Origin of the sequence: Streptomyces lydicamycinicus (genome assembly GCF_000829715.2) — a bacterium.
Lineage (GTDB): Bacteria > Actinomycetota > Actinomycetes > Streptomycetales > Streptomycetaceae > Streptomyces > Streptomyces lydicamycinicus.
Window position 1 is genome coordinate 1,062,248 of record NZ_BBNO01000001.1, and the last position, 56,482, is coordinate 1,118,729.

General features: G+C 71.1%; 54 protein-coding genes and 5 tRNA genes (1 of these 59 only partly in view). 41 read left to right on the plus strand and 18 right to left on the minus strand.

Annotation, left to right across the window (positions count from 1 at the left end; genetic code table 11):
* On the minus strand, positions 1–531 hold the start of the coding sequence (locus tag TU31_RS04555; RefSeq protein WP_042149172.1) for a cytosine permease. Its footprint begins 924 nt before the window's first position; 531 of the gene's 1,455 nt are visible here — the first part of the coding sequence; its start codon is at positions 529–531; its stop codon lies off the left edge, out of view.
* Positions 532–773: 242 nt separating this feature from the next.
* Here TU31_RS04555 and ureA point away from each other — a divergent pair, with 242 nt between their 5' ends.
* From ureA to TU31_RS04575, 4 genes are all read left to right on the plus strand, one after another.
* A complete protein-coding gene (gene ureA / locus TU31_RS04560) occupies positions 774–1,478 on the plus strand; it encodes an urease subunit gamma (RefSeq protein ID WP_042149176.1) in 705 nt (234 codons plus the stop codon).
* Complete coding sequence (locus TU31_RS04565; RefSeq protein WP_042149178.1) at positions 1,475–3,169, plus strand: urease subunit alpha; 1,695 nt, start codon at positions 1,475–1,477, stop codon at positions 3,167–3,169. The genes ureA and TU31_RS04565 overlap by 4 nt, the downstream gene beginning before the upstream one ends.
* A 147-nt stretch (positions 3,170–3,316) precedes the next feature.
* Positions 3,317–4,357: an agmatine deiminase family protein gene (locus TU31_RS04570; protein ID WP_042149181.1), complete on the plus strand. Its 1,041-nt coding sequence runs from the start codon at positions 3,317–3,319 to the stop codon at positions 4,355–4,357.
* A 35-nt stretch (positions 4,358–4,392) separates the two neighbouring features.
* Positions 4,393–5,010 carry a TetR/AcrR family transcriptional regulator gene (locus TU31_RS04575; protein WP_042149184.1) on the plus strand — a complete coding sequence of 206 codons (618 nt, stop codon included), beginning with the start codon at positions 4,393–4,395 and terminating at the stop codon, positions 5,008–5,010.
* Positions 5,011–5,110: 100 nt separating this feature from the next.
* Here TU31_RS04575 and TU31_RS04580 read toward each other — a convergent pair whose 3' ends face one another.
* Positions 5,111–5,428 (minus strand): SUKH-4 family immunity protein, encoded by a 318-nt coding sequence (locus TU31_RS04580; protein ID WP_042149187.1) that lies wholly within the window; start codon positions 5,426–5,428, stop codon positions 5,111–5,113.
* 220 nt (positions 5,429–5,648) lie between these two features.
* On the opposite strand from TU31_RS04580, the gene TU31_RS04585 reads away from it, so the two are divergent.
* Positions 5,649–6,989: an MFS transporter gene (locus TU31_RS04585; RefSeq protein ID WP_042149192.1), complete on the plus strand. Its 1,341-nt coding sequence runs from the start codon at positions 5,649–5,651 to the stop codon at positions 6,987–6,989.
* Positions 6,990–7,396: 407 nt separating this feature from the next.
* Positions 7,397–9,040, plus strand: a complete 1,644-nt coding sequence (cimA, locus tag TU31_RS04590) for a citramalate synthase (protein WP_042149195.1) — start codon at positions 7,397–7,399, stop codon at positions 9,038–9,040.
* Between the two features lie 89 nt (positions 9,041–9,129).
* Here the strand turns inward: cimA and TU31_RS04595 are convergent, their stop codons facing one another.
* Entirely contained in the window at positions 9,130–9,765 is a 636-nt protein-coding gene (locus TU31_RS04595; RefSeq protein WP_042149199.1) for a YceI family protein, read from the minus strand.
* Between the two features lie 240 nt (positions 9,766–10,005).
* Between TU31_RS04595 and TU31_RS04600 the strand changes: the two genes are divergently transcribed.
* The 4 genes from TU31_RS04600 (at position 10,006) to TU31_RS04615 (ending at position 15,775) form a co-directional block, all read left to right on the plus strand.
* Positions 10,006–12,447, plus strand: a complete 2,442-nt coding sequence (locus tag TU31_RS04600) for a polysaccharide lyase 8 family protein (RefSeq protein WP_078885536.1) — start codon at positions 10,006–10,008, stop codon at positions 12,445–12,447.
* Positions 12,448–12,663: 216 nt separating this feature from the next.
* A complete protein-coding gene (locus TU31_RS04605) occupies positions 12,664–14,247 on the plus strand; it encodes an acyl-CoA carboxylase subunit beta (RefSeq protein WP_042149202.1) in 1,584 nt (527 codons plus the stop codon).
* Between the two features lie 56 nt (positions 14,248–14,303).
* Positions 14,304–14,510 carry an acyl-CoA carboxylase epsilon subunit gene (locus tag TU31_RS04610; RefSeq protein WP_042149204.1) on the plus strand — a complete coding sequence of 69 codons (207 nt, stop codon included), beginning with the start codon at positions 14,304–14,306 and terminating at the stop codon, positions 14,508–14,510.
* Positions 14,511–15,118: 608 nt separating this feature from the next.
* Positions 15,119–15,775: a DUF4360 domain-containing protein gene (locus tag TU31_RS04615; protein ID WP_042149208.1), complete on the plus strand. Its 657-nt coding sequence runs from the start codon at positions 15,119–15,121 to the stop codon at positions 15,773–15,775.
* A 133-nt stretch (positions 15,776–15,908) separates the two neighbouring features.
* Here the strand turns inward: TU31_RS04615 and TU31_RS04620 are convergent, their stop codons facing one another.
* The 8 genes from TU31_RS04620 to TU31_RS04655 all read right to left on the minus strand — a co-directional run bounded on the left by TU31_RS04620 (position 15,909) and on the right by TU31_RS04655 (position 26,278).
* Positions 15,909–16,487, minus strand: a complete 579-nt coding sequence (locus tag TU31_RS04620; protein ID WP_073447656.1) for a GTP-binding protein — start codon at positions 16,485–16,487, stop codon at positions 15,909–15,911.
* Positions 16,468–17,055, minus strand: a complete 588-nt coding sequence (locus TU31_RS04625) for a DUF742 domain-containing protein (protein ID WP_107070609.1) — start codon at positions 17,053–17,055, stop codon at positions 16,468–16,470. Before TU31_RS04625 ends, TU31_RS04620 begins: the two co-directional genes overlap by 20 nt.
* Before the next feature lie 84 nt (positions 17,056–17,139).
* Positions 17,140–17,553 carry a roadblock/LC7 domain-containing protein gene (locus TU31_RS04630; RefSeq protein ID WP_018087204.1) on the minus strand — a complete coding sequence of 138 codons (414 nt, stop codon included), beginning with the start codon at positions 17,551–17,553 and terminating at the stop codon, positions 17,140–17,142.
* A 10-nt stretch (positions 17,554–17,563) separates the two neighbouring features.
* On the minus strand, positions 17,564–20,656 hold the full coding sequence (locus TU31_RS04635; RefSeq protein WP_042149215.1) for a sensor histidine kinase: 3,093 nt from the start codon (positions 20,654–20,656) through the stop codon (positions 17,564–17,566).
* Positions 20,657–21,058: 402 nt separating this feature from the next.
* On the minus strand, positions 21,059–21,652 hold the full coding sequence (locus TU31_RS04640) for a GTP-binding protein (RefSeq protein ID WP_042149218.1): 594 nt from the start codon (positions 21,650–21,652) through the stop codon (positions 21,059–21,061).
* A complete protein-coding gene (locus tag TU31_RS04645) occupies positions 21,633–22,043 on the minus strand; it encodes a DUF742 domain-containing protein (RefSeq protein ID WP_042149221.1) in 411 nt (136 codons plus the stop codon). The genes TU31_RS04640 and TU31_RS04645 overlap by 20 nt, the downstream gene beginning before the upstream one ends.
* A 101-nt stretch (positions 22,044–22,144) precedes the next feature.
* Positions 22,145–22,558: a roadblock/LC7 domain-containing protein gene (locus TU31_RS04650; RefSeq protein WP_018087200.1), complete on the minus strand. Its 414-nt coding sequence runs from the start codon at positions 22,556–22,558 to the stop codon at positions 22,145–22,147.
* A 9-nt stretch (positions 22,559–22,567) separates the two neighbouring features.
* A complete protein-coding gene (locus tag TU31_RS04655; protein ID WP_042149225.1) occupies positions 22,568–26,278 on the minus strand; it encodes a sensor histidine kinase in 3,711 nt (1,236 codons plus the stop codon).
* A 588-nt stretch (positions 26,279–26,866) separates the two neighbouring features.
* Between TU31_RS04655 and TU31_RS04660 the strand changes: the two genes are divergently transcribed.
* The 10 genes from TU31_RS04660 to TU31_RS04705 all read left to right on the plus strand — a co-directional run bounded on the left by TU31_RS04660 (position 26,867) and on the right by TU31_RS04705 (position 31,589).
* Complete coding sequence (locus TU31_RS04660) at positions 26,867–27,049, plus strand: hypothetical protein (RefSeq protein WP_042149228.1); 183 nt, start codon at positions 26,867–26,869, stop codon at positions 27,047–27,049.
* Positions 27,050–27,130: 81 nt separating this feature from the next.
* Entirely contained in the window at positions 27,131–27,904 is a 774-nt protein-coding gene (locus tag TU31_RS04665) for a fumarylacetoacetate hydrolase family protein (protein ID WP_042149230.1), read from the plus strand.
* Positions 27,897–29,381 carry a glutamate--tRNA ligase gene (gene gltX, locus TU31_RS04670; RefSeq protein WP_042149233.1) on the plus strand — a complete coding sequence of 495 codons (1,485 nt, stop codon included), beginning with the start codon at positions 27,897–27,899 and terminating at the stop codon, positions 29,379–29,381. Before TU31_RS04665 ends, gltX begins: the two co-directional genes overlap by 8 nt.
* 83 nt (positions 29,382–29,464) lie before the next feature.
* The gene (locus TU31_RS04675) at positions 29,465–30,190 is read left to right on the plus strand and encodes an HAD family hydrolase (protein ID WP_042149237.1); all 726 of its coding nucleotides are present in this window, start codon (positions 29,465–29,467) and stop codon (positions 30,188–30,190) included.
* Positions 30,191–30,278: 88 nt separating this feature from the next.
* Positions 30,279–30,350, plus strand: a tRNA-Gln gene (locus TU31_RS04680).
* A 21-nt stretch (positions 30,351–30,371) separates the two neighbouring features.
* A tRNA-Glu gene (locus tag TU31_RS04685) sits at positions 30,372–30,444 on the plus strand.
* A gap of 62 nt (positions 30,445–30,506) precedes the next feature.
* Positions 30,507–30,579, plus strand: a tRNA-Glu gene (locus TU31_RS04690).
* Positions 30,580–30,595: 16 nt separating this feature from the next.
* Positions 30,596–30,667 (plus strand) — tRNA-Gln (locus TU31_RS04695).
* Between the two features lie 41 nt (positions 30,668–30,708).
* Positions 30,709–30,781 (plus strand) — tRNA-Glu (locus TU31_RS04700).
* A gap of 325 nt (positions 30,782–31,106) precedes the next feature.
* Entirely contained in the window at positions 31,107–31,589 is a 483-nt protein-coding gene (locus TU31_RS04705; RefSeq protein ID WP_181018529.1) for a DUF4188 domain-containing protein, read from the plus strand.
* A gap of 105 nt (positions 31,590–31,694) precedes the next feature.
* Here the strand turns inward: TU31_RS04705 and ndgR are convergent, their stop codons facing one another.
* Positions 31,695–32,411, minus strand: a complete 717-nt coding sequence (gene ndgR / locus TU31_RS04710; RefSeq protein ID WP_026169203.1) for an IclR family transcriptional regulator NdgR — start codon at positions 32,409–32,411, stop codon at positions 31,695–31,697.
* Positions 32,412–32,586: 175 nt separating this feature from the next.
* Between ndgR and leuC the strand changes: the two genes are divergently transcribed.
* The 5 genes from leuC (at position 32,587) to TU31_RS04735 (ending at position 36,132) form a co-directional block, all read left to right on the plus strand.
* Positions 32,587–34,017, plus strand: coding sequence for a 3-isopropylmalate dehydratase large subunit (gene leuC / locus TU31_RS04715; RefSeq protein WP_042149247.1), 1,431 nt, complete (start codon positions 32,587–32,589; stop codon positions 34,015–34,017).
* A 3-nt stretch (positions 34,018–34,020) separates the two neighbouring features.
* Positions 34,021–34,614 (plus strand): 3-isopropylmalate dehydratase small subunit, encoded by a 594-nt coding sequence (gene leuD, locus TU31_RS04720; protein WP_042149250.1) that lies wholly within the window; start codon positions 34,021–34,023, stop codon positions 34,612–34,614.
* Between the two features lie 136 nt (positions 34,615–34,750).
* The gene (locus TU31_RS04725; RefSeq protein WP_042149253.1) at positions 34,751–34,996 is read left to right on the plus strand and encodes an SCO5555 family protein; all 246 of its coding nucleotides are present in this window, start codon (positions 34,751–34,753) and stop codon (positions 34,994–34,996) included.
* Between the two features lie 125 nt (positions 34,997–35,121).
* Positions 35,122–35,772: an HU family DNA-binding protein gene (locus TU31_RS04730; RefSeq protein WP_042149256.1), complete on the plus strand. Its 651-nt coding sequence runs from the start codon at positions 35,122–35,124 to the stop codon at positions 35,770–35,772.
* Positions 35,773–35,928: 156 nt separating this feature from the next.
* Entirely contained in the window at positions 35,929–36,132 is a 204-nt protein-coding gene (locus tag TU31_RS04735) for a hypothetical protein (protein WP_042149258.1), read from the plus strand.
* Here the strand turns inward: TU31_RS04735 and cofC are convergent.
* Positions 36,113–36,835, minus strand: a complete 723-nt coding sequence (gene cofC / locus TU31_RS04740; protein WP_042149262.1) for a 2-phospho-L-lactate guanylyltransferase — start codon at positions 36,833–36,835, stop codon at positions 36,113–36,115. The two genes, TU31_RS04735 and cofC, sit on opposite strands and share 20 nt — an antisense overlap.
* Positions 36,836–36,967: 132 nt before the next feature.
* Here cofC and TU31_RS04745 point away from each other — a divergent pair, with 132 nt between their 5' ends.
* The 3 genes from TU31_RS04745 to TU31_RS04755 all read left to right on the plus strand — a co-directional run bounded on the left by TU31_RS04745 (position 36,968) and on the right by TU31_RS04755 (position 40,107).
* The gene (locus tag TU31_RS04745; protein ID WP_042149264.1) at positions 36,968–37,843 is read left to right on the plus strand and encodes a lysophospholipid acyltransferase family protein; all 876 of its coding nucleotides are present in this window, start codon (positions 36,968–36,970) and stop codon (positions 37,841–37,843) included.
* Positions 37,840–38,841, plus strand: a complete 1,002-nt coding sequence (locus TU31_RS04750; RefSeq protein WP_042149267.1) for an NAD(P)H-dependent glycerol-3-phosphate dehydrogenase — start codon at positions 37,840–37,842, stop codon at positions 38,839–38,841. Before TU31_RS04745 ends, TU31_RS04750 begins: the two co-directional genes overlap by 4 nt.
* Positions 38,842–38,970: 129 nt before the next feature.
* Entirely contained in the window at positions 38,971–40,107 is a 1,137-nt protein-coding gene (locus tag TU31_RS04755; protein ID WP_042149270.1) for a D-alanine--D-alanine ligase family protein, read from the plus strand.
* Positions 40,108–40,182: 75 nt separating this feature from the next.
* On the opposite strand, the gene TU31_RS04760 is transcribed toward TU31_RS04755, so the two are convergent.
* Positions 40,183–40,662 carry a DUF3515 domain-containing protein gene (locus TU31_RS04760; protein WP_078885537.1) on the minus strand — a complete coding sequence of 160 codons (480 nt, stop codon included), beginning with the start codon at positions 40,660–40,662 and terminating at the stop codon, positions 40,183–40,185.
* A 20-nt stretch (positions 40,663–40,682) separates the two neighbouring features.
* Positions 40,683–40,916: an Lrp/AsnC ligand binding domain-containing protein gene (locus TU31_RS04765; protein ID WP_042149276.1), complete on the minus strand. Its 234-nt coding sequence runs from the start codon at positions 40,914–40,916 to the stop codon at positions 40,683–40,685.
* Positions 40,917–41,074: 158 nt separating this feature from the next.
* Here TU31_RS04765 and TU31_RS04770 point away from each other — a divergent pair, with 158 nt between their 5' ends.
* Both TU31_RS04770 and thiD read left to right on the plus strand, forming a co-directional pair.
* Positions 41,075–42,043: a thiamine-phosphate kinase gene (locus TU31_RS04770; RefSeq protein WP_042149279.1), complete on the plus strand. Its 969-nt coding sequence runs from the start codon at positions 41,075–41,077 to the stop codon at positions 42,041–42,043.
* 73 nt (positions 42,044–42,116) lie between these two features.
* On the plus strand, positions 42,117–42,932 hold the full coding sequence (gene thiD / locus TU31_RS04775) for a bifunctional hydroxymethylpyrimidine kinase/phosphomethylpyrimidine kinase (protein WP_042149281.1): 816 nt from the start codon (positions 42,117–42,119) through the stop codon (positions 42,930–42,932).
* A gap of 132 nt (positions 42,933–43,064) precedes the next feature.
* Here thiD and rpmB read toward each other — a convergent pair whose 3' ends face one another.
* On the minus strand, positions 43,065–43,250 hold the full coding sequence (rpmB, locus tag TU31_RS04780; RefSeq protein ID WP_006602870.1) for a 50S ribosomal protein L28: 186 nt from the start codon (positions 43,248–43,250) through the stop codon (positions 43,065–43,067).
* A 215-nt stretch (positions 43,251–43,465) separates the two neighbouring features.
* On the opposite strand from rpmB, the gene TU31_RS04785 reads away from it, so the two are divergent.
* The 9 genes from TU31_RS04785 (at position 43,466) to mutM (ending at position 53,702) form a co-directional block, all read left to right on the plus strand.
* Positions 43,466–45,133, plus strand: coding sequence for a DAK2 domain-containing protein (locus tag TU31_RS04785; RefSeq protein WP_042149994.1), 1,668 nt, complete (start codon positions 43,466–43,468; stop codon positions 45,131–45,133).
* 57 nt (positions 45,134–45,190) lie between these two features.
* Entirely contained in the window at positions 45,191–48,232 is a 3,042-nt protein-coding gene (locus tag TU31_RS04790) for a helicase-related protein (RefSeq protein WP_042149283.1), read from the plus strand.
* 195 nt (positions 48,233–48,427) lie between these two features.
* Positions 48,428–49,027: a 16S rRNA (guanine(966)-N(2))-methyltransferase RsmD gene (gene rsmD, locus TU31_RS04795; RefSeq protein ID WP_042149284.1), complete on the plus strand. Its 600-nt coding sequence runs from the start codon at positions 48,428–48,430 to the stop codon at positions 49,025–49,027.
* Complete coding sequence (gene coaD, locus TU31_RS04800) at positions 49,024–49,536, plus strand: pantetheine-phosphate adenylyltransferase (protein WP_042149286.1); 513 nt, start codon at positions 49,024–49,026, stop codon at positions 49,534–49,536. Before rsmD ends, coaD begins: the two co-directional genes overlap by 4 nt.
* 131 nt (positions 49,537–49,667) lie before the next feature.
* Positions 49,668–50,807 carry a F0F1 ATP synthase subunit B gene (locus TU31_RS04805; protein ID WP_042149289.1) on the plus strand — a complete coding sequence of 380 codons (1,140 nt, stop codon included), beginning with the start codon at positions 49,668–49,670 and terminating at the stop codon, positions 50,805–50,807.
* A gap of 129 nt (positions 50,808–50,936) precedes the next feature.
* Positions 50,937–51,605, plus strand: coding sequence for a YceD family protein (locus TU31_RS04810; protein ID WP_042149293.1), 669 nt, complete (start codon positions 50,937–50,939; stop codon positions 51,603–51,605).
* A gap of 2 nt (positions 51,606–51,607) precedes the next feature.
* Positions 51,608–51,781, plus strand: coding sequence for a 50S ribosomal protein L32 (gene rpmF, locus TU31_RS04815; RefSeq protein ID WP_003951102.1), 174 nt, complete (start codon positions 51,608–51,610; stop codon positions 51,779–51,781).
* 19 nt (positions 51,782–51,800) lie between these two features.
* A complete protein-coding gene (gene rnc / locus TU31_RS04820) occupies positions 51,801–52,682 on the plus strand; it encodes a ribonuclease III (protein ID WP_042149308.1) in 882 nt (293 codons plus the stop codon).
* Positions 52,683–52,775: 93 nt separating this feature from the next.
* A complete protein-coding gene (mutM, locus tag TU31_RS04825) occupies positions 52,776–53,702 on the plus strand; it encodes a bifunctional DNA-formamidopyrimidine glycosylase/DNA-(apurinic or apyrimidinic site) lyase (RefSeq protein WP_042149311.1) in 927 nt (308 codons plus the stop codon).
* 27 nt (positions 53,703–53,729) lie between these two features.
* Here the strand turns inward: mutM and TU31_RS04830 are convergent, their stop codons facing one another.
* Positions 53,730–54,155, minus strand: a complete 426-nt coding sequence (locus TU31_RS04830; RefSeq protein WP_042149314.1) for a winged helix-turn-helix transcriptional regulator — start codon at positions 54,153–54,155, stop codon at positions 53,730–53,732.
* 154 nt (positions 54,156–54,309) lie between these two features.
* Between TU31_RS04830 and TU31_RS04835 the strand changes: the two genes are divergently transcribed.
* Positions 54,310–54,900 carry a flavodoxin family protein gene (locus TU31_RS04835; protein WP_181018545.1) on the plus strand — a complete coding sequence of 197 codons (591 nt, stop codon included), beginning with the start codon at positions 54,310–54,312 and terminating at the stop codon, positions 54,898–54,900.
* A gap of 118 nt (positions 54,901–55,018) precedes the next feature.
* Here the strand turns inward: TU31_RS04835 and TU31_RS04840 are convergent, their stop codons facing one another.
* A complete protein-coding gene (locus TU31_RS04840) occupies positions 55,019–55,942 on the minus strand; it encodes a CAP domain-containing protein (protein WP_042149321.1) in 924 nt (307 codons plus the stop codon).
* Between the two features lie 177 nt (positions 55,943–56,119).
* On the opposite strand from TU31_RS04840, the gene TU31_RS04845 reads away from it, so the two are divergent.
* The gene (locus tag TU31_RS04845) at positions 56,120–56,401 is read left to right on the plus strand and encodes an acylphosphatase (RefSeq protein WP_042149323.1); all 282 of its coding nucleotides are present in this window, start codon (positions 56,120–56,122) and stop codon (positions 56,399–56,401) included.
* Positions 56,402–56,482: the final 81 nt, after the last annotated feature.

A 56,482-nucleotide genomic window follows, 5' to 3' on the forward strand; every position in this document is an offset into this window, starting at 1 on the left:
GACGGCCAGGAGGACGGTCAGTCCGATGCCGAGCACCTTGCTCAGCCGGAGCAGCACCCGGTAGCCGTAGACCGCGCCGACGGCGGTGGCGCCCGCCAGCAGGGCGTAGACCAGGGCGTACGTCGTGCCGCTGGACGGCAGCCCGGTGAGCCGGTGCAGCGCGCCCACCACCGCGTCGCCGCCCACCCACAGGGTCAGCGCGGTGTAGCCCAGCGACAGCAGCAGGCCGATGACCGAGCCGATCAGCCGGCCGCGCACACCGAAGTGGGCACCGCTGCTGGTGGACAGGTTGGTGGCGCTGCGCAGCGAGACCAGGGCGAGCGGGGCGGTCAGCAGGGTGCCGACGAGGGTGCCGGCCACCAGGGAGGTCACCGAGGGCCAGAAGCCGAGCCCGAAGGAGACCGGGAGCCAGCCGAAGATCACCACACCCAGGGCGAGGTTCGATCCGAGCAGGATCGAGATCAGATCGCGAGGGCCGCTGGTGCGTTCCTCGTCCGGGATGGTGTCGACTCCGCGTTGTTCGATCGGCATGAGGGCTCCCCTGAGAGGCCGGACAACAGTGTGCGAGCAGCGCTCGGGGCCGTGCTCCGTGCTGTGGACGGTGCGCGCCAGAGGCGCTGCCCGCGCTGCGAGATCATTTAGAGCGGCGCTCCATCGCGCCGAATAGTTAGAGCAGCGCTCAATGTGACGCATGCCTGTGGCCGCGGTCAATGCTTTCCTCTTGGCGATTTTTGTGTTTAGAGTGTTGCTCTAATCGAGCGGAAGGTGTGGGGATGCGGCTGACCCCGACGGAACGCGACCGGCTGCTGCTGTTCGGCGCGGCCGAGCTGGCGCGGACGCGCCGGGCTCGCGGGCTGAAGCTGAATGTGCCCGAGGCGACCGCGTTGATCGCGGACACAGTCTGCGAGGCGGCGCGGGACGGGCGCCGCCTCGCTCAAGCCATCGAGGCGGCACGCGGTGTGCTCGGCCCGGACGATGTGCTGCCGGGCGTGGCCGACGTGGTCACCGAGGTGCATGTGGAGGCCGTCTTCGACGACGGCTCCCGGCTCGCGGTGGTCAGCGACCCGATCGGCGCCCGCCCGGCGGGCGACGGGGGCGACGAGGCCCCCGCGCCCGGCGCGGTGCTGCCCGGTCCGGCCGACCCGGAGCCCGCGCCCGAGGTGGTGCTGACGGTGCGCAACACCGCGACGGTGCCCATCAGCGTCACCTCGCACTTCCACTTCTTCGAGGCCAACCCCCGGCTGGACTTCGACCGGGCCGCCGCGTACGGCATGCGGCTGTGCGTCCCGGCCGGCTCGTCGGTGCGGTTCGACCCCGGCGGTGCCGAGGAGGTCGGTCTGGTCCCGGTCGGCGGCGACCGGATCGCGATCGGCTTCGCCGGTCTCGTCGACGGCCCGCTGGACGCACCGGGCGCCAAGGCGGAAGCGCTGCGGCGGGCCGCCGCCTGCGGCTACCTGGGAGCGGAGGTACCGGCATGACGGGCAGCATCGATCCCCACGAGTACGCGTCGGTGCACGGCCCGCGGGCCGGCGACCGGGTCGTCCTCGGTGACTCGGGCCTGGTCGTCCGGGTCGAGTCGGACGCCCAGAAGCCCGGCGACGAGTTCCTGGCCGGCTTCGGCAAGACCGCCCGCGACGGGCTGCACCTCAAGGCCGCCGCGGTCCGCGAGACCTGCGATGTGGTGATCAGCAACGTCCTGGTCATCGACGCGGTCCAGGGCATCCGCAAGGTGTCCATCGGTATCCGCGAGGGCCGGATCCACGCGATAGGGCGGGCCGGCAACCCCGACACCCTCGACGGCGTCGACGTCGTCGTCGGCACCGGCACCTCGATCGTCTCCGGCGAGGGCATGATCGCCACCGCGGGCGCCGTCGACACCCATGTCCATCTGCTCTCACCGCGCGTCATGGAAGCCTCGCTGGCCTCCGGCGTGACCACGATCATCGGCCAGGAATTCGGGCCGGTCTGGGGCGTCGGCGTCAACTCGCCCTGGGCGCTGGGGCACGCCTTCAGCGCCTTCGACGCCTGGCCGGTCAACATCGGCTTCCTCGGCCGTGGTTCGTCCTCGGGCGATGCCCCGCTGGTCGAGGCGCTCGCCGAGGGCGGCGCCTGCGGCTTCAAGGTGCACGAGGACATGGGCGCCCACGCCCGCGCCCTGGACACCGCGCTGCGGGTCGCCGAGGAGCACGACGTCCAGGTGGCGCTGCACAGCGACGGCCTCAACGAGTGCCTCACCGTCGAGGACACCCTGCGCGTCCTGGACGGCCGGACCATCCACGCCTTCCACATCGAGGGCTGCGGCGGCGGTCATGTCCCCAACGTCCTCAAGATGGCCGGGGTGCCCAACGTCATCGGCTCCTCCACCAACCCCACCCTCCCCTTCGGGCGGGACGCGGTCGCCGAGCACTACGGCATGATCGTCTCGGTCCACGACCTGAAGACCGATCTGCCGGGCGACGCCGCCATGGCCCGCGACCGCATCCGGGCCGGGACGATGGGCGCCGAGGACGTGCTGCACGACCTCGGGGCGATCGGTATCACCTCCTCCGACGCGCAGGGCATGGGCCGCGCGGGCGAGACCGTCCGCCGCACCTTCGCGATGGCGGGCAAGATGAAGGCCGAGCTCGGCCCGATGGACGGCGACGGCGCCCACGACGACAACGCCCGCGTCCTGCGCTACATCGCCAAGCTCACCATCAACCCCGCCATCGCCCACGGTCTCTCGCACGAGATCGGGTCGATCGAGGTCGGCAAGATGGCCGATGTGGTGTTGTGGAAGCCGCAGTACTTCGGCGCCAAGCCGCAACTGGTGCTGAAGTCCGGATTCCCCGCCTACGGCGTCACCGGCGACCCGAACGCCGCCACCGACACCTGCGAACCCCTGGTGCTGGGGCCGCAGTTCGGGGCGTACGGCGCGACGCCCGCCGAAATCTCCGTCGCGTTCGTCGCGCGGGCCGCGGCCGAACAGGGCGGGGACGGGATGCCCACCCGCCGGCGCCGGGTCGCCGTCCGCGGTACCCGCGGTATCGGCCCCGGCAGCCTCGTCCACAACTCCCGGGTCGGGCAGGTGCAGGTCGACGGGAGCAGCGGACTGGTCACCCTGGACGGCGCTCCGATGCGCTCGGAACCGGCCGAGTCCGTCTCACTGTCCCGGCTCTATTTCCTGTGAGGGTGCCGCGTGGCGACTCCTTGTGGCACACCGTGGCACCACCCCCTTGCGATCACGCCCTGTGGCCACTCCTCGTGAGTGCGCCTCGATGGCCGACCAGCGCGAACCCCTTGCCTGTAACACCGATACAGACCCTGAGGACCCCACATGAACACCCCTGTCGCCGACGGCTTCCGTATGCCCCCGGAGTGGGCCCGGCACGAGCGCACCTGGATGGCCTGGCCCGGCCCCGGCTTCACCTTCGGCGAGGAGGGCGGCGAGACACTGGCCGGGGCCCGCCGTGCCTGGGCGGCCGTCGCCCGTGCGGTCCGCCGCTTCGAGCCGGTCACCGTCGTCGCCGGAACCGGCCAGTCGGAAGGCGCCCGTGCGCTGCTCGGTGCGGACATCGAGATCGTCGAGCGCCCGCTGAACGACGCCTGGATGCGCGACATCGGCCCCACCTTCCTCACCGACGGCGCGGGCCGACTGGCCGCCGCCGACTGGGTGTTCAACGGCTGGGGGGCCCAGGAATGGGCCCGCTGGGACCTCGACGAGAAGATCGCCGAGCAGGTCTGTGGGCTGGCCGGCGCCCGCCGCTACGCCACCCCTCTGGTCAACGAGGGCGGCGGCATCCACATCGACGGCGAGGGCACCGTGCTGCTCACCGAGACCGTCCAGCTCGATCCGGGCCGCAATCCCGGCCGGACGCAGGAGGAGGTCGAGGCCGAGATCCACGCCCACCTCGGCACCACCAAGGCGATCTGGCTGCCGCGCGGACTGGCCGCCGACTACGGGCAGTTCGGCACCCGCGGCCATGTCGACATCGTCGCCGCCTTCGCCCGCCCCGGCACCGTCCTCGTGCACACCCAGCCCGACCCCGACCACCCCGACCACGCGATCTGCCAGGAGATCGGCAAGCTGCTGCGCGCTGCCACCGACGCCCGGGGCCGGCAGCTGGAGGTCATCGAGGTGCCCGCGCCGACCGTCATCGAGGAGGACGGTGAGCTGGTCGACTACTCCTACATCAACCACTACCTCTGCAACGACGGCGTGGTGCTGTGCGGCTTCGACGACCCGCGCGACGAGGAGGCGGCCGCGATCTTCCGCCGGCTCTTCCCCGACCGGACGGTGACCCTCGTGGACGCCCGTACGATCTTCGCAGCGGGTGGCGGTATCCACTGCATCACCCAGCAGCAGCCGAAGGTCTGATCCGCAGACCTGCCCCAGCCGACCCGGAGGTCCCTGTGCCCGGTCCCGCGCGCCGCCCCAGGCGCCGGCTCAACCAGCCCCGCGAGCAGGTCCTGGCCGCGGCGATGGCGACCATCGCCGCCGAGGGCCTGGACCGGCTGACCATGGCCGGACTGGGCCGAGAGGTCGGCATGAGCAGCGGCCACATCCTCTACTACTTCGGTACGAAGGACGAGCTGCTGCTCCAGACCCTCCAGTGGAGCGAGGAGCAGCTCGGCGCCGAGCGCCGGGCCGCCCTCTCCCGCCGCGTCCCGGCCCGCGAACGGCTGGACGCGCTGGTCGACCTCTACCTCCCCGAAGGCCACCGCGACCCGCGCTGGACGCTGTGGCTGGAGGTGTGGAACCGCTCCCAGAACGCCGACGACGAGACTCGTGAACGCCAGCTGGAACTGGAACTGGCCTGGCACCGCGACCTGGTGGCCCTGCTCGTCGAGGGCATCTCGAAGGGCGAGTTCCGCCCCGTCGACCCCGAACGCTTCGCCACCCGCACCCGTGCCCTCCTCGACGGCTTCGGCTCCCAGCTCGTCGTCGGCCTCCCGGGCACCGAGCGGGAAGAAGTGCGGGTCCACGTACGGGAGTTCCTGGACGAATCGCTGTCCGTCCCCCAGGGCTGACCGCGGCGGGCCGGGCGCTGCGGAGCCCGCGGTCCGCACGCCGCGCGCCGTGCCGGGACCCCGCCGCACGACGCGGTCCCGGCGCGCGTCCGGCCGGCGCCTACGCCCCCGGAAGGAAGTGCCGGCGGTACATCTCGACGGCCTGCTCCGGCGGGTAGTTGGGCAGTGCGCTGACCGCACCGTCCGCCTTGGAGATCACGATGTGCGAGCCGCCCGGATCACGGGGGTAGGCAGTGGGGTCCGTCCTGGGCGGGAAGACCGGGTACACCAGATAGCCGATGTCGAATTCGTGGACGTGCAGCGTCGGTTCGTCCCCGTCCGGCCAGACGCGGGGGAAATGCCCCCGCCCGATCTCCAGCGCCTCGTCGGCGCTGGTGGGAATCGGCCGTTGCCCTGCTTGCGGTTGCGGTTCGGACATCTCGCTTCTTTCTCTTCTCTCGCCCGGCCCGGTCCGCACGCGGCGACCGGGCGGTGGCGCCTCGCAGCTTCGATGGCGACCCTATGCCGTAGGGGGGCGTGCGGTCGCGGCCGTGCCAGGTGCCGGCGTCCGCCCCGTGACCACAACGCACGTAAGTACCTGCGATCGTTGCCGCCCGCGCCCTTGCCGCGGGCCCCCGGTTCCGCGACCGTAACCGGCTATGGGACGAGAGCAATGGAAGAAGATCTGGGTCGGCTCGGCCGGCAACATGGTCGAGTGGTTCGACTGGTTCGTGTACGCCAGTTTCGCGGTCTACTTCGCGGATTCGTTCTTCCCCAAGGGGAATGACACCGCGAATCTCATGAACACCATGGGAATCTTCGCCGTGGGGTTCTTCATGCGCCCGGTGGGCGGCTGGGTGCTCGGCCGGGTCGGCGACCGCCGGGGCCGTAAGGCCGCGCTCACACTGACCGTCACGCTGATGTCCGCCTCGGCGATCCTGATCGCCGTCGCGCCCACCTACGCGGTCGCGGGCTACGGCGGAGTGGCCGTGCTGCTCATCGCGCGCATGCTCCAGGGGCTTTCGGTCGGCGGGGAGTACGCGGCCAGCGCGACCTACCTCACCGAGGCCTCCGCGCCCGGCCGCCGCGGCTTCGCCTCCAGCTTCCAGTACGTGTCCATGACCGCCGGACAGCTGCTCGGCCTCGGTCTCCAGATCGTGCTTCAGCGCACCCTGTCCGAGGACGCCCTGCACAGCTGGGCCTGGCGGATCCCGTTCATCATCGGTGCGCTGGGCGCCGCCATCGTCTTCTACCTGCGCCGCAACATGCTGGAGACCGAGGTGTACGCCGAGGACGACAGCGCCCACGCCGACCCGGCGCGCGGCACCATCAAGGCGCTGCTGGCCCACAAGCGCGAGGCGTTCCTGGTCATCGCGCTCACCATGGGCGGCACGGTCGCGTACTACACGTACACGACCTATCTCACCAAGTACCTCTCGGGCAGCGCCGGTCTGTCCAAGCCGACCGCCTCCCTGGTCAGCTTCTGCGCCCTGTTCATCTTCATGTGCATCCAGCCGCTCGCCGGAAAGCTGTCCGACCGGATCGGCCGCCGTCCGCTGCTGATCACCTTCGCGGTCGGTTCGACGTTCCTGACCGTGCCGATCATGACGCTGCTCAAGCACGCCGGCAGCTTCTGGCCCGCCCTCGGGCTCTCGCTGCTCGCCCTGCTCGTCGTCACCGGCTACACCTCGATCAACGCCTGTGTGAAGGCCGAGCTGTTCCCGACCGGCATCCGTGCGCTGGGGGTGGCCCTGCCGTACGCCATCGCCAACGCCCTGTTCGGCGGTACCGCGGAGTATGTCGCCCTGTGGTTCAAGGAGGGCGGCATCGAGTCCGGCTACTACTGGTACGTCGCCGGCTGCGCCGCGGTCTCGCTGATCGTCTACATCACCATGCGCGAGACCCGGTCCATCGATCTGCACCGGGTCGGCAAGGACGGCGCCGGTGCGGAGCGTGCGGGCGCCGCAGCCGTGGCGGGGCGGCAGCCCGTCGGCGACTGAGCGCGCGGCACTGACGGCGGGCCCTTCCCCGGTGCGGGGGAGGGCCTGTCGGCCAGGGTGTGTCCGCCCCGGCCGCCGCCGCGCCCGGCCCCGCCGCACCGCTGGACGGCCCGCCCGCATCGTGAGACGTCCCGTTGTGTCACCCGGGGTTGTGGCACACTGCGGACCGTGCTCTCGTTCGCCATGATTATTGGCAGCAGGCGCGCCGGTCCGCAGTGACCGCCCCGTACGAACCGAGTACGGCGCGGCCACCGTCGTCCCAGACCCGCGCGCAGACCTCTCGCACCCGCGAGAGGTTTTTTCGTTTCCGGCCCACATCTCACCGGAGGCGGAGCGCGAGGGAACATGGAGGGGCGGTGGAACCGGTTATTCCGGTAGACCGAGATCCCGACAGGAGCCAGACCACCATGACGGACGCACACGACGCCCGCCCGTCCAAGCCCGCCGATGCGGTGTCCGACGACTTCCACGTCTTCGACACCACGCTCCGCGACGGCGCGCAGCGCGAGGGCATCAATCTCACGGTCGCCGACAAGCTGACCATCGCCCGGCACCTCGAAGAGTTCGGGGTCGGCTTCATCGAGGGGGGCTGGCCCGGGGCCAATCCGCGGGACACCGAGTTCTTCCAGCGGGCCCGCGAGGAGATCGACTTCCGGCACGCCCAGCTGGTCGCGTTCGGCGCCACCCGCAAGGCCGGGGTCCGCGTCGAGGACGATCCGCAGGTCGCCGCGCTGCTGGAGTCCGGGGCCCCGGTCATCACGCTGGTCGCCAAGTCCCATGTCGGGCATGTGGAGCTGGCACTGCGCACCACCCCCGAGGAGAACCTCGCGATGGTGCGGGACACCGTCCGGTACCTGCGCGACCAGGGCCGCCGGGTCTTCCTCGACTGTGAGCACTTCTTCGACGGCTATGCCCTGGACGCGGTCTACGCCAAGCAGGTCGTCCGCACCGCGAGCGAGGCCGGTGCCGATGTCGTGGTGCTCTGTGACACCAACGGCGGGATGCTCCCGGCGCAGATCACCGCCGTCGTACGGACCGTCCTCGCGGACACCGGGGCGCGGCTGGGCATCCACGCCCAGGACGACACCGGCTGCGCCGTCGCCAACACCCTGGCCGCGGTGGACGCGGGTGCCACCCACGTCCAGTGCACCGCCAACGGCTACGGCGAGCGGGTCGGCAACTCCAACCTCTTCCCGGTCGTCGCCGCCCTGGAGCTCAAGTACGGGCGCCAGGTGCTGCCCGAGGGCAAGCTCGCCGAGACCACCCGGATCTCGCACGCCATCGCCGAGGTCGTCAACCTCACCCCCTCCACCCACCAGCCCTATGTCGGTGTCTCCGCCTTCGCCCACAAGGCCGGACTGCACGCCTCCGCCATCAAGGTCGACCCGGACCTCTACCAGCACATCGATCCGGCGCTGGTCGGCAACAGCATGCGGATGCTGGTCTCCGACATGGCCGGCCGGGCGTCCATCGAGCTCAAGGGCAAGGAGCTGGGCATCGATCTGAGCGGCGACCGTGAGCTGGTCGGCCGGGTCGTCGAGCGGGTCAAGGAGCGTGAGCTGGCGGGCTACACGTACGAGGCCGCCGATGCCTCCTTCGAGCTGCTGCTGCGCGCGGAGCTCCAGCGGGCGGAGGGCGGCCGGCCGCGCAGTTACTTCACGGTGGAGTCCTGGCGGGCGATCGTCGAGGACCGCCCGGACGGTACGCACGCCAACGAGGCGACCGTGAAGCTGTGGGCCAAGGGGGAGCGGATCGTCGCCACCGCCGAGGGCAACGGCCCGGTCAACGCGCTCGACCGGGCGCTGCGGGTGGGGCTGGAGCGGATCTATCCGCAGCTGGCTCACATGGAGTTGGTGGACTACAAGGTCCGCATCCTGGAGGGCGCCCTGGGCACCGGCTCGATCACCCGGGTCCTGGTCTCCACCAGCGACGGCCGGGGCGAGTGGTCCACGGTCGGTGTCGCGGAGAACGTGATCGCCGCGTCCTGGCAGGCGCTGGACGACGCCTATGCGTACGGGCTGCTGCGGGCCGGGGTCGAGCCGCAGGAGTGACCGCCGCGGCGACGCCGCGACCGCGGCCCCGCACGGCCCTCGGGGGAGAGGCCGGCGCGGGGCCGCGGTCGTAGGGCGGAGCGGTGGGCTCAGGCCTCCGGGGCCGCCTTGACGGCCGAGATGTCGAAGGTGAGCTTGACCTTGTCGCTGACCATGACGCCGCCGGTCTCCAGCGCGGCGTTCCAGGTCAGGCCCCAGTCGGAGCGCAGGATCTCGGCGCTGCCCTCGAAGCCGACCCGCTCGGCGCCGTAGACATCGGTGGCCGAGCCGTGGAATTCCAGGTCGATGGTGAGCGGCTTGGTGACGTCGCGGAGGGTCAGATCGCCGGTGATGCGGTAGCGGTCACCGCCCACCCGCTCGGCGGCGGTGCTGCGGAAGGTCATCAGCGGGAAGGCCTCGGCGTCGAAGAAGTCGGCGCTGCGCAGATGGCCGTCGCGGTCCGCGATCCCGGTGTCGATGCTGGCGATCGTGACGTCGAGGGAGGCGGTGGAGCGGGCCGGCTCGGACCCGTCGAGGTGCAGCGTGCCCTCGTACACACCGAAGGCGCCGCGGACGTTGGTGACCATGGCGTGCCGGACGGTGAAGCCGATGGTGCTGTGGGCCGGGTCGATGGTGTAGTCGCCGGTCAGCGCCGCGAGTCCGGGGTCCGCGTCGAGGACGGCAGCGGTGGCGGCGGGGGCGGTGTCGGCGGTGTCTGCGGTGCGCTTGCGGTTGAACAGAGCCATGGCTCCTCCTCAAAGACGGTGCACTCGGTGTGCGCGAAGGTTTGTTTAAGCTTCAACGAGATGCACCGTAACCTCATCTGGTTCAACATTCAACCTCTTGGTTCGAACGGGCTCCGCCGGGCGGGTGGCGGGCGGCGTTCCGGCGCGGTCATTGCCGCTCGCCGACGGCCCGTGCTAGACCATCGGGAACTCCCAAGTGCGCAGCGCCACCCCTCAGTTGACGCCTGGAGAGGACCGACCGTGTCGCCAGTTCCCGCCCTGCCCGTCTGGTCACGCAGAGGATTTCTCGCCATCTCCACCGCGGGTGCGCTCGGCCTCGCGGCCGGCCCCGCGCGCGCCGCCCCCGGACCGGCCGCCCCCGCTGACGAGTTCACCGCCCTCCGCCGCCGCTGGTGCGAGCTCGCCCTGGGCACCGGCTTCGATCCCGCCGCCCCGCCCTACGCCGCCGCCCTCCAGGAGGCCGGCGCCCTCGCGAGCACCTTCCAGGCGCGCATGCGCCCGGCCGCCGGCTCGCTCTGGCCCGACTGCCGCTACGACCCGCCGTCCGGCATCACCCAGAGCTACAGCCGGCTGCACACCATGGCCCAGGCCTACGCCCAGCCCGGCACCGGCCGCACCGGCGACCCCGCCCTCGCCGAAGCCCTCGTCACCGGCCTCGGCCACCTCGAAGCCACCGTCTACAACACCGCCACCACCCGCTACGGAAACTGGTGGGAGTGGCAGATCGGCAGCCCCAGACTCCTCCTCGACACCCTCGCGATCCTCGACGAGCGGCTGCCCGACGGCGGCGGTCTCCCCGACGACCTGCGCACCCGCTGTCTGACCGCCGTCGACCACTTCGTGCCCGACACCATGCTCGGTGACTACACCGGGACCAGCACCGGCGCCAACCGCGTCGACCTGTGCCGGGTGGTCACGCTGCGCGGCGTCCTCGGCCGCGCCCCCGACAAGATCGCACTGGCCCGCGACGCCCTCTCCCCGGTCTTCCCGTACGTCACCAAGGGCGACGGCCTCTACGCCGACGGCTCCTTCGTCCAGCACACCTGGGTCGCCTACTCCGGCACCTACGGCGCTGTTCTGCTGGACGGCCTCGGCCGGCTGTTCGCGCTGCTCGGCGGCTCGTCCTGGCAGCTCACCGACCCGGCCCGGCAGATCATCTTCGACAGTGTCGAGCGGGCCTACGCCCCGCTGCTCCACAACGGCCTGATGATGGACATGGTCAACGGCCGCGCCATCAGCCGCGGCCATCTCCGCAGCGATGAACGGCACATCCTGCGCAGCGACCACTACCACGGCCATGCGCTGATCGCCGCCGTCGCGCTGCTCGCCCGGAGCGCCGGCGGCGCCGAACGGGACCGCTGGCACGCCATGATCAAGGGCTGGATCGCCCGCGACCGTACGCTGCCGGTCCTCACCGACCGGCAGTACCCCGTCGCCGACCTCGCCCGGCTCGGCGAGATCGCCCGGAGCCCCGCGGCCCCCGCCCCCGAACCCGTCGGCCACCGGCTGTTCCCCGCCATGGACCGTGCCGTGCACCGCCGCCCCGGCTGGGCCGCCGGGCTGGCCATGGCCTCCGACCGGATCGCCTACTACGAGAACGGCAACGGCGAGAACCCGCGCGGCTGGCACACCGGCGCCGGCATGCTCTCCTGGTGGGGCGCCGATTTCGGCGGTGACCAGTACACGGACGCCTTCTGGCCCACCGTCGACCCCTACCGGCTGCCCGGCACGACCGTGTCCACCAAGCGGCTGGCCGACAACGAGGGCGGCGGCTGGGGCGAGCCCAAGCCCGCCGCGCGCTGGGTCGGCGGGACCACCGACGGCACCTACGCCGCGATCGGCCAGGACCTGCGCGGACTGGCCTCGACCCTCACCGCCGGGAAATCCTGGTTCGCGCTCGCGGACTGCGTCGTCTGCCTGGGCGCCGGCATCACCGCCCGCGACGGGGTGCCCGCCGAGACCATCGTCGACAACCGCTGCCTGGGGGAGTCCGGCACCGCGACGCTCACCGTCGACGGCGTCCCGCAGCCCGGCACCCTCGGCCGGACCACCGCCTTCCGCCGCGCCCACTGGGCACACCTCGCCGGCCACGGCGGCTATGTCTTCCCCGGCGGCGCCCCCCTCACGGCGCTGCGCGAGGCCCGCACCGGCTCCTGGCACGACATCAACACGACCTCCTCCACCGAACCGTTCACCCGCCGCTACCTCACCCTCTGGCACGACCACGGCACCGACCCCACCGACGCCTGCTACGCCTACCTCCTGATGCCGGGCGCCACCCCCGGCACGCTCGCCGCCCGCGCCGCCGACCGGCGCTGGCTGACCGTGCTCGCCAATGACGCGGGGCGGCAGGCGATCGCCGTCGACCCGCTCGGCGTAACCGCCGCCAATTTCTGGCGGGCGGGCCGCGCGGGGCCGCTCACCGCCGACGGGCCGGCGAGCGTGCTGGTACGGGAGCGGCGACGCGGGTGGCAGGCGGGCCGCGGCGGCACCGCGCGGCTGTGCGTCGCCGCCCCGGAGCGCACCGGCGACACCCTGGAGATCACCTGGTCACGGCCGGTGCGCTCGGTGCTCGCCCACGATCCGGCGATCGAGGTGCTCACCACCGGGCGGGCCCTGCGGCTGCGCGTGCACCCCGGCACGAGCTGTGCCACCCACACCTGCACCGTGCGGCTGGGCTGACCGGAATCCGGCCCGCCGGACCAGCCGGTCACCACAACATCACTCCGCGTCTGTTTGTCGGGCCCATACAGACGCCGGATGAGCCCGCCACCCGAACGGACGCCGGGACGCGGGGTGCGTACAGCACGGTTCTGTACTGCCTGCCCACCAAATCGCATGCGACGTTGTACGAAACCGACATCGGTGCGCGGCGCCTCGCCCACGTACCGTCGATACATGACCACTGTCGAAGATGTGCCCGCCGGCGCCAACGACGCCCGCGGGCGCGTCGCCGAATTGCACGCCATCCGTGAGCAGGTTCGGCGAGGCCCCAGCGAGCGTGCCACCGAAGCGCAGCGTGCCAAGGGCAAGCTGACGGCCCGCGAGCGGATCGAGCTGCTGCTGGACGAGGGCTCGTTCAACGAGGTCGAGCCGCTGCGGCGGCACCGGGCGACGGGCTTCGGCCTGGAGGCGAAGAAGCCCTACACCGACGGCGTGATCACCGGCTGGGGCACCGTCCACGGCCGGACCGTCTTCACCTACGCGCACGACTTCCGGATCTTCGGCGGCGCGCTGGGCGAGGCCCACGCCACCAAGATCCACAAGATCATGGACATGGCCATCCAGGCCGGTGCGCCGCTGGTCTCGCTGAACGACGGCGCCGGCGCCCGCATCCAGGAGGGTGTCTCCGCGCTCGCCGGCTACGGCGGCATCTTCCAGCGCAACACCAAGGCGAGCGGGGTCATCCCGCAGATCTCCGTCATGCTCGGCCCCTGCGCCGGCGGCGCCGCCTACTCCCCGGCCCTGACCGACTTCGTCTTCATGGTCCGCGAGACCTCGCAGATGTTCATCACCGGCCCCGACGTGGTGCGCGCGGTGACCGGCGAGGAGATCACCCAGAACGGCCTGGGCGGCGCCGATGTGCACGCCGAGACCTCCGGCGTCGCGCACTTCGCGTACGACGACGAGGCCACCTGCCTGGAGGAGGTCCGCTACCTCCTCTCGCTGCTGCCGGCGAACAACCGCGAGAACCCGCCGACGGTGCCCTGCGAGGACCCCGCCGACCGCTCCGGTGACGCGCTGCTGGACCTGGTCCCGGCCGACGGCAACCGCCCGTACGACATGCGCAAGGTCATCGAGGAGATCGTCGACGACGGCGAGTACCTGGAGGTCCACGAGCGCTGGGCGACCAACATCATCTGCGCGCTGTCCCGGCTCGACGGCCGCGTGGTGGGCATCATCGCCAACCAGCCGCAGTCGCTGGCCGGCGTACTGGACATCGAGGCATCCGAGAAGTCCGCCCGCTTCGTCCAGATGTGCGACGCCTTCAACATCCCGATCGTCACCCTGCTCGACGTCCCCGGCTTCCTGCCCGGCGTCGACCAGGAGCACGGCGGCATCATCCGGCACGGCGCCAAGCTGCTCTACGCCTACTGCAACGCCACCGTCCCGCGGATCTCCCTCGTGCTGCGCAAGGCCTACGGCGGCGCCTACATCGTCATGGACTCGCAGTCCATCGGCGCCGACCTGACCTACGCCTGGCCCACCAACGAGATCGCGGTGATGGGCGCCGAGGGCGCCGCCAACGTCATCTTCCGCAAGCAGATCGCCGAGGCGGACGACTCCGAGGCCATGCGGGTGCGCATGGTCAAGGAGTACAAGTCCGAGCTGATGCACCCCTATTACGCGGCCGAGCGCGGCCTGGTCGACGACGTCATCGACCCCGCCGAGACCCGCCACGTGCTCATCCGCGCCCTGGAGATGCTGCGCACCAAGCACGCGGACCTGCCGGCCCGTAAGCACGGCAACCCGCCCCAGTAGCCACCCACCGCACCCGCCACCGGCACCACGCCCACCGCGACGACGGAGACCACACCGTGAACACTGCCCACCGCACCGACTCCATCCGCGTGGAGAAGGGCCAGGCCAGCGAGGAAGAGCTGGCCGCCCTGACCGCCGTCCTGCTGGCCCGCGCCGCGCACCAGCCGGCCGCCGCGCCCGCGCGTCCGCGCGCCACGGCTGCTCGCTGGCGGCGGCTGGAGCGCCAGAACGGCTTCCACGGAGCGACCAGCTGGCAGCGGTGACGCTTCGCTGATCCGCCGACTTGGGGCCCCGCGTTTGCGGGGTCCCTTGTTTGTCTGCGGGTGGGGTGTGGCTGGGCGCGCAGTTCCCCGCGCCCCTGAGGGGGTGCCGTACGTCGTTTGGTGCGGCGCCGTTGTGGCTGGCGCCGGGCGGCTTGTGTGGTTGCCGCGGGGGTCGGAGGGGACGCACCGGGGCCCGTCCTCGGCGCGGGCGACGCGGGTGCGTGCGTTTGATTGCCCCGGTGTTTGCTCCGGTCCTGCGGGCGGGCCCCGGTACATCCCCTCCGACCGTCCAGCGTTGCCGGCTGCCGGACGGTGGCACCGTCCGTCACAGCCCTCGCGATGGCCCGCGCCCAAGCTGCGGGGGCCAGATGCCTGCCAAGGGGTACCGGGCGTCCCCTCCGACCCGCCACCCACCCGCGGTGGGCGCAACCGGCCCCAACCACAACGGTGTTCCGGTTTGGCATGGCGTGTCCGGATCAAGGCGTAGGTTCGCCTCAACCCTGGGGAGCAGAGCTGTTCAAGCGGTGCTCCCCATGCTGGCATGCGCTCGTCATTTCTTCTCCTGGTGTTCCCGCACCGCGGGCCTAGGACGACCGGAAGGAAAGCCCATGCTCAGCACGCTCAGTGCTGGTGCCGCAGTGGCATCGTTGCTCCTCGCCGGATCGGCATCCCCCACCGCCACCGCCCGGTTCGGCGACGACCCGCCGACCGGCAAGATCACCATTACCGTCGCCACGGTCAACGGTTCGGGGTGCAGACCCGGTAGCGCCGCAGTGGCCATCGCGCCCGACAACACGGCCTTCACCGTCACGTACAGCGAGTACCTCGCCCAGGCGGGCAGCGGCAGCAAGCCCACCGACTCCCGCAAGAACTGCCAGATCGCGCTGAACGTGCATGTCCCGCAGGGCTTCACGTACGCCATCGCCCGGGCCGACTACCGGGGCTACGCCTCCCTGGCGCCGGGGGCCAAGGGGCTGGAGACGGCCGGCTACTACTTCCAGGGCCAGCAGCAGACGACCCGTAAGAGCCACAGCTTCACCGGGCCCTACGACTCCAACTGGCAGACGTCGGATGAGGCCGACATCGACGCGCTGGTGTACGCCCCCTGCGGCGAGGAGCGCTACTTCAACATCAACACCGAGATGAGGGTGGACGCCAAGTCGGCGGACCCCAAGTCCACCAGCTACATGGCCATGGACTCCACCGACGGCAGCATCAACACCCTGTACCACTTCGCATGGAAGCAGTGCCCCGAGCGCCGCTGACGCCGGGAAGCCGTCCCAGGAGCCCGTAGGGCGCCGCGTACGGGCTCCTGGGACGACGAAGGCCCCCGCACCTGAACGGTGTGGGGGCCTTTCGTCGTTGCGTGCGTACGGGCACGGGGAGCCCGGACGCGTCCTAGCGCAGGCGCGCCATCAGCGCGTGCTCCACGAGCGTGATGAGCGCGCTCTTGGCCTCGCTGCGGTGCCGCGCGTCGGTGGTGATGATCGGCGCGTCGGGACCGATCTGAAGCGCCTCACGCACCTCGTCGGGCGTGTACGGCTGGTGTCCGTCGAAGCCGTTGAGGGCGATGACGAAGGGCAGTCCGCTGTTCTCGAAGTAGTCGACCGCGGGGAAGCAGTCGGCGAGACGGCGGGTGTCGACCAGCACGACGGCGCCGATCGCGCCGCGGACCAGGTCGTCCCACATGAACCAGAAGCGGTCCTGGCCCGGCGTACCGAAGAGGTACAGGATCAGGTCCTGGTCCAGGGTGATCCGGCCGAAGTCCATGGCCACGGTCGTGGTCGTCTTGTCCGGCGCGTGCGTGAGGTCGTCGATGCCCGCCGAGGCGGAGGTCATCACGGCTTCGGTGCGCAGCGGGTTGATCTCTGAGACGGCCCCGACGAACGTGGTCTTGCCCACGCCGAAGCCGCCCGCCACCACGATTTTCGCGGAGGTGGTGGAGCGGGCTGCACCGCTAGAGCTTGCGAAGTCCACTGAGCACCCTTTCGAGCAGTGTCACATCTGGCTGTCCGCCGGCGGTCTCGTCCCCGCCGGGCTGATGGATGGCGACGAGTCCGGCCTCTGCCAGGTCGGCGACGAGGATCCGGGCGACGCCGAGGGGGATGGAGAGAAGCGCGGAGATCTCGGCTACTGACTTGATCTCACGGCAGAGGTGGCAGATGCGCTGGTGCTCCGGCAGCTGGCCTTGCAGCTTGGAGGGGTCGGCGGTCGTGCTGACCAGTGCCTCGATGGCGAGCTGGTAGCGCGGCCGGGTCCGGCCTCCGGTCATGGCGTACGGGCGCACCAGCGGGTTGTTCGCGCCGGTGGGGGCGGGCTCTGGCGCGCGCCGTTGCGGCTGCACCGGCTGGATGCGCGGTGCCTGGGGCTGGTCGTACACCGACGGCTCGTACGGCTGGGAGTCGTACGGCCGGGGCTGCTGCTGGGGCCGCTGCGGCCGGCGGCTCGGCGCAGACGGGAAGTTGAAGCGGTTGTTATGGGTCTCGCCCACAGGTCCGGACTCCTGTCCGGAACCGTACGGGTATCCGCTCGGGGGCGTTGCCACGTCTCCTCCTCCAACTTGCCTGTCTGACGCCGGTCGCGCCACCGAACCATAAGGCGCGGTGGCGGGAAACGCACTGCCTGTCTTTTAGTTGAGAAGACTTCCCTGAAGTTCGGCGCGCAGATCCGGCGTCAGTACCGTGCCCGCGCGGTCGACCAGCAGGGCCATCTCATAGCCGACCAGGCCGATGTCGCACTCGGGGTGCGCCAGCACGGCCAGCGACGATCCGTCGGAGACGGACATGATGAAGAGGAAGCCACGCTCCATCTCCACCACGGTCTGGTTGACGCTACCGCCCTCGAAGATGCGGGACGCGCCGGAGGTCAGCGACGTCAGGCCGGAGGCCACCGCCGCCAACTGATCGGCTCTGTCACGAGGGAAGCCCTCGGACATGGCGAGGAGGAGACCGTCCGCGGAGACCACGACCGTGTGGGACACCCCAGGGGTGTTGTCCACGAAGTTGGTGATCAACCAGTTCAGATTCTGCGCCGCCTGGCTCATCGGGCTCACACTAACGCTCCTGATCGTAGGTGCTGCCGGGGCCGAAGCCCTGTTGGTCATTCTGGGGGACCCCGGAGGGGTCCGTGCCGACGTTGCGCCCCTGCTGGACGCCGCGGCGCAGGTTACTCAGCCTGCCGCGGACGTCCTCCGGGGCGCGGGAGACCTGGGGGCCGCCCTGCGGGGTCTGCTCCGCGGCACCTTCGACCAGGTTGGCCTTGGGTACCCGCCGGGGGAGGCCGGAAGAGGTGACTCCGCCCGCCTTCGGCTCACGCAGCCGCTCCGCCCGCTCCCAGCGCTCGTCGTTGGAGCTGCGCCAGTCGGAGCCGTCCTGGCCGGTCTCCGGCGTGCTCCGTTGCTCTTGCACCTGCGGTGCTTGCTGGTCGCGGCCTCCGCGGCGCGGAAGGCCGGCGTCCGTCAGCGAGGGGGCATCGCTCGGTGTGGGGCCCGGACGCTCGAATGGTACGCGCTCAGCGGCGTCAGCGGGAGCGGCAGTTGCATTCCGGTCAGATTCCGCTTCGGTCCCGAAGTAGCCCTCGAATGCGGGGCGTTCGGCCCATTCGTCCGGCTGTGCCGCCTCGTGGGAGACGTATGGCTGCTGGCCGGTGGTCTCCGCGAAGCCCGGCTCGCCGAACGCGTGGCCACCGTGCGACCGGTCGTCGTAGAGCGGTTGATCGGCTTCCGCATATGCCTGGGACGACGGGAAGTCCTGGTACGCGCCGCCGGACGACACCTCGTCACGGAAGAGCGGACGCTCGTCCTGCTGGTACCCGGGAGCCTGCTCACCGGACGTCTGGGCCTCCAGTGCGGCCCGGCGCTCCTCGCGGATCAGCGAGCGGCCCACCATGTCCAGGTCACCGGAGTCCGGCCGGCCGTAGCGGCTGTCGTCGAAGCCCAGCTCGGCGGCGGTGCGCTGCTGGTTCTCGTACGCCGTGTGCTGCTGGTTCTCCGGCACGATCCGGGAGACCGTGAAGTCGTCGTCGAACTGCTCGTCGCCACCACCACCGTGGGTGATCGCCTCGGGCAGCATGACCAGCGACGTGGTGCCCGCCTGCTCGCCGGAGGGGCGCAGCTGCACCCGGATCCCGTGCCGGTCGGCCAGTCGGCCGACCACGAACAGGCCCATGCGCTGGGAGATCGCGGCATCCACGCTCGGCGGGTTCGCCAGCTTGTGGTTGATGTCCGCGAAGTCCTCGGGGGTGAGCCCGATGCCCTTGTCGTGGATCTCGATCATCACCCGGCCGTCGGGCAGCCGGGTCGCGGCCACCCGCACCTTCGTCTGCGGGGAGGAGAACGTGGTGGCGTTCTCCAGCAGCTCGGACAGCAGGTGCACGAGGTCGGTCACGGCGGTGCCGTGGATCTCGCTCTCGGGGACGCCGGTGAGGTCTATTCGCTCGTAGGACTCGACCTCACTGATCGCCGCCCGCAGGACGTCGACCAGCGGCACCGGCTGGTTCCAGCGGCGGCCGGGCTCCTCGCCCGCGAGGATGAGGAGGTTCTCGCCGTTGCGCCGCATACGGGTGGCGAGGTGGTCGAGCCGGAAGAGGTTCTCCAGCTGGTCCGGGTCCGCCTCGTTGTTCTCCAGGTCGGTGATCAGCTCCAACTGGCGCTCGATCAGACCCTGGTTGCGGCTGGAGAGGTTGGTGAAGATCGCGTTGACGTTGCCCCGCAGCAGCGCCTGCTCGGCGGCGAGCCGGACGGCCTCGCGGTGCACCTGGTCGAAGGCCCGGGCGACCTCGCCGATCTCGTCCGTGGTGGCGATCGGGATGGGCTGGACGCGGGTGTCGACCCGGCCCGGGTCCGTCCGTGAGAGCTGGTCGACCAGCATCGGCAGCCGCTGCTCGGCGATGCCGAAGGCGGCGGTGCGCAGCTGGCGCATGTTGCGGCTCATCCGGCGGGCCATCAGACCGGCCACGACGAACGCGATGATCAGCGCGGCGAGCACGATGCCGGAGTCGATGAAGGTCGACTGGCGGGCGTCGTTGGAGATCTGCGCCGCCTCGTTCACGGCCTTGTCCGACAGGTCCTTCTCGATGGACCGGTACATGTCGAACTTGCCGGTCGCGGCCGCGAAGTAGGTGTCGGAGGTGAGGCCCCGCACGCCCAGCGTCTCCGGCGCCGCGCCGGTGGCGATCAGGGCGCCCATCTGGTCGATCGACGGCGGGGCGCGGAACGGCCGGCCGGCGGCCTGCGCCTGCTCCTTGGCCCGCGCGATCTTCTGCTGCGCGGCCTGCTTGAGCGACGCGCCGTCCTTCTTGAGGCGCTCGACGTCCTCGGGCGTACCGCCGGAGGTGTACTCGCCGATGGCGATGCCCTCCAGGTAGCGGTACGACGCGAAGGCGGTCAGCTGAAGCTTGTGCTCCTTGCCGCCCTGCGGGGACGCCGGGTCGACCAGGAGGTGGGTGCCGATGGACCGCTGGAGCGACACGGCGGCCTTGGCCAGCGCGACGGCGTAGACGGTACGGCCGTAGGAGGTGATGTTGCCGGTGCCCAGGCCGAGTTCGTTGGCGAACTCCATCAGCGGGTGCTGGACCTCGACATAGCCCTCTTCGGTCTGCACACCGCGCAGCTTGGAGGTGTAGGCCGCCTGGCGCAGCTGCTGGAGCTTGGGCTCGGACTTCTCGAACGCGGCGAGGCGGCGCTTGAGGCCCGGCTTGTCCGGCATGGCCTTGGCGGCCTGGTGGAACTTCTCGGCGGCGGCGTCGGTGGCGTCCCGCGCCCCCTGCACGGCCGGGTCGTCCTTCTTGCCCTTCAGCAGCGGCGCCGCGGTGCGGTCCCGCTCGTCGAGCAGGGCGTTGCTGTAGGTGAGGGACGCACGGACCAGCTTCGCGGTGTTCTCCGCGTCCTGCGCTTCCTGCCAGGTGGCGAACGAACTGTCCACCCGCAGCCCGCCGAAGATCAGGGCGAGGATTACGGGGATCAGCAGAATGGCGTTCAGGCGGGTCGCCACGCGCCAGTTGCGCGGGGAGTACTTACCGCCACTGGCCGGAGGCTTCGCGACCGAATTTTCGGGCGCGTCGGAAGCCGATAGGCCACCTCTGGGCGGCGGTGTGAAGTTGCCCCGCCGCGGTTCCTGCGGCTCGGGGCTCGCCTTGCTTCGCCTCACTCGACCAACAACCTCTCGGCGCCGGCACTGACTTGCTGTGCCGTTTCTTCTGGGCGTTCCTACTCCGGAGTTCAGCGAATTTCAGCACGTCAGGGCGGTGCGTTCCAAACACTGGGTAAAGCCGGAGGAGGCGTGAAAGGGCCCGAGATAAAAGGGGCGTTAAGGGCGAGCCGCGCCAAAATGCAGGAGAATTGTGAGCGCAGCGAAGCCGGGCATGCGCGCGGGGTGTCGAAAGCCTGCTGATTCACTGTCGAAACGTTATGAAGCAAAATTGTGGGCGTGTCGAAGGACACAGATCGACTCAGGGATGCCGGAATCCGGTCAGGGGCAGGGGGGCGCACCCCCGCCCCTGACAACCGCCGTACGGCCCGCGCCGGATGGCGGCGGGCCGGTTCCGACGGACTACTGGAGCCGGGCCATCAGCGCGTGCTCCACGAGCGTGATGAGCGCGCTCTTGGCCTCGTTGCGGTGCCGGGCGTCGGTGGCGATGATCGGCGTCCCCGGGCCGATCTGAAGCGCCTCACGCACCTCGTCGGGCGTGTGGGGCTGATACCCCTCGAAGCCGTTGAGGGCGATGACGAACGGCAGCCCGCTGTTCTCGAAGTAGTCGACGGCCGGGAAGCAGTCGGCGAGACGGCGGGTGTCGACCAGGACCACGGCGCCGATCGCGCCGCGGACCAGGTCGTCCCACATGAACCAGAAGCGGTCCTGGCCCGGCGTACCGAAGAGGTACAGGATCAGGTCCTGGTCCAGGGTGATCCGGCCGAAGTCCATCGCCACGGTCGTCGTGGTCTTGTCCTGGACGTGGCTGAGATCGTCGACGCCCGCCGAGGCGGAGGTCATCACGGCCTCGGTGCGCAGCGGGTTGATCTCTGAGACGGCCCCGACGAACGTGGTCTTGCCCACGCCGAAGCCGCCCGCCACCACGATCTTGGCGGAGGTCGTGGCGCGGGCCGAAGTCCCGTCCGAACCGCTGTCAGAGCTTGCGAAGTCCACTGAGCACCCTCTCGAGCAAGGTCACGTCCGGCGTGCCGCCGGCCTCACCGCTGCCGCCCGGCTGGTGGATCGCCACCATCCCGGCCTCCGCCAGGTCCGCGACCAGGATCCGCGCCACACCCAGCGGGATGTGCAGCAGTGCGGAGACCTCGGCGACCGACTTCACCTCACGGCACAGGTGGCAGATCCGCTGGTGCTCGGGCAGCAGCCCGGGCAGCTGGGAGGGGTCGGCGGTCGTGCTGACCAGCGCCTCGATGGCGAGCTGGTAGCGCGGCCGGGTCCGGCCTCCGGTCATGGCGTACGGGCGCACCAGCGGCTGGTCACCTTCGTTCCCGTACGGCGCTTGACTATAGGCGCCGTACGGGCCGGAAGTGGCAGGTGGCGGGGTCATGGGTCCTCCGGGCGGGACAACTGACTGTCGTCGGGTTGGGCCGGTGGGGGGTGCGGCACATGGATGGTTGGTGCTGTACGGAGCGGCGCTGCGGGCGCCGTTCAGTGCAGCAGGCTGCCCTGAAGTTCGGCGCGCAGATCCGGCGTCAGTACCGTGCCCGCGCGGTCGACCAGCAGAGCCATTTCGTAGCCGACCAGGCCGATGTCGCACTCGGGGTGCGCCAGCACGGCCAGCGACGATCCGTCGGAGACGGACATGATGAAGAGGAAGCCACGCTCCATCTCCACGACGGTCTGGTTGACCGTCCCGCCCTCGAAGATGCGGGACGCGCCGGAGGTCAGCGAGGTCAGGCCGGAGGCCACCGCCGCCAACTGGTCGGCACGGTCGCGGGGGAAGCCCTCGGACATGGCGAGGAGCAGACCGTCCGCGGAGACCACCACCGTGTGTGACACCCCGGGGGTGTTGTCCACGAAGTTGGTGATCAACCAGTTCAGGTTCTGCGCCGCCTGGCTCATCGGACTCAACTAACGCTCCTGCTGGTGAGTGGGATCGACAATGCCGTGGGTGCCGGTCGACGACGTCCCGGCCTGCCGGCCTTGCTGAATACCCCGACGGAGATTGGTCAGCCGCCCGCGCACATCACTGGGCGCACGCGAGACCTGGGGACCGCTCTGGGTGGACTGCTGCTGTTGCGCGGTGCCCGCGACGAGGTTCGCGCGCGGGACCCGGCGGGGCAGTCCGGAGGTGGTGACACCGCCCGCGGCGGGCTGGCGGATCTGCTCCGCCTGCCGCCACGTCTCGTCGTTCGGCGAGCTGCGCCACTGGGTGGCGGCGTCGGCCGGGGCCGCGCCGCGCGCACCGTTGACCGGGGCGTCGTTGCGTGCCTCGCCGCGCGCCGGGGCCTGCGCCGCCTCGCGGCGCGGCAGCCGCGGGGCCTCGGGCTCGGCGTCGCCCTGGGGCGGCACACCGGCAGCGGCGGCCGCCGGGTGGTTGAACCAGTTGGACTCGATGGTGTCGAAGATCGGCGTACGGCCGTCGCCGGGACCGGCGTCCCCGTCACCGAGCACATCGGCGGACGGCGCACCGCTGTCCTGCGACCGCTGCACCGGGAACTGCCCGGTGCCCTGCGACTCGTCGGCGTACGCGGCACGGTCGGCATCCGGCCGCTGGTACTGGCCGGTCTCGAACTGCCCGGTCTCGTACTGGCCGGTGTCGCTGTCGGGCCGCTGGTACTGGCCGGTGTCGCCGTCGGGCTGCTGGAACTGCCCGGTGTCGCTGTCCGGGCGCCGGTACTGGCCCGTCTCGTAACGACCGGTCTCGTACTGGCCCGTGTTGCCGTCCGGCACGGGGAACTGCCCGGTGTCGGCGGGGCCGTTGCCCGCACCCTGGCCGGCCGGACGCGCGCCCTGCGGGCGGGACCCGCGCGGGGAGCCGTCCGCGGCGGGCGGCGGACCGTTGAAGTCGGGACGGGCGAACGCCGCGGTGTCACCGGGGCCGCCGCTCGGCGCGGGCCGCTCGAAGCTGCCGGTGGTCTCCGGCTCCTCGTGGCCGCGCGGGCGCTCCTGCGTCTCGCGGGGCGTCAGCGGCCAGTCGTCGGAGCCGCCGCGCTCACGGCGCGCGCCCCAGCTCGTACCGCCGGGCTGCTGAGTGCCCTGGCCGCCGCCCTGACCGCCGGCGGGCGGACCGCTCGGCAGCTCGGCCGCGGCGCCACGGGCGGGCAGCTGCGGACGCTCCTCGCGGCGCGGGGCGCCGGTCGGCGGGGCGACGGTGGGTGCCGGGCCGTTGTCCGCGCCGCGGGTGGGCAGCGAGGGACGCGAGCCGGCGGGACGGCCGGCGGCCGGGCGGGCGTCGCCGCCCTGCGCCGGGGCGCCGGGGGAGCCGGCACCGGGCGGGGCCGTACGGCCGGAGGGTGCCGAGGCACCGAAGGCGTTGGGCGCACCGCCGCCGGGGCCGCCGCGGCCGGGCAGCGCGGGACGCCCGCCGGCCGAGGGGCCCGAACCGACCTGACCGCGCGGCTGGAGCCCCGCGAGCCGGCTGGAGGGCGTGCCGCCGTGGTCTCCGCCGCCGCCCTTGGCGTTGCTGGGCGCCGGCTTCTTGCCGCCCTGGGCGAGGTCCACCGGCAGCATGACCAGCGCGGTGGTGCCGCCGGAGTCGGAGGGCCGCAGCTGGATACGGATGCCGTGCCGCAGCGACAGCCGGCCGACCACGAACAGACCCATCCGCCGGGAGACCGAGACGTCCACGGTCGGCGGGCTGGCCAGCCGCTCGTTGATGGACGACAGGTCCTCGGGCGACAGGCCGATACCGGTGTCGTGGATCTCGACCAGCACCCGGCCGTCGGGCAGCGCGTGACCGGTGACCTTGACCTTGGTCTGCGGGGAGGAGAACGAGGTGGCGTTCTCCAGCAGCTCGGCGAGGAGGTGCACGAGGTCGTTGACGACCCGGCCCGCGACCTCGGTCTGCGGTACGGCGTTGAGCTCGATCCGCTCGTACTGCTCCACCTCGGAGGCGGCGGCACGGAGCACGTCGACCAGCGGCACCGGCCGCGTCCACCGGCGCCCCGGCTCCTCACCGGCGAGGACCAGGAGGTTCTCACCGTTACGGCGCATGCGGGTGGCGAGGTGGTCGAGCTTGAAGAGGGAGGACAGCTGGTCCGGGTCGGCCTCGCGGGACTCCAGTTCGGAGATCAGCGAGAGCTGACGCTGGATCAGGCCCTGGGAGCGGCGCGAGAGGTTGGTGAACATCGCGTTGACGTTGCCCCGCAGCAGCGCCTGCTCGGAGGCGAGGCGGACCGCCTCGCGGTGCACGTCGTCGAAGGCCGCGGCCACCCGGCCGATCTCGTCCCGGCTGTGCACACCGACGGACTCGACGGAGGTGTCGACGTCCTGCGGGTCGGACTCGGACAGCTGCTTGACCAGCTCGGGCAGCCGGTCCTGGGCGACCTTCTGCGCGGTGTCCTGGAGCCGGCGCAGCGAGCGGACCATGGACCGCGCCACGACGAACGCGCCGACCAGCGAGACGCCGAGGACGAGCAGGATCAGCGCACCGCTGATGATCGCGGACTGGGTGGCCTCGTTGCGCAGCTCGCGGGACTTCTGCTCCATCTCCGAGAGCAGCGTGGTCTCGATACGCGACATCTCGTCGATCTTGACGGTGTCGGAGTCGTACCAGTCGAGGTAGCGGTAGTCCTGGCTGCGGATGCCGGAACCGCTGGCGAAGGCGCGGTGCGCGAAGGCCACCGCGGCCTTGATCTCGTCGTTGTTGCCGTCCAGCCCGCGGGTCAGCGCGCCGGCGCTGTTCTCCCCGTTGCTGGTGTAGATCTGCGAGAAGCGGTCGCGGGCCGCCTTCTCGTTGTTCTCGGCGTTACGGCCGGCCAGCCGGTCGTTGGAGGACAGCTGCGGGCCGCCCTCGTGGGCGAGGCCGGCACTGACCAGGGCGCGCTGGATCGACGCGTACTCCTTGGCCGACGAGAACGCCGCCAGCGCACGGGTACTGCGGATCATCTCCGGGTTGCTGGTCGCCTGCGCCATGTCCTGGGAGAGCGACAGCAGCGAGTTGATCAGCTGGTTGTAGCTGGTGACCGTCCGGGTCGAGTTGTCCGCGTCCTTGTAGGCGTTGTTGCGGATCTCGTTGAGGGTGTTGAGCTGGCGGGTGATCTCCAGGACGGTCGCCCGGACACCGGTCATCGTGGCGTCCTGGCCCCGGATGTCATCGGTGGCCTGGTTGAACGACAGCCGGGCGCGGTCGGTCGCCTCGCGGGGCGCGACGACGTTGGCGTCGTCCTTGACGTTCCCGCTGCCGGCCAGCGGACCGGCCGACTTGTCCCGCTCCACCTGCAACGCGTCGGCGAGCTCGGTGGCCTGCCGGGTCATCTCGGTGAGCAGCTGCATCTTGTCGAGCTGGTCGATGTTCTCCAGCGACGTGCCGATGCGCATACCGCCCAGCGTGGTCGCGGCGACCACGGGAAGCGCGAGCAGGGAGACCAGACGGGTGCTGATGCGCCAGTTGCGCAGCGCTATTCGCGAACCGGGGCCACTGGGCCCCTTCGACGCCTTGGGCTTACCGCTGTCCGCGGCGTCATTGCCCGGCGCCTGGCCGCCCCCGTCGACGGGCAGTGTGCTGCCCCCGGCGGAACCGTTGCCCTGGGCGCGCTGGGGCGAGGAGGCGCGGTCGGTTCCGCCGCGCAGCTCCGGGTCCGCCGCAGCGCTGCCATCCCTCTTGAAACGTCCCTGCACTAGCGTCGCAACCTCTGGACCAGGCGTCCCACCTCGGCGGGACGGTGTCGAGTCGTATGGGGACCGCTAAGTCCCCCCATGGCGGTCGTGATGACCGGCGGGCTGCCCTCTCGGTCGGAGTGGACGGCACCGCCGCGCGGCGCTTCGTTGCGCCCTGCGCGCCGGCTCAAACATGCGGCGGTCCGTGGAATTCCAGCACAGTGCAGGATCTCCAACAAGAGCGGAGTCCCGCACTGTGACTTGGGTGACGCAATGTACGGAAGGCGTCACGACGTGTCGAAGATTCGGCTGTCGATAACGGACTTTTATCCGCGAGTCGGCCGCCCCTCTTGACTGTCCCAGGTGCGGTGATCGGGAGCGGAACGTGCACTTCAATCCGTCATTGTCCGATTCGCCCAGGGTTGTTGATCATGGGATATGCGGCATTTGTCACACACTTCGTGAGCAAACTCACAGGAAGATCATTGAGTCCCCCGGCACATCGCAGGGAATAGCGCGCTTAGCCTGACGCTTTACACAGTTGCCGAGAATGACAAGGCAGCTTTCCGCAAGCCCTTTCCCGACTTCGATGACGCGAGGCATGCAGCAGTGAAGACGACGATGATGTTCCGCAACATAGCCAACCCGCGGCGCACCACCCTGGCCCACCTCACCGACGCCGAGGAGCTCGGCATCGAGGCCCCGGAGCACACCGTCGAGCTGCCGGCCCAGACCGCCAACCCCCGCCGTACGGTCCTGATGACCGCCCCCGAGCAGGTCGTCCCGGCGTAATCAGCGGCGGACCGGCAGCAGCCCCGCGATAGCCTGGAGTGTCAACTCCGGCCAGTGATCAATGAGGGGCAACGGCAACCCGTGCGCATCGCAAGATTCTCCATCGACGGCAACGTCGGCTTCGGCGTCCTCGAAGACGGCGAACTCGACGTCATCAAGGGGCATCCCTTCGCGGAATTCGAGCGCTCGGGCCAAAAGGTCCCCCTCGACAAGGTCCGGCTGCTGCCGCCGGTCCTCCCCAACAAGGTCGTCGCGATCGGCCGCAACTACGCCGAACACGCCGCCGAGCTGGGCAACGCCGTCCCGGACGTCCCGGTCACCTTCTTCAAGCCGTCCACCTCGGTGATCGGCCCCGGCGACCCCATCGCGTACCCCTCCTTCTCCCAGGAGGTGCACCACGAGGCGGAGCTCGCCGTCGTCATCGGCCGGATGTGCCGTGAGGTGCCCCGCGAGCGCGTCAAGGACGTGATCCTCGGCTACACCTGCGCCAACGACGTCACCGCCCGCGATGTGCAGCAGCGCGAGAAGCAGTGGGCGCGGGCCAAGGGCTTCGACAGCTCCTGCCCGCTCGGCCCCTGGGTCGAGACCGGGCTGGACCCCGCCGACATCGCCGCCGGCCTCGCCATCCAGTGCACGGTCAACGGCGAACAGCGCCAGCTCGGCCGCACCAGCGACATGGTCCGCCCGGTGGAGGACCTGATCGTCCACATCACCGAGGCCATGACCCTGCTCCCCGGCGACGTCATCCTCACGGGCACCCCGGCCGGGGTCGGCCCCCTCAACGTCGGCGACGAGGTCGCCGTCACCATCGAAGGCATCGGCACTCTCACCAACAAGGTGATCAAGCGTGGCTAACGCGACCCCCGTCCGCGTCCGTTTCTGTCCCTCCCCGACCGGTAACCCCCATGTCGGCCTGATCCGTACCGCCCTGTTCAACTGGGCCTACGCACGGCACAACAAGGGCACCCTGGTCTTCCGGATCGAGGACACCGACGCGGCCCGCGACTCCGAAGAGTCCTACAACCAGCTGCTGGACTCGTTCCACTGGCTGGGCTTCGACTGGGACGAGGGCCCCGAGGTCGGCGGCCCGCACGCGCCGTACCGCCAGTCGCAGCGCATGGACCTCTACAAGGACCTCGCCGACAAGCTCCTCGCCGCCGGCCACGCCTACCACTGCTACTGCACCACCGAAGAGCTCGACGAGCGCCGTGACGCCGCCCGCAAGGCCGGCAAGCCCTCCGGCTACGACGGCACCTGCCGCGAGCTGACCGCCGAGCAGAAGGCCGCCTACGACGCCGAGGGCCGGACCTCCATCGTCCGCTTCCGGATGCCCGACGAGCCGATCACCTTCACCGACCTGGTGCGCGGCGAGCTGACCTTCACCCCGGAGAACGTTCCGGACTACGGCATCGTCCGCGCCAACGGCGCCCCGCTGTACACCCTGGTCAACCCGGTCGACGACGCCCTGATGGGGATCACCCACGTCCTGCGCGGCGAGGACCTGCTCTCCTCCACCCCCCGCCAGATCGCCCTCTACCGGGCCCTGATCGAGCTGGGCGTGGCCAAGGAGATCCCGGCCTTCGGCCACCTCCCGTACGTCATGGGCGAGGGCAACAAGAAGCTCTCCAAGCGCGACCCGCAGGCCAACCTCAATCTCTACCGCGAGCGCGGCTTCCTCCCCGAGGGCCTGCTCAACTACCTTGCGCTGCTCGGCTGGTCCTTCTCCGCCGACCAGGACCTCTTCTCGGTGCAGGAGCTGATCGAGAAGTTCGACATCGCGGACGTCAACGCCAACCCGGCCCGCTTCGACCTGAAGAAGGCCGAGGCGATCAACGCCGACCACATCCGGCGCCTGGACCTGGAGTCCTTCATCACGGCCTGCGAGCCCTGGCTGACGGCCCCGCACGCCAACTGGGCCCCCGAGGACTTCGACGAGGCCGCCTGGCGGGCCATCGCCCCGCACGCCCAGACCCGCCTCACGGTCCTCTCCGACATCACCGCCAATGTCGACTTCCTCTTCCTCAAGGAGCCGGTCGAGGACGAGGCGTCCTGGGCCAAGGCCATGGGCAAGGGCGACCCGGTGGCGCTGCTGACCACCGCCCGCGCCAAGCTGGACGCCGCCGACTGGACCGCCGGCCCCGAGCCCCTCAAGGAGGCCGTCCTGGCCGCCGGTGAGGAGCACGGCCTCAAGCTCGGCAAGGCCCAGGCCCCGGTCCGGGTGGCCGTCACCGGCCGCACGGTCGGCCTGCCGCTCTTCGAGTCCCTGGAGATCCTGGGCAAGGAGCGCACCCTCCAGCGCATCGACGCGGCCCTGGCGAAGCTGGCCGGCTGACCCCGTGACCGCCTGAAGGGGCCCGGACACCGCACGGTGTCCGGGCCCCTGGCGCATCCGGAGCCCTTCGCTAGATTGCCGGTATGCCCCTCCGCGCCGTCCTGTGGGACCTCGACGACACCCTCTTCGACTACACCGGATCGGACCGGGCCGGTGTCCTGCGGCACCTGCGGACCGAGGGCCTCCTCGACGCGTACGGCGGCGAGGAAGCGGCCCTGGAGCGCTGGCGGACGGCCATGGAGACCGAGTTCGCCCGCTTCCTCGCCGGTGAGGTGGGCTTTCTCGATCACCGCAGAGGCCGGGCCCGGACGTTCCTGGGGACCCCGCTCTCCGACACCGAGGCGGACGCCTGGTTCGGCCGGTACATCGCGCACTACGAAGCGTCCTGGACGCTCTTCCCGGACTCCGCGCCCGCACTGGCGGCCCTGGCCCCCTTGGTACGGCAGGCGGTGCTGTCCAACGCCACCACCGCCAACCAGGAGCGCAAGCTGGCAGCCCTGGGGATCCGTACCCGCTTCGAGGCGGTGTTCTGCGCCGACGAGCTGGGGTGCGCCAAGCCCGCCGCGGAGGCTTTCACCGGCGCCTGTCAGGCGCTCGGCGTAACCCCCGGCGAGGTCGTGTACATCGGCGACAAGCTCGACATCGATGCGCTCGGCGCCCGGGACGCCGGGCTGACGGCCGTATGGCTGGACCGGGCGGGCACCGGTGAGGAGCTGCCCGCGGGGGTGCGTCGGATCGCGAGCCTGGCGGAGCTCCCCGAGCTGTTGCGCGGAGTTATCGGTTTTGGTGCGCCGTCCACGATCAGGTAATGTTCTTCCTGCGCCGCCCGAGAGGGCCGAGAGGCCCGGCCGGGAGGCGCAGTCAAAATAAAACCCCCTACGGGGGGTTGCGCTTTGATGGCCTATGGTGTAATTGGCAGCACGACTGATTCTGGTTCAGTTAGTCTAGGTTCGAGTCCTGGTAGGCCAGCTCGCAGAGCTTATCTGCAAAGCCCCCGTTGTGTAGCGGCCTAGCACGCTGCCCTCTCAAGGCAGTAGCGCCGGTTCGAATCCGGTCGGGGGTACAGATCCTTCCCAGGGAGACAGTCCGGGTCGCACCCACTGTTTCTCATGCAGGATCGCTAGGGCCCCCGTTGTGTAGCGGCCTAGCACGCCGCCCTCTCAAGGCGGTAGCGCCGGTTCGAATCCGGTCGGGGGTACTGGTCTAAACCACCATGGGCTATGGTGTAATTGGCAGCACGAGTGATTCTGGTTCATTTAGTCTAGGTTCGAGTCCTGGTAGCCCAGCGCGGAGCATCCTCGTGAAGCTCCCAACTGCAAAAAGACTTGCCCCCGTTGTGTAGCGGCCTAGCACGCCGCCCTCTCAAGGCGGTAGCGCCGGTTCGAATCCGGTCGGGGGTACAAGAAGAGAAGGCCCCCCGCATCATGCGGGGGGCCTTTTCGTGTCAACTGCCGCTTCCCTGGCGCCGGTTGGGCGCCCCCGGCCTGGATCAGCCCCCGGGCCGGCCGTGGCCGGTGCGAATGCCCCTCGTCGTACGCGCAGCGGGCGCGGTGATCCGGCGGCCCGGTGGCGGCAGCCCCTCGCGCAGGCAATTCCTGACCGTGACGGTGGCTCCCGCTGCGCTCGCCCGGCTCCGCCAGTCGCCCACCCCTTGCACCTTCCATTGGGGAGTGTCACTATCTAAGCGTGGATAGCGACGCTATCCGATGTCGGAAGGGGGCTGCCATGAGTGGCAAGCCGGTGCAGGGACGGATGACGGCGGACGGTGGCCGGGAGGTGGTGGTCTTCCTCATCGGGATGCGCTTCAACAGCTGGCGTGCGGTGCGCAGTTGGCTGCCGGTGTTCCTCGCCATGCCGCGCATGATCAAGGAGCTGGCCCGGGATCCGGACAGCGGGATGATCGGCTACCGGCTGCTGCCCGGACTGCCGAGGCACTTCGCCGTCCTCCAGTACTGGGACTCGAAGGAGAAGCTGTTCGCCTACGCCGCGGATCAGGGCGGCGAGCACCGGCCGGCCTGGGCGGCGTTCAACCGGCGGGTGCGCGAGGGGCGGAACAAGGTCGGCTTCTGGCATGAGACCTATGCCGTCCCGGCGGGCTCATACGAGAGCATCTACGTCAATATGCCGTCGTACGGGCTGGGGGAGGCGCTGGGGACGGTGCCGGTCGGCCGCCGCGGGGAGCGGGCCGCCGACCGGATGGCGGCCTGAGCGCGCGGGGCGGCCCCGCGTGACCCCTCTGCACGGGCCGCTCCTTCGGCGTCGTGACCGCAACCGGCGGCGGCCCCTGCTCCGGTTTGTCCCGTAGCGGGGTGCTCAGCCGGTGCGCCGCAGGCCCTCGGAGAGGCGGGCTGCCGCGTCGATGACCGCCTGGGCGTGCATCCGGCCCGGGTGGCGGGTCAGCCGCTCGATCGGGCCGGAGACCGACACGGCGGCCACCACGCGGTTCGAGGGGCCGCGCACGGGGGCGGAGACCGAGGCCACGCCCGGCTCCCGCTCGCCGATCGACTGGGCCCAGCCCCGGCGCCGTACGCCGGACAGCGCGGTGGCCGTGAAGCGCGCGCCCTGGAGGCCGCGGTGCAGCCGCTCGGGCTCTTCCCAGGCCATCAGGATCTGGGCGGCCGAGCCCGCCTTCATGGGGAGCGTGGAGCCGACCGGGACGGTGTCCCGCAGTCCGGACAGCCGCTCGGCCGCCGCCACACAGATCCGCATATCGCCCTGCCGGCGATAGAGCTGGGCGCTCTCGCCGGTCACATCGCGTAGGTGGGTGAGTACCGGGCCCGCCGTGGCCAGCAGGCGGTCCTCACCGGCCGCCGCGGCCAGCTCGGACAGCCGCGGGCCCAGGATGAACCGGCCCTGCATGTCCCTCGCCACCATCCGGTGGTGTTCCAGTGCCACGGCCAGTCGGTGGGCCGTGGGCCGTGCGAGCCCTGTCGCCGCGACCAGCCCGGCGAGGGTGGCCGGACCGGACTCCAGGGCACTCAAAACCAGAGCTGCCTTGTCGAGAACGCCGACGCCGCTAGAGTTGTCCATGCAACGATACTCGCGTCTCACACTGTGAAACGCAAGTTCAATTTTCCAGGGAAGTCGTCAATCTGTAGGTGTGGCCCTCGACCAGGGCCCGGCGTAAGGCCCGGCAAGGGGATTTCTGCGGGCATCGCGCACGGACGAGGAAAGGCCGGCAATGCGGCCGGTCGGAGGGAAAGCGATGGGACGGACACTCGCGGAGAAGGTCTGGGACGACCATGTCGTCCGGCGCGCGGAAGGCGAGCCCGACCTCCTCTTCATCGATCTGCACCTGCTGCACGAGGTCACCAGCCCGCAGGCGTTCGACGGCCTCCGCAAGGCCGGCCGCCAGGTGCGCCGGACGGACCTGACCATCGCCACCGAGGATCACAACACCCCGACCCTCGACATCGACAAGCCGATCGCCGACCCGGTCTCCCGCACCCAGCTGGAGACGCTGCGCAAGAACTGCGCGGAGTTCGGGGTTCGGCTGCACCCGCTGGGCGATGTCGAGCAGGGCGTTGTCCACGTCGTGGGACCGCAGTTGGGACTGACCCAGCCCGGCACCACCGTGGTCTGCGGTGACAGCCACACCTCCACCCATGGAGCCTTCGGCGCGCTGGCGTTCGGCATCGGCACCAGCCAGGTCGAACATGTGCTGGCCACCCAGACGCTGCCGCTGGCCCCCTTCAAGACCATGGCGATCACCGTCGACGGTGAGCTGCCCGACGGCGTCACCGCCAAGGACCTGATCCTGGCGATCATCGCGCGGATCGGCACCGGTGGCGGCCAGGGCTACGTCCTGGAATACCGCGGTTCGGCCATCGAGAAGCTGTCGATGGAAGCCCGAATGACCATCTGCAACATGTCGATCGAGGCGGGCGCCCGGGCCGGCATGATCGCCCCGGACGAGACCACCTTCGCCTACCTGCGGGGCCGCGACCACGCCCCCCAGGGCGCGGACTGGGACGCCGCGGTCGAGTACTGGAAGACGCTGCGCACCGACGACGACGCGGTCTTCGACGCCGAGGTGCACATCGACGCCTCCGCGCTCGCGCCGTTCGTCACCTGGGGCACCAACCCCGGCCAGGGCGCGCCGCTTTCGGCGAGCGTCCCCGACCCGGCTTCGTACGAGGACGCCTCGGAGCGCTTCGCCGCCGAAAAGGCCCTGGAGTACATGGGGTTGACGGCGGGTCAGCCGCTGCGGGACATCAAGGTGGACACCGTCTTCGTAGGTTCGTGCACCAACGGCCGTATCGAGGACCTGCGCTCCGCGGCCGGGATCCTGGAAGGCCGCAAGGTCGCCGACGGCGTACGGATGCTGATCGTCCCCGGCTCGGTCCGGGTCTCCCTGGAGGCCGTCGCCGAGGGGCTGGACAAGGTCTTCACCGCGGCGGGCGCCGAATGGCGGCACGCCGGCTGCTCGATGTGTCTGGGGATGAACCCCGACCAGCTGGCGCCCGGTGAGCGCTCCGCGTCCACCTCCAACCGCAACTTCGAGGGCCGGCAGGGCAAGGGCGGTCGCACGCACCTGGTCTCGCCGCAGGTCGCCGCCGCAACGGCGGTTCTCGGCCATCTGGCCTCACCGGCCGATCTGTCCGACGTCGCCGTCGCCACGCCCGCGGGAGTCTGAACCATGGAAGCTTTCACCACCCACACCGGCCGGGCCGTCCCGCTGCGCCGCAGCAACGTCGACACCGACCAGATCATCCCGGCCCACTGGCTGAAGAAGGTCACCCGCGACGGCTTCGAGGACGGGCTGTTCGAGGCCTGGCGCAAGGACCCGCAGTTCGTCCTCAACCAGGAGCAGTACAAGGGCGCCACGGTGCTGGTCGCCGGCCCCGACTTCGGTACCGGCTCCTCGCGTGAGCACGCCGTCTGGGCGCTGCAGAACTACGGCTTCAAGGCCGTCATCTCCTCGCGGTTCGCGGACATCTTCCGTGGCAACTCCCTCAAGAACGGGCTGCTGACGGTGGTGCTGCCGCAGGAGACCGTCGACCGGCTCCAGACGCTGCTGGAGCGCGACCCGGCCGCCGAGGTGACGGTCGACCTGGTCGGCAGGCAGGTGCGCGCCGAGGGCGTCACCGCCGACTTCGAGCTGGACGAGAACGCCCGTTGGCGCCTGCTGGAGGGGCTGGACGACATCAGCCTCACCCTTCGGGAGGAGTCGTCCATCGTGGATTACGAGGCGAACCGGCCGTCGTTCAAGCCGCGTACCATCGAGGTCTGACCTCGGGTTTTATGGCTCAAAGCTATATTGCGTACGATGCGCCCCCTGTGCAGTTGGCAGGGGGCGCATCGTCGTGTCGAGGCGGCTGTTGAGGCCCCGTGAAGCGACAACTCGCCGCAGATGGCACAATTAGCGCATGGAACGCGACGACCAACTCGAGCTCTACGGTCTCGTCGCCGACCGGCTCAAGGACGCACATACAAGAGTGCGGACACTGCAAGTCCCGGAGGGCGTACGGATGGCGCTGACCCGGAAGCTGCTCGTCATCACGGCCGCGGCTAAACACGATCTTGCGGACGCGGCAAGGCGTCTGGAGTGCTTCATGGCTGACCTCGACGAAGGTCGTTATCCCGAAGATGTGCACGCCGACGGAAGTCCGTGAAGGTCGAGTTCGTTGCGGCACAAGGGTGATTAGCCCGTTTCGTGTTTGATTTGCGGTATATATCTGCCTAACGTGCGAAAAAGCTTGGAAACTTTCGTTCCAGCAATGTCTCCGAAGGGGAAGACGTGAACAAGGCGCAGCTCGTAGAAGCCATTGCCGACAAGCTCGGCGGCCGCCAGAACGCCGCGGACGCGGTGGACGCCGTACTGGACGCAATCGTCCGTTCAGTTGTCTCCGGCGACCGTGTTTCGGTCACCGGATTCGGCTCGTTCGAGAAGGTTGACCGCCCGGCCCGCTACGCCCGCAACCCGCAGACGGGTGAGCGCGTGCGGGTCAAGAAGACCTCGGTGCCGCGCTTCCGCGCCGGTCAGGGCTTCAAGGACCTGGTGAGCGGCTCGAAGAAGCTCCCCAAGGGTGGCGAGGTCTCCGTCAAGAAGGCGCCCAAGGGCAGCCTCACCGGCGGTGCCGCCATCAAGAAGGCTGCCGCGAAGAAGGCCACCGCCAAGAAGGCCGCCGCCAAGAAGACGACGGCGAAGAAGGCAGCGGCGAAGAAGACCACCGCGGCGAAGAAGACCACGGCGAAGAAGACGACGGCGAAGAAGGCTCCCGCCACGAAGGCCGCCGCCAAGAAGACCACGGCGAAGAAGACCACCGCGAAGAAGGCGACGGCGAAGAAGACCGCCCCCGCGAAGAAGGCGACGGCGAAGAAGGCCCCCGCGAAGAAGGCCACGGCACGCAAGACCACCGCCAAGAAGACCACCGCCCGCAAGCGGTAATTCGGCAGCGGCGACGCCACGCGTGGGGCCGGTCTCCCTTCGGGGAGCCCGGCCCGCGGTGCGTCCGGCGCCGGCCGGCCGGCGGCCGCAGGACCTCTCCCGCCGCCGTACGGGCGGCCGAAGGGGCCCGGGACCTCCTCGTCTAGGCTCTCTCCCATGCAGGCCACCGCGTATACGTACGACTCCGAGACCCGCTCCGGCAGTGTGCTGCTGGATGACGGCACCCCGCTGCCCTTCGACGCGGCGGCCTTCGACGCCGGCGGCCTGTTGCTGCTGCGGCCCGGTCAGCGGGTCCGCATCGAGCTCACCGGCGAAGGGGACGACCGCAGGATCGTCCTGATCACGCTCCAGACGCTGTGACCTGCGGCGGCGGCAGCCGCTTCGACCCCTCCGGCGCGGCCGCCCCCGCCACGAGCCGCGGCGCCTGGAGCGCCGTGTGCGGGCCCACGCCCAGCGCCAGCGCGGCCAGCAGATCCTCGCCGGTGTCCACGTCCCGGCGTACCGACGGCGCCTTCGGCCCGGTGATCTCCCGCGCTCCCGACGCCAGGTGACGGGCCCGCGACGCGCCTCCGAATGCCGGTTCCAATTCCCGCCCGGAAGTCGCGGTCAGAAGTGTTGTCCCGATATCCGCCGCATCCGCGAGAAATGCGCGGGGAAATTGCGAAGCGGAATGGAGCACCAGTTCCAGCTCGGCGGGGCGCAGCGCGGGCAGATCGGCGTTCAGCGCGGCGACCGGCGCGCCCGGACGACGCGCCCGGACGACGCCCGCTCCATGGGCCAGCGCCGCGTTGAGCCCGCGGGCCGGTGTGTCGGGCACGATCCGTGCTCCCAGCGCCGCCAGCCGCTCAGCGGCCAGCCGGTCGTCCGTGACAACCGCCACATCCCGGACGTTCTCGCAGGCCAGCGCCGCTGTCACGGTGTCCAGGGCGAACGCCAGGGCCAGCCGGGGCCGGAACTCCTCGCCCGCGGCCCGGGAGAGCCTGCTCTTGGCCCGCACCAGCGGCTTCAGCGGCACCACCAGGCTCCAGCCCACATCCGCTCCGTCTCGTCGCATCGGCGTCATTCTCACCTGCCGCCGCCGCTCTCCGGGAGCGTCGGGGTTACGGTGTCCTCGACATAGCGGGTACCTGGGGCGACACTTGTGCGGCTGCCGGCCCGCAGCAGCTTCGCAGGTCCCCACAAGGAGGGTGTCCCAGTGTCCCGCCGCAGAATCGGCTTCTGGTACCGCTTGGCCGCGGTCATCTGCAAACCGCCGCTCCTGGTTCTGTTCAAGCGGGACTGGCAGGGAATGGAGCACATTCCGGCCGACGGTGGATTTATCACCGCGGTCAACCACAACTCGTATCTCGATCCGCTCTCCTATGCGCACTATCAGTACAACACCGGGCGGGTCCCCCGATTCCTCGCCAAGGCCGGACTCTTCAAGAGCGGCTTTGTCGGCCTGATGATGCGCGGCACCGGACAGATCCCCGTCTACCGGGAAACCACCGACGCCGCCAACGCGTTCCGCGCCGCCGTCACCGCCATCGAGAAGGGCGAATGCGTCGCCTTCTACCCCGAGGGCACCCTCACCCGCGACCCCGACCTGTGGCCCATGCAGGGCAAGACGGGTGCCGCGCGGGTGGCGCTGCTGACGAAGGCGCCGGTCATTCCCGTCGCGCAGTGGGGCGCCAACGACGCGATGCCGCCGTACGCCAAGGAGAAGAAGCTCCGGCTCCTCCCGCGCAAGACGCTGCGGGTGCAGGCGGGACCGCCGGTCGACCTGAGCGCCTTCTACGACCGGGAACCGACCGCCGAGGTGCTGCGGGCCGCCACCGACGTCATCATGACCGCGATCACCGAGCAGCTGGCCGTCGTCCGCGGTGAGCCCGCGCCGGCCGAACCCTACGACTGGCGCAAGGCGATCGCCCGGGAGCGCCGCGCCGCCCGGGAGGCCGCCAAGGCCACCCAGGGCGCCCAGGGCGCCGGAACGGCCCGAACCCCCGCCGAACCGGCCGCCGCCACCGAACCGGCCGTCGGCCCGCAGCAGGCCCGAAGCACCCAGCAGGCACAGGAGGATGAAAGCAAGTGACGCGCTGCGCCGTCTACGGCACGGGGTCCTGGGGCACCGCCTTCGCGATGGTGCTCGCCGACGCGGGATGTGAGGTGACCCTGTGGGGGCGCCGCGCGGCCCTGGTCGACGCCATCAACAGCGGCCGTACGAACCCCGACTACCTGCCGGGGGTCGAGCTGCCCGCGTCCGTACGTGCCACCACCGACCCGGCGGAAGCGGCGCGCGGCGCGGAGTTCGCTGTGCTGGCCGTCCCCGCCCAGACGCTGCGCGGCAACCTCGCCGAATGGGCGCCCCTGCTGCCCGCCGACACGGTCCTGGTCTCCCTGATGAAGGGCGTCGAACTGGGCACGGCCAAGCGCATGAGTGAGGTCATCGAGGAGGTCGCCAAGGTGCCCGCGGAGCGGGTCGCGGTGCTCACCGGCCCCAACCTCGCCAAGGAGGTCGCCGCCCGGCAGCCCGCCACCGCGGTCGTGGCCTGCGCCGACGAGGCGGTCGCCCGGCGCTTCCAGGCCGCCTGCCACACCTCGTACTTCCGCCCGTACACCAACACCGACGTGGTGGGCTGTGAACTGGGCGGCGCGGTCAAGAACGTCATCGCGCTCGCCGTCGGCATCGCCACCGGGATGGGCCTGGGCGACAACGCCAAGGCGTCCCTGATCACCCGCGGTCTCGCCGAGACCACCCGGCTCGGCCTCGCCATGGGAGCCGACGCGCACACCTTCGCCGGCCTGGCCGGTATGGGCGACCTGGTCGCCACCTGCTCCTCGCCGCTGTCGCGCAACAACACCTTCGGCACCAACCTCGGCCGGGGGATGACGCTCCAGGAGACCATCGCGGTCACCAAGCAGACCGCCGAGGGCGTCAAGTCCTGCGAATCCGTGCTGGATCTGGCTCGCAGGCACGGTGTCGACATGCCGCTCACCGAGACGGTCGTGGAGATCGTCCACGAGGGCAAGCCGCCGATGGTCGCCCTCAAGGACCTGATGTCGCGCAGCGCCAAGTCCGAGCGGCACTGAAACGGCACGGAATGCGGCGGTCCGGCGCAGTTCGCCCGGGGACCGTCACCCACGGTGCCCGGGCGCGACGCCACCAACGGCCGCCGCAGCACTGACTCCGTGCCGGTCAGCAGGTACCCTCAACCCGATATGAGCAGCGAGACCTCCCACCACAAGCCCCGCGTCGCCGTCGTGTTCGGCGGCCGCAGCTCCGAGCACGCGATCTCCGTGCTCACGGCCGGCGCCGTGCTGCGCGCCATCGACCGCGAGAAGTACGACGTGCTGCCCATCGGCATCACCACGGACGGCCGCTGGGCGCTGACCGCCGACGACCCCGAGCGGATGGCCATCGCGGACCGGCAGCTGCCCACCGTGGCGGCGCTCACCGAGTCCGCCGAGGGCGCCGTGGTGCTCCCCGTCGACCCGACCAACCGCGAGGTCGTCTACAGCGAGCCGGGCTCGGTGCCCAAGGCGCTCGGCGAGGTCGACGTCGTCTTCCCCGTCCTGCACGGCCCCTACGGGGAGGACGGCACCCTCCAGGGTCTGCTGGAGCTCTCCGGGGTGCCCTACGTCGGTTCGGGCGTGCTCGCCTCCGCCGTCGGCCAGGACAAGGACTACATGAAGCGGGTGTTCACCTCCTTCGGGCTGCCGGTCGGCCCGTACGAGGTCATCCGCCCCCGGGAGTGGGAGAAGGACCCGGCGGCCGCCCGCCGGAAGATCGTGGACTTCGCCGCGGAGCACGGCTGGCCGCTCTTCGTGAAGCCCGCGCGGGCCGGCTCATCCATGGGCATCACCAAGGTCGACGACCTCGGCGGCCTGGACGAGGCGATCGAGGAGGCCCGCCGGCACGACCCCAAGATCCTGGTGGAGTCGCTGCTGCGCGGCCGCGAGATCGAGTGCGGGGTGCTGGAGTTCGAGGACGGCCCGCGGGCCAGCGTGCCGGCCGAGATCCCGCCGGTCACCGCGCACGACTTCTACGACTTCGAGGCCAAGTACATCGACTCGGCCGACGGGATCGTGCCGGCGCCGCTGACCGCCGAGCAGACCGCGAAGGTCCAGGAACTGGCGGTCGCGGCCTTCGACGCGGCGTCCTGCGAGGGCCTGGTGCGCGCGGACTTCTTCCTCCAGGACAACGGCGAGTTCGTGATCAACGAGATCAACACGCTGCCCGGATTCACGCCCATCTCGATGTACCCGCGGATGTGGCAGGAGAGCGGAGTGAGCTACCCGGAGCTGATCGACCGGCTGCTCCAGGCCGCGCTGCACCGCTCCACGGGGCTGCGCTGAGCCAGGCCGGTTCCCGGGGCCGGTCCAGGCCTGCCCCGGCGCCGGACGCTCACACCCCCTGGGGGGTGTCTCCCCCTAGACCCCTACGGGAACGGTCTTCTTCACGGCGCCCGCGAGGTCGGTGAGCGCATCGACCTCGGGGGCGTACTTCCCGGGCACGGTCACCTCGACATAGGCCTTGCGCAGCACGGTCGTGAAGCGATACCCGTCGTCCTGCTTCTCGAAGAGCCATCTGACCCCGTTGACTTCCGCCGCGTCGGCGTAGGGGTTGTAATGTTCACTCCCGTGCGTCAGGACGTCGGGCTTCGGTACCCCGCAGCGCAGTTTCACGGCAGGATCGCCCCACATGGCAGTGAAGTCGGAGACCGGCTCGGCGGTGGCCCGCTTCAGCCCGTCCACGGTCTGCGGCAACTTCTCGTGGAGCGCCGTGCAGTACCGCGCAGCCGCACCCTTGGGGGAGGGGACGGCCACGTCCTCGGAAGGGGAACAGCTCACCGCGGCGAACAGCACGGTGAGCGCGGGCAGGGCCAGGTGCCGACGGCGCGCAGAGATCACCCGGCCGAGGATACGGGGAGCTAGAGATGCACGACCGGGCAGGTAAGGGTGCGGGTGATGCCTTCCACTTGCTGGACCTTCGCGACCACCATGCGGCCCAGCTCGTCGACGGTGCCGGCCTCGGCGCGCACGATGACGTCATAGGGCCCGGTCACGTCCTCGGCCTGAAGCACGCCTTGGATCTTGGAGATCACCTCAGCTACCGCCGAGGCCTTGCCGACCTCGGTCTGGATCAGGATGTAGGCCTGTACCACGGAACCTCCAGGGCGGCTACGAGGATCATGTGGGAAGAAGGGACGCCACGGTACCGCGTCACCGTGCGGAGCGGGGAGACCCGCGCGGTGAACTCGGCAAGTGCGGCACAGTCGTCAGCCACGTACGGACCGTCCGTACACATGGGAAGGGCAACAGCATGAAGGGCACCGTGGGCGAGCTGGGGGAGTTCGGGCTGATCAGGGAGCTCACCTCCCGGCTCACCTCCACTCCGGCCGTAAGGATCGGGCCGGGTGACGACGCCGCGGTGGTCACCGCGCCGGACCGGAGGGTGGTCGCCAGCACCGACATCCTCCTGGAAGGCCGGCACTTCAGGCGCGACTGGTCCACCGCCTACGACGTCGGCCGCAAGGCCGCCGCGCAGAACCTCGCCGACATCGCGGCGATGGGCGCGGTGCCCACCGCGATCCTGCTCGGCCTGGTCGTCCCCGCGGACCTCCCCGCGACCTGGCCGACCGAGCTGATGGACGGGCTGCGCGACGAATGCCAGGTGGCGGGCGCCGCGGTGGTGGGCGGGGACGTCGTACGTGGCGAGACCATCACCGTCGCCATCACCGCGCTCGGCGATCTGCGCAACCAGGAGCCGGTCACCCGGGCCGGTGCCCAGCCCGGTGACGTGGTCGCGGTGACCGGCTGGCTCGGCTGGTCCGCCGCCGGGCACGCCGTCCTCTCCCGCGGTTTCCGCTCGCCGCGCGCCTTCGTGGAGGCCCACCGCCGTCCCGAGCCGCCGTACCACGCGGGCCCGGCGGCGGCCGGACTCGGCGCCACCGCCATGACGGACGTCAGCGACGGGCTGGTCGCCGACCTCGGGCACATCGCCGAGGCCAGCAAGGTCCGGATCGATCTGCGGTCCGCGGGCATCGACATCCCCACGCAGATGTCCGACATCGGCACCGCCGTCGGCGTGGACCCGATGCAGTGGGTGCTCAACGGCGGTGAAGATCACGCGATCGTGGCCACCTTCCCGCCCGACGTGAAGCTGCCCGCCCGGTGGAAGGTCATCGGCGAGGTGCTCCACCCCTCCGCGCTGCCCCAGGTGACGGTGGACGGCGCCCCGTGGGTGAAGGCCGGCTGGGACCACTTCGGTGACAACGGGGACGCCGACTAGTTCGTGCGGGATACGGGCGGCCCGATCCGGGCGCCCGCAGGACCGCGGGGTGCCGCCGAGTAGATTCGGCGGTATGCACATACCTCCACGCGTCCTGACCGTCGCCGGCTCCGACTCCGGCGGCGGCGCGGGCATCCAGGCCGACCTGAAGACGATGCTGGCGCTCGGCACCCACGGCATGAGCGTGGTCACCGCCGTCACCGCGCAGAACTCCCTGGGCGTGCAGGGCGCGTGGGAGCTGCCCGCCGAGGCCGTACGGGCCCAGTTCCGCAGCGTCGTCGACGACATCGGCGTGCAGGCGGTGAAGACCGGAATGCTCTCCTCGGCCGAACTCGTGGAAACCGTCGCCGAACTGCTCGCCGACCTGCGGGTCCCGGTCGTCATCGACCCCGTAGGGGTCTCCAAGCACGGCGATGCGCTGCTCGCCGACAGTGCGCTGGACGCGGTCCGCGGCGCCCTGCTGCCGACGGCCACCGTCGCCACCCCCAACCTGGACGAGGTCGCCCAGCTGACCGGTCTACGGGTCGAGGGGGAGGCCGACATGCGGCGGGCGGCCGCCGCGATCCTGGACTTCGGACCGCGCTGGGCGCTCATCAAGGGCGGCCATCTGACGGCCGGCGACGGCTCCGGCGACAGCGCCGTCGATCTGCTCACCGACGGCACCGAGGAGCACTGGCTGCGCGCGCCCCGGCACGACAACCGGCACACCCACGGCACCGGCTGCACCCTCGCCAGCGCGCTGGCCGCGCAGCTCGCCAAGGGGGACACCGTCCCGCAGGCCGCCATGGCGGCGAAGGACTACGTCACCGGCGCCCTCGCGGCCGGCTTCCGGCTCGGCGCGGGCATCGGTCCCGTCGACCACGGCTGGCGCCTGCGCGGCGCGCACTGACCGGGCTCCCGGCGGTGGCGGCGGCCGGCCGCCGCCGTGATCGCGCCCGTCCCCGGGAACGGCAAAAGCCGGCCCACCCGAAGGTGGACCGGCTTCACAAGCAACCGGCTGGGCTGCGCTACGGCTTAGACGTCAGCGCGAGACCTTGCCGGCCTTGATGCACGAGGTGCAGGCGTTCAGCTTCTTCGGCGTGCGCCCGATCACTGCACGCACCGTCTGGATGTTGGGGTTCCAACGACGGTTGGTGCGGCGATGCGAGTGCGAGACACTCTTGCCGAAGCCCGGCCCCTTGCCGCAGACGTCGCAGTTGGCAGCCACGGGTCACTCCAAAGACTTCAGATGCACTTACGGTGAAATCCCGACGAGCCGAGTGCATTGCCCGACCGGCACCGTCAGGAGAGGAATGGCCCGATTCTCATCGGGCAACCGGAGCAGCATACAACGACCGCTCCCGTAGAACGAAACTATCACGCACCCCCCGGCCCCCCGCCCCGGCCGCCCTGTCGGAGCGCGGCTACTGTGCGGTGCATCCCGTGACCCAGGAGGACGACGTGCCGTACCCGCTCGACGCCGCCGCGGTCCGCTCCTGGTGCGGGCTGGCTCTGGAGGCGCTCGGCCGGGAACGCGAGCGGATCGACGCCATCAACGTCTACCCGGTGGCCGACGGCGACACCGGCACCAACCTCTATCTGACGCTCGAATCGGCCGCCCGCGCGGTCGAGGCCGCCTTCGACGGGCACACCTCGGCCGGCACCGCACCCTGCCTCGCCGACGCCATCGGCGCCATGGCCCATGGGGCGCTCATCGGGGCGCGGGGCAACTCCGGCACGATCGTGGCGCAGCTGCTGCGCGGGATGACGGAGGTGCTGGCGGCCGGCGACGGTTCGGCCGACGCGCTGCGGCAGGCGCTGCGCCGGGCCGCGGCATCGACGTACGAGGCCGTCGCCCACCCCGTGGAGGGCACCGTCCTGACGGTCGCGACCGCCGCCGCCGAGGCCGCGGAGCGGGCCGCCGGGGAGGCCGGGGCCGAAGCCGCCGAGGTCGCCCGCGCCGCCCACGAGGGCGCCCGCATCGCGCTCCAGGCCACCCCGGGGCAGCTCGCGGTCCTCGGCCGGGCCGGTGTGGTGGACGCCGGCGGCTGCGGCCTGGTGGCGCTGCTGGGGGCGCTCGCCGACGCGCTGTCCGGGGAGGTCTCGGCGACCCCGGTCGCCGTACGGGCCGACGCGCCGCTCCCCGAGGCGGCCGGCTGCGAGGTGGCGGCCCGGGTGGCCACGGACGGCCGCGGCGACCCGGAGGGGCCCGCCTTCGAAGTGATCTACCTGCTGGAGGCCGAGGACGCGGCGGTCGCGCGGCTGCGGACCCGCCTCGACGGGCTCGGCGACTCCCTGGTGGTGGTCGGCGGCGACGGCCTGTGGAACGTCCATGTCCATGTCGACGACGCGGGCGCCGCTGTGGAGGCCGGCATCGAGGCGGGCCGTCCGTACCGGGTCCGCATCACGCACTTCGGCGGCGTCACCCGCGCCAAGGAGCCCGCCATGACGGCGCGCGCCGTGGTCGCGGTGGTACCGGGCGCCGGGCTCGCCGGACTCTGTGCGGAGGCCGGCGCGACGCCGGTCGCCGTACGCCCCGGGGAGCCTCCCGCCAGCGGCGAACTGGTGCAGGCGATCCGGCAGGCGCACGCCCGCGAGGTGATGCTGCTGCCGAACGACGCCGACCTGCGGCACACCGCGGCGGCCGCCGCCGAGCAGGCCCGCACCGAAGGCGTACGGGTCGCGCTCATCCCCACCCGCTCCGCCGTCCAGGGCATCGCGGCGCTGGCCGTGCACGAACCGGGACGCAGCTTCGACGAGGACGTGGTCGCGATGACCGCGGCCGCCGGCGCCACCCGCTACGCCGAGCTGGCCATCGCCGAGCGGCAGTCGTGGACGATGGCCGGTGTCTGCCAGGCCGGGGACGTGCTCGGCCTGATCGACGGCGATGTCGTGGTGATCGGCTCCGACCTCACCCGCATCGCGACGGCCGTGCTCGACCGGATGCTGTCCGCGGGCGGCGAGATGGTCACCCTGGTCCTCGGCGCGGACGCGCCCGACGGGCTCGCCGAGCGGCTGGAGCGGCATGTCCGCGCGCGCCATCTCGCCGTGGACACGGTCGTCTACGACGGCGGCCAGCACGCGGCGCCGCTGCTCATCGGCGTGGAGTGAGCGCACCGGACCGGTGAGTGAACCGCGATTGTCACAGGCGTGGTGTGCAATGGATGCGTGGCAGCGCTCGACGAACCCCTGAAGAAAATCCTCGGTGGCACCACCGCGAAGGTGCTGGCCGAGCATCTCGACCTGCATACGGTCGGCGACCTGTTGCACCACTATCCGCGCCGCTATGCGGAGCGCGGCGAACTGACCCGCCTCGCCGACCTCCCGCTGGACGAGCACGTCACGGTCGTCGCGCAGGTCGCGGACGCCCGGGTGCTGAAATTCAACGGCGGCCGGGGCCAGCGCCTCGAAGTGACGCTCACCGACGGCAGCGGCCGGCTCCGGCTGGTCTTCTTCGGCAAGGGCATTCACAAGCCCCACAAGGACCTGCTCCCGGGGCGCCGCGCGATGTTCGCCGGCAAGGTGTCGGTCTTCCACCACAAACTCCAGCTCGCCCACCCGGAATACGAGCTCCTCGACCGCACGGCCGACGACGGCGCCGACGCGGTCAGCGCCTTCGCCAACCAGCTCATGCCGATCTACCCGGCCTGCCAGCAGATGGCGTCCTGGAAGATCGCCAAGGCGGTCGACGCGGTGCTGCCCAGTGCGCAGGACGCCGTCGACCCGCTGCCGGAGGCGCTGCGCGACGGCCGGGCGCTCGTCCCGCTCACCGAGGCGCTGCTGAAGATCCACCGGCCGGCCACCAAGGCCGATATCGCCGATGCGCGGTCCCGGCTGAAGTGGGACGAGGCGTTCGTCCTCCAGGTCGCGCTGGCCCGGCGCCGCCGCGCCGAGACCCAACTCCCCGCCGTGGCAAGGCGGTTGGTCAAGGACGGCCTCCTCGACGCGTTCGACGCCAAGCTGCCCTTCACGCTCACCGACGGCCAGCAGAAGGTCAGCCGGGAGATCTTCGACGACCTGGCGACCGAGCACCCCATGCACCGTCTCCTCCAGGGCGAGGTGGGCTCAGGCAAGGCGCAGCCCCTGGACGCCCTGGTACTGACGCCGCGCGGCTTCCGGCCCATGGGGGAGATGTCCGTCGGCACCGAAGTGGTGGTGCCCAGCGGCGACCTCGCCGTGGTGGACGGCGTCTTCCCGCAGGGGGAGCGGGAGGTGTGGCGCCTGGTGCTGTCCGACGGGAGCACCGTCGAGTGCGACGACGAGCATCTGTGGATCGTCGGCGCCCGCGGTACGGGGGAGCGGGTGCTGACGACCCGCGCACTGCGCGGCGATCTGCTGGGCGCCGACGGCCGGCCCCGGTGGTCCATCGCGCCGGCGGCCCCGGTGGATCTGGACGGTGGTGAGGCCCGGCCGCTCGACCCCTACGAGGTGGGCAGGGCGCTCGGCGACGGCGGCGCCCGCCCGGCGGACCGGGTCCCGGACGCCTACCGCAACGCCCCCCTCAAGGACCGGCTGGCCGTGGTGCAGGGCCTGATGGACGCCGGTGGGCAGCCCGCGGGGGGCGCCGCGGTGTACCGCGCGGCGGCCGCTCCCCTGGCCGGTGACCTCGCCTGGCTGGTGCGTTCCCTGGGCGGCCGTGCCCGGCTCGGCCCCGTACGGGACGGCGCGTACGACGTCTTGGTGGCGCTGCCGGACGCGTATCCGCTCTTCCGCGACCGGGCCCCCGAGCGTGCGGTGCCGGGCGCGTCCGACGGACACCCGGAGGACGGCGCCGGCTTCCGCCGCACCATCGAGGCCATCGAGTACGTCGGCCGCAAACCCGTCCAGTGCATCAGCGTCGCGCACCCCGACCACGCCTATGTGACCGACCACTTCACCGTCACGCACAACACCATGGTCGCGCTGCGCGCCATGCTCGGCGTGGTCGACAGCGGCGGCCAGGCCGCGATGCTGGCGCCGACCGAGGTCCTGGCCCAGCAGCACCACCGCTCGATCACCGAGATGATGGGGGAGCTGGCCGAGGGCGGGATGCTCGGCGGCGCGGAGCGCGGCACCAAGGTGGTGCTGCTGACCGGCTCCATGGGCGCCGCCGCCCGCCGCCAGGCGCTGCTCGATCTGGTCACCGGCGAGGCCGGGATCGTCGTCGGCACCCATGCCCTGATCGAGGACAAGGTGCAGTTCCACGACCTGGGGCTGGTCGTCGTCGACGAACAGCACCGCTTCGGTGTCGAGCAGCGGGACGCCCTGCGCGGCAAGGGCAAACAGCCACCGCATCTGCTGGTGATGACGGCGACCCCGATTCCGCGCACGGTCGCCATGACCGTCTTCGGCGATCTGGAGACCTCCGTCCTGGACCAGCTCCCCGCCGGACGCTCACCGATCGCCAGCCATGTGGTGCCCGCCAAGGACAAGCCGCATTTCCTGGCGCGCGCCTGGGAGCGGGTCCGCGAAGAGGTGGCGGCCGGGCACCAGGGCTATGTGGTCTGCCCCCGGATCGGCGACGAGGAGGACACGCCCAAGGGAGCGAAGAAGGGCGCGTCCGGCTCCAAGGGCGCGGCGGCCAAGGCGAGTTCACCGGAGGACGTGGCGGAGAAGCGGCCGCCGCTCGCGGTGCTCGACATCGCCGACCAGCTCACCACGGGCCCGCTCGACGGCCTGCGGGTGGCGGTGCTGCACGGCCGGATGGCGCCGGACGACAAGGACGACGTGATGCGCCGGTTCGCGGCCGGTGAGCTGGATGTGCTGGTCGCGACGACCGTCATCGAGGTCGGCGTGAACGTCCCGAACGCCACCGCCATGGTGATCATGGACGCGGACCGCTTCGGCGTCTCCCAGCTGCACCAGCTGCGCGGCCGGGTCGGCCGTGGCGCGGCCCCCGGCCTGTGCCTGCTGGTCAGCGAGATGCCCGAGGCCAGCCCGGCCCGCGCCCGGCTCGCCGCCGTGGCCGGCACCCTCGACGGCTTCGAACTCTCCCGTATCGACCTGGAACAGCGCCGTGAGGGCGATGTCCTCGGCCAGGCACAGTCCGGCGTCCGCTCCTCGCTGCGGATGCTCGCGGTCATCGACGACGAGGAAGTGATCGCGGCCGCCCGCGACGAGGCCACCGAACTCGTCGCCGCCGACCCCGAGCTGGCCGGATATCCGGAGCTGCGGATCGCCCTGTCCGCCCTGCTGGACGACGAACGGGAGCAGTATCTGGACAAGGGATGAGCGCCGCCGCGGCGACGGGAGAGGCCCGGCGGACGGGCCCGGCGGCCCGCCGCAGGTGAGATCGGTCACCGCCCGCCGCGCTCCCCGGAGGCTCCGGCCGGGCATCGGCCGTCGGCTGACGGAATATCGTGGAGGTGCGGAGCCTGCCCGGCTCCCCCTCAGTAGACCCACCACGCGCAACGTAAGGACGGGCCCATGACCCGCGTGATCGCCGGTACGGCCGGCGGCCGCCGCCTGGCCGTACCACCGGGAAACGGCACCCGCCCCACCTCCGACCGGGCGCGCGAGGGCATGTTCTCCACCTGGGAGTCGCTCGACGGGCCACTGGCCGGTGCCCGGGTGCTCGATCTGTACGGCGGGTCCGGCGCGGTCGGCCTGGAGGCGCTCTCGCGCGGCGCCGCGCACGTCCTGCTGGTGGAGGCCGATGCCCGCGCCGTGCGCACGATCCGGGACAACGTCCGTACGGTCGGCCTCCCCGGCGTCGAGGTCCGGGCCGGCAAGGCCGAGCAGACCGCCGCGGCACCGCCCCCGGGCGAGCCGTACGACATCGTCTTCCTGGACCCGCCCTACGTGGTCACCGACGCCGAACTCTGCGAGATCCTGCTCACACTCCGTGGTCAGGGCTGGTTTGCGGAGCAGGCACTCGTCACCGTGGAACGCAGCACCAGAGGCGGCACATTCCCATGGCCGGACGGATTTGAAGCGATTAAGGCCCGTCGCTACGGCGAAGGGACGCTTTGGTACGGTCGCGCCGCTTCGACGTCCGCCGAATCGACGTCAGCAAGCGTGTCATGACCGGATCGGAGAGCGAGGAGACCGAGTTGCGCCGCGCCGTCTGTCCGGGGTCGTTCGACCCCATCACCAACGGGCACCTGGACATCATCGCCCGTGCCTCCAAGCTGTACGACGTGGTCCATGTCGCCGTGATGATCAACCAGTCCAAGCAGGGGCTGTTCACGGTCGACGAGCGGATCGACCTGATCCGCCGGGCCACCGCCGAGTACGGCAACGTGGAGGTCGAGGCCTTCCACGGCCTGCTCGTCGACTTCTGCAAGCAGCGTGACATCCCCGCGATCGTCAAGGGGCTGCGGGCCGTCAGCGACTTCGACTACGAGCTCCAGATGGCCCAGATGAACAACGGCCTGTCCGGTGTGGAGACGCTCTTCGTCCCCACCAACCCGACCTACAGCTTCCTCTCCTCCAGCCTCGTGAAGGAGGTCGCCGCCTGGGGCGGCGATGTCTCCCACCTGGTCCCGCCGTTCGTCCTCGAAGCCCTCACCGAGCGCCTGCGGAAGAAGGGCTGAGCCGCGCCCCCGGCGCACCGCGCGCGATGCCGGACTGACGGCGCGTCGGCCGGTGTCGGGCGGAGGGCCGGTGGACGTACAGTCGTCCCGTTCCCGTCGTTCAAAACCCTTCAGAGAGTGGCGAGTCCAAGGTGGACGTGCAGAAGAAGCTCGACGACATCGTCGCGACCGTCGGCGGTGCCCGGTCCATGCCCATGTCGGCCTCGTGCGTGGTCAACCGCGCCGAGCTCCTCGCCATGCTGGAAGAGGTGCGCGCGGCGCTGCCGGGCTCCCTCGCACAGGCGCAGGAGCTGCTCGGCGGGCGGGAGCAGATGGTCGAGCAGGCGCGGGCGGAAGCTGAGCGGATCATCGAGACCGCGCACGCCCAGCGCGGCTCGCTGATCTCCGACACCGAGGTCGCCCGGCAGTCCCAGGAGGAGGCGGACCGGATCCTGGCGGAGGCCCGCCGGGAGGCGGAGGAGATCCGCGCCGAGGCCGACGACTACGTCGACAGCAAGCTCGCCAACTTCGAGGTCGTGCTCACCAAGACCATCGGTTCCGTCGACCGCGGCCGCGAGAAGCTGCTCGGCCGTGGCCCGGGGCTCGACGAGCAGGGTTACGAGGACACCGAGGCCCCGGAGCGCAGCGGCGACCCGGAGACCCTCAGGCAGCGCGCCGACGCCTATGTGGACGCCAAGTTCGGGGCGTTCCAGGCCGTGCTGACCAAGACGCTGGAGGCCGTCGGCCGGGGCCGCGACAAGCTCCAGGGCGCCCGCGCGATCGATGAGCTGGCCGTCCATCTGGCGGCGCAGGGCGATCCGCAGTCCGCCCATCCGCAGGCCGACGCCGACTACCTGGCCGGCCTGGCGGACATCGGCGCCGAGCAGCCCCCGCAGCCGCCCCAGGCGCCGCCGATGCCCCAGACACAACCCCAGCAGCAGCCCCAGGAGCATCAGCAGCCCCTCCAGCCCCAGCTTCAGCAGCAGGGCTACTACACCGACCCCGCGGCCTACCCGCAGCAGCAGGACGTCTACGGCTATCAGCAGCCGCAGCAGGCGGCGTACGCCCAGGACCCCCAGCAGCAGAATGCGTATGGCTACGACTGGCAACAGCAGGCCCAGCAGCAGGGCTACGACCCGCAGGCGTACCTCCAGCAGCAGGTGCCCCAGCAGCCCCAGCACGCCCCGCACGGCCACGCCGCCCAGCCGGGCGCGCTGGACGAGACCAGCCTCTTCGACACCAGCATGATCGACCTGGACCAGCTCCGGGCGTACGAGGAGGGGCGCCAGTAGGCGCTGCCGCCCGCGGGGCCGGGGGGACGGCCGGTAGCGGATTGGGCCTATCGGGGCCCGTCCAGTATCCTGGCTCTTCGGTCGCGCGTATGTCCGCGATCTCTGCTGCCCGAATCCCGCATCGCTGGAATGCGGGCGGCGCGTAAACCCCGTAGAAAGCAGGAAGCCATCAACGCCCGCCTCGACCACCGTTCCCCTCTCGTGTTCGACACACGCGAGCTGGGGCGGCGTCCCGGTGCGCTCAAGAGGGTCTCCCGCTCCGTCGAGGCTCCCCGGGACCTCGGCAATGAGGTCATCGGCGTGCCCGAGGGCGCACCGATCGAGCTCGGCCTCCGCCTGGAGTCGGTCATGGACGGGGTGCTTGTCACAGGCACCGGCCGTGCAACCGTCAAGGGGGAGTGCGTAAGGTGTCTGGAGCCGCTGGAGCGAGAGCTCGACGCGGACTTCCAGGAGATGTTCGCCTACCCCGACGCCGATGCCCGGGTCCATGAGGACGCCGGCGACGACGCCGAGGACGAGGAGGACACCCTCTTCCTCGAGGACGACCTGTTCGACCTCGAACCCGTGCTGCGAGACGCGGTGGTGCTTGCACTGCCGATGCAGCCGGTGTGCCAGGACGACTGCCCGGGCCTGTGCTCCGACTGCGGAGTGCGGCTGGCGGACGACCCGGACCACCACCACGACGCCGTCGACATCCGTTGGGCGGCACTGCAGGGACTCGCCGGGACCGTCAAGGACGGCGAGAAGGACAACATGGGCGGCGCCGAAGCGGGCGTCGACGAGAAGCAGGAGAAGTAGCCGTGGCTGTTCCGAAGCGGAAGATGTCGCGCAGCAACACGCGCCACCGCCGGTCGCAGTGGAAGGCTGCGGTCCCCACCCTGGTGGCGTGCGAGCGCTGCCACGAGCCGAAGCAGCAGCACATCGCGTGCCCGAGCTGCGGCACCTACAACAAGCGCCAGGTCCTCGAGGTCTGAGCGGCTGGTGACAGGCTCCATGTCAGACGCCAATTCGACTTCCCGCAAACGCGGGGATGAACCGACTCCGGCGGACACAGCCTCGTCGCACACGCTTCTGGAAGGGCGGCTCGGGTATCAGCTCGAGTCCGCCCTTCTGGTGCGTGCGCTGACGCACCGCTCGTACGCATACGAGAACGGCGGTCTGCCCACCAACGAGCGGCTCGAATTCCTCGGGGATTCGGTGCTCGGCCTGGTGGTCACGGACACGCTGTACCGGATCCACCCCGATCTCCCGGAAGGCCAGCTGGCCAAGCTCCGGGCCGCGGTGGTCAACTCGCGTGCGCTCGCCGAGGTGGGCCGCGGCCTCGACCTCGGTGCCTTCATCCGCCTCGGACGGGGCGAAGAGGGTACGGGCGGCCGGGACAAGGCCTCCATCCTCGCCGACACCCTTGAAGCGGTGATCGGCGCCGTCTATCTCGACCAGGGTCTTGACGCGGCCGGCGAGCTGGTGCACCGGCTCTTCGATCCGCTGATCGAGAAGTCCTCCAGCCTGGGCGCGGGCCTGGACTGGAAGACCAGCCTCCAGGAACTCACCGCGACCGAAGGCCTCGGCGTTCCGGAGTACCTGGTCACCGAGACCGGCCCCGATCACGAGAAGACCTTTACTGCTGCCGCCCGCGTCGGTGGTGTCTCGTACGGCACCGGCACCGGCCGCAGCAAGAAGGAAGCCGAGCAGCAGGCGGCCGAGTCCGCGTGGCGTGCGATTCGCGCCGCGGCGGACGAGGCGGCCAAGGCGGCCTCCGCAGGCGACGGTGCGCCGCCGGCCTCCGGTGCGGGCACCGGCTCCACCGGAGCGGCTGCCGCCGCGCAGCCTCCTTCGGCTCCGGCCGCCGGCGACGGTTCGTCGTCGGCACACTGAAGCACTGATTCTGACCCCGTCCGGGGCGACCGCGTGTCGCTCCGGACGGGGTCAGAGGTCTTTCACCCCACCGTCGTTCCCAAGGAGCCCTTCGTGCCCGAGCTGCCCGAGGTCGAGGTCGTACGCCGCGGACTGGAGCGCTGGGTCAGCGGCCGCACGATCGACGCCGTCGAGGTGCGGCATCCGCGTGCGATCCGCCGGCACACGGCCGGGGCGGCCGACTTCGCGGCCCGGCTCAAGGGGCTGCGCCTCGGGACGGCGCGCCGGCGCGGCAAGTACCTCTGGCTGCCGGTGACCGGTGGCGGCCCGGCCGCCCAGACCGCGGCGGAGGGCATCCCCCCGATGGTCACGCCCTCCGTCACCCACGGGCTGGCGATCCTGGCCCACCTCGGCATGAGCGGCCAGTTGCTGGTCCAGCCGCAGGACGCCGCCGACGAGAAGCACCTGCGGATCCGGGTCCGCTTCGCCGACGAGCTGGCCACCGAGCTCCGCTTCGTCGACCAGCGCACCTTCGGCGGCCTCTCGCTGCACGACACCGTCCCCGGCGACGCCGACCTGCTGCCCGACGTCATCGCCCATATCGCCCGGGACCCGCTCGATCCGGCCTTCGACGACGCCGCCTTCCACGACGCGCTGCGCCGCCGCCGGACCACCGTCAAGCGCGCGCTGCTCGACCAGACGCTGATCAGCGGCGTCGGCAACATCTACGCGGACGAGGCGCTGTGGCGCAGCAAGCTCCACTACGAGCGGCCGACCGCCACCTTCACCCGGCCGCGCACCGCCGAGCTGCTCGGCCACGTACGGGACGTGATGAACGCCGCGCTCGCCGTCGGCGGCACCAGCTTCGACAGCCTCTACGTCAACGTCAACGGTGAGTCCGGCTACTTCGAGCGCTCGCTGGACGCCTACGGCCGCGAGGACGAGCCCTGCCGCCGCTGCGGTACGCCGATCCGCCGCCGCCCCTGGATGAACCGTTCCAGCTACTTCTGCCCCCGCTGCCAGCGGCCGCCGCGCGCCTGAGCGCCGGCCAGCGGCCCGTGCGTCGGCTCAGCCGGCGGGGCGCTGGGCGTCGTACTGCTCGCGGGCCTGCATGACCTGCGGCATCCGGTCCTCCACCAGGTCGATCAGCATCCGCAGCTGACGGGCGACCTGGTCGCCCAGCGGCGTCAGCGCGTAATCGACCCGGGGCGGGTTGGTGTGCTGCGCGGTGCGGTGCACGAGTCCGTCCCGCTCCAGCGCGTGCAGGGTCTGGGCCAGCATTTTCTCGCTCACCCCGGCCACCCGGCGGCGCAGTTCGTTGAAGCGGAAGGTGCCGTCGAGCAGGGCGCCGAGGGTCAGGCTGCCCCATCGGTCGGTGATGTGCCGGAGCGCGTCGCGGGACGGGCAGTCGCGCGCGAAGACGTTGTAGGCCAGGTCGTCCGTACGGCCGGGGGTGGGCTCCCCGTCCGTCTCGCCGGTGGTTTCGGTCGCCATGGGGACACCCTACCCCTGCGCAGCGCTAACCAACGGGTTGCGCTTTCTAAAAGTTAGTGCTTTTCTTTTCCTCGTCGCAGCCCGACGTTCCCGGGTGCCGGCCGTCCCGGCATGCCGTGACCCCTGAGGAGAAACCACCGTGACCACGCCCGCTCTGCCCGCCCCCGTCGTCTCGCTCGCCTACCACTCCGGCTTCGGCCACACCGCCGTACTGGCCGAGGCCGTCCGGAGCGCCGCCGCCGAGGCCGGCGCCACCGTTCACCTGATCAAGGTCGACGAGATCACCGAAGCCCAGTGGGCGCAGCTCGACGCCTCCGACGCGATCGTCTTCGGCTCGCCGACGTACATGGGGACGGCCTCCGGCGCCTTCCACACCTTCGCCGAGGCGAGCGCCAAGCGCTGGGCCACCCGCGCCTGGCAGGACAAGCTCGCCGCCGGCTTCACCAACTCCGCCTCCAAGAGCGGCGACAAGCTGCACACCCTCCAGTTCTTCACGGTGCTCGCCGCCCAGCACGGGATGAACTGGGTCAGCCTCAACCTGCTCCCCGGCTGGAACTCCTCCACCGCGTCCGAGAACGACCTGAACCGGCTGGGCTTCTTCCTGGGCGCCGCCGCCCAGTCCCCCAACGACCAGGGGGCCGAGGGCGTCCACAAGGCCGATATCGCCACCGCCGAGCACCTCGGACGGCGGATCGCCGAGCAGGCCCGCATCGTCGTCGCGGGCCGCGCGGCACTCGCCGCCTGACCGGCACAGCACCGGCCGCAGGCCCGGTAAGCGAAACACCCGCGCCGCCCCGTGATCGCACACGGGGCGGCGCGGGCGTACGTCCGGCCACGGCGGTGTCACCGCGGGGCGGCCTGCCTCAGAAGCCGAAATCCTGGGTCCACCACGGGCCGCCGGACCCGAAGTGGGCGCCGACGCCGAGGGTCTTGTACTCGCAGTTGAGGATGTTGGCGCGGTGGCCGGGGCTGTTCATCCAGGAGTCCATGACGGACTGGGCGTTGGCCTGGCCGCGGGCTATGTTCTCGCCGCCGAGGTCGTCGATGCCCGCGTCCTCGGCACGGTCCCAGGGCGTGTCGCCGTCCGGGTCCGTGTGGCCGAAGAAGCCCCGCCGGGCCATGTCGTCACTGAAATCCTGGGCGAGACCGGCCAGTTCCTTGTCCGCCGTCACGGGCGCGCAGCCGGCCTGGGCGCGCTCCTGATTGACCAGCGACAGGACCTGGGCCTCCGCGGACGACTGGGCGTCGGGGGTCTTCGACGCCGCCACGGTGCGCTCGGGCGCCGTGGGGTCGGGCCGTTCGGCGGGCTCGGCGGACCGGTGCGAACCGGTCGCCCCGGTGGGCGATTTGGACGGCTGGTGCGGGGCGGGGGACACCGGGCGGGTGGCACTGCGGGAGGGGCGCCCGCTCTCGGGGGCCTCGGTACGGGCTCCGCCGCGGCTCACCTCCTGGGTGGCGCGGTCGGTCGGCGAGGCCGTGACGCCGCCCATCGCCTCGGTGGCCTCCGGCAGCGCACCGGCCCGCACCCGGTCGCCCTGCTCGCCGTCCGCACCCCCGTCGAACTGGCCGTGGCCGGGGACCAGTCCGGAGGCGACCGCCACGGCTCCCATCGCCACCACCGCGGAGGCACCGAGCAGTCCGGTGCGGACGGGGGTCCTCCCGCTCCCGCGCGCCGCACGGTGTCCGCGGTGCCGCGTCGCGCCGGGCCGTTCCGCCGCCAGGGCGTCAACAGGCCCCGCACCGGCGGAGTCGGGAGCAGGGGGAGCAGAACGTCGATGGCGGCCCATCCGCTGTCTTCCTTCCACCGGTGCGAGCGCCGGCTCCACTGGAGCGGCTGCGCCGCACAGCTTTCCTGGCGTCAAGATGACTCACCCATAAGAGTGAGCCTCGCTGTCGGGGGACTGTACGCCATGGCGTAAGAGGCAGAAGTGACCACTGAGCAATTGGCCGGTTAACGTGCACACATGAATGAAGCTGTCCGAGTGACCGCCTGGGTGCGTGGTCAGGTCCAGGGCGTCGGGTTCCGCTGGTTCACCCGGGCCAACGCCCTTCGCATCGGCGAACTCGCGGGATTTGCCGTCAATCTGGGTGACGGCCGCGTCCAGGTGGTCGCCGAAGGCTCGAAGGAGCGCTGCGATCAGCTGCTCGACTGGCTCCGCACCGGAGACACGCCCGGGCGGGTCGACGGAGTCACTGAGATCTGGGACACGCCCCGCGGCGGTTACGACGGCTTCGAGATCCGCTGATCCGGCCCGCCGGAACCGTCCGTACGGCCGTCATGAGCGATCTCGCGGATGCGTCTTTGTGAGCTGCTTACGGGAGATAAG

Excerpts from the sequence above, each read along its gene's own strand:
- ureA (WP_042149176.1), top strand. The coding sequence starts at position 774 with ATGCGGCTGACCCCGACGGAACGCGACCGGCTGCTGCTGTTCGGCGCG.
- TU31_RS04565 (WP_042149178.1), top strand. The coding sequence starts at position 1,475 with ATGACGGGCAGCATCGATCCCCACGAGTACGCGTCGGTGCACGGCCCG.
- TU31_RS04570 (WP_042149181.1), top strand. The coding sequence starts at position 3,317 with ATGAACACCCCTGTCGCCGACGGCTTCCGTATGCCCCCGGAGTGGGCC.
- TU31_RS04580 (WP_042149187.1), bottom strand. The coding sequence starts at position 5,428 with ATGTCCGAACCGCAACCGCAAGCAGGGCAACGGCCGATTCCCACCAGC.
- TU31_RS04585 (WP_042149192.1), top strand. The coding sequence starts at position 5,649 with ATGGGACGAGAGCAATGGAAGAAGATCTGGGTCGGCTCGGCCGGCAAC.
- cimA (WP_042149195.1), top strand. The coding sequence starts at position 7,397 with ATGACGGACGCACACGACGCCCGCCCGTCCAAGCCCGCCGATGCGGTG.
- TU31_RS04595 (WP_042149199.1), bottom strand. The coding sequence starts at position 9,765 with ATGGCTCTGTTCAACCGCAAGCGCACCGCAGACACCGCCGACACCGCC.
- TU31_RS04605 (WP_042149202.1), top strand. The coding sequence starts at position 12,664 with ATGACCACTGTCGAAGATGTGCCCGCCGGCGCCAACGACGCCCGCGGG.
- TU31_RS04615 (WP_042149208.1), top strand. The coding sequence starts at position 15,119 with ATGCTCAGCACGCTCAGTGCTGGTGCCGCAGTGGCATCGTTGCTCCTC.
- TU31_RS04630 (WP_018087204.1), bottom strand. The coding sequence starts at position 17,553 with ATGAGCCAGGCGGCGCAGAATCTGAACTGGTTGATCACCAACTTCGTG.
- TU31_RS04645 (WP_042149221.1), bottom strand. The coding sequence starts at position 22,043 with ATGACCCCGCCACCTGCCACTTCCGGCCCGTACGGCGCCTATAGTCAA.
- TU31_RS04650 (WP_018087200.1), bottom strand. The coding sequence starts at position 22,558 with ATGAGCCAGGCGGCGCAGAACCTGAACTGGTTGATCACCAACTTCGTG.
- TU31_RS04675 (WP_042149237.1), top strand. The coding sequence starts at position 29,465 with ATGCCCCTCCGCGCCGTCCTGTGGGACCTCGACGACACCCTCTTCGAC.
- TU31_RS04705 (WP_181018529.1), top strand. The coding sequence starts at position 31,107 with ATGAGTGGCAAGCCGGTGCAGGGACGGATGACGGCGGACGGTGGCCGG.
- ndgR (WP_026169203.1), bottom strand. The coding sequence starts at position 32,411 with ATGGACAACTCTAGCGGCGTCGGCGTTCTCGACAAGGCAGCTCTGGTT.
- leuC (WP_042149247.1), top strand. The coding sequence starts at position 32,587 with ATGGGACGGACACTCGCGGAGAAGGTCTGGGACGACCATGTCGTCCGG.
- leuD (WP_042149250.1), top strand. The coding sequence starts at position 34,021 with ATGGAAGCTTTCACCACCCACACCGGCCGGGCCGTCCCGCTGCGCCGC.
- TU31_RS04725 (WP_042149253.1), top strand. The coding sequence starts at position 34,751 with ATGGAACGCGACGACCAACTCGAGCTCTACGGTCTCGTCGCCGACCGG.
- TU31_RS04735 (WP_042149258.1), top strand. The coding sequence starts at position 35,929 with ATGCAGGCCACCGCGTATACGTACGACTCCGAGACCCGCTCCGGCAGT.
- cofC (WP_042149262.1), bottom strand. The coding sequence starts at position 36,835 with ATGACGCCGATGCGACGAGACGGAGCGGATGTGGGCTGGAGCCTGGTG.
- TU31_RS04755 (WP_042149270.1), top strand. The coding sequence starts at position 38,971 with ATGAGCAGCGAGACCTCCCACCACAAGCCCCGCGTCGCCGTCGTGTTC.
- TU31_RS04770 (WP_042149279.1), top strand. The coding sequence starts at position 41,075 with ATGAAGGGCACCGTGGGCGAGCTGGGGGAGTTCGGGCTGATCAGGGAG.
- thiD (WP_042149281.1), top strand. The coding sequence starts at position 42,117 with ATGCACATACCTCCACGCGTCCTGACCGTCGCCGGCTCCGACTCCGGC.
- rsmD (WP_042149284.1), top strand. The coding sequence starts at position 48,428 with ATGACCCGCGTGATCGCCGGTACGGCCGGCGGCCGCCGCCTGGCCGTA.
- coaD (WP_042149286.1), top strand. The coding sequence starts at position 49,024 with ATGACCGGATCGGAGAGCGAGGAGACCGAGTTGCGCCGCGCCGTCTGT.
- TU31_RS04810 (WP_042149293.1), top strand. The coding sequence starts at position 50,937 with ATGCGGGCGGCGCGTAAACCCCGTAGAAAGCAGGAAGCCATCAACGCC.
- rnc (WP_042149308.1), top strand. The coding sequence starts at position 51,801 with ATGTCAGACGCCAATTCGACTTCCCGCAAACGCGGGGATGAACCGACT.
- TU31_RS04830 (WP_042149314.1), bottom strand. The coding sequence starts at position 54,155 with ATGGCGACCGAAACCACCGGCGAGACGGACGGGGAGCCCACCCCCGGC.
- TU31_RS04840 (WP_042149321.1), bottom strand. The coding sequence starts at position 55,942 with ATGGGCCGCCATCGACGTTCTGCTCCCCCTGCTCCCGACTCCGCCGGT.
- TU31_RS04845 (WP_042149323.1), top strand. The coding sequence starts at position 56,120 with ATGAATGAAGCTGTCCGAGTGACCGCCTGGGTGCGTGGTCAGGTCCAG.